Consider the following 57,671-nt stretch of genomic DNA (forward strand, 5'->3'; position numbering starts at 1 on the left):
CCTGCCGTATCTGTGGCAGGCGAACGCGGCCGATCATGATGCGCGCAGCTTCGACGTGGTGTCGATACGCTTCGATGGCAGCTGGGAGCCGCTTACCTACACGCCCGGCCAATGGACGATGTCGCGTGCCGGCAACGGATGCGTGATGACCGGACGCGGCATGGACGATGCGCGGGTGCAGATGCAGCATTGCATGAACGTCACGGTGACCGGCGAGGATGGCGTGGACACCCTGTCCATGGTGGTCGCGCCGATCGGGAATCATGCCGCCGAACCCGGCTTCGTGCCGAATGTGCGATTCGTACGATTGGGGGAGCGGTCGCTATACACGGCGATCGTGCTGCCGTCCGAGAGCAGCGGGTACGCGCATGCTGACAGGCTGCCGGTACTCATGAAGCCATACGGCGGCCCGGGATTCCAACAAGTCGTCGAAAGCCAGTCGTTCTACTGGGATGCGCAGTGGTGGGCCGATCAGGGGTACATCGTCGTGATTGCCGACGGTCGCGGCACCACCGGCCGCGGGCCGAAATGGGATCGTGCGATTTACGAGAGCATGAAAGCCGTGACGCTTGAGGATCAGATTGCCGCCGTGCATGCGCTGCCGGGAATCCTCAGCGAGTTGCGGGCGGAACAGGCCGACTCCGAGACTGCCGTCACCATTCCCGAACCCGACTTGGAACGGGTGGCGATAATCGGCTGGTCATATGGCGGATTCCTCTCCGCGCTCGCCGTGCTGGAGGCGCCTGATGTGTTCGCCGCTGCCTGCGCGGGCGCTCCGCCGACTGACTGGACGCTTTACGACACGCACTACACCGAACGGTACCTGGGCCTCGACCCGGTCGTGTACGAGCGCAATGGCATCATCGCGGGCGCGCCGAATCTCAAACGTCCGCTCATGCTCATCCACGGGTTCGCCGATGACAACGTGACCATCGCGCACAGCCTGCGACTCAGCCAGGCGCTGATGGCCGCCGGTCGGAAGCATACGTTCCTGCCGCTCACCGGCATCACGCATATGACCAACGACGAAACCGTCGCCGAAAACCTGCTGATTCTCCAACGCGACTTCCTCGCGGACGCCTTACGCAAGATGTGATGCTTTCCGTCGATTGCGATGCGGATGATGCGGGGCGCTCCCGAGTGTACGGGGGTAAGGCCGATGCCGCAGGACGGCATGAGTATTCGCCAAGCGCGTTATCTGCACCGCAGCTGGTCAAGGCAGGACTATAGTGCTCACAGGCCGGTATACGCAGTATGCGACCTGATAGTTGAATGTTCGACTTGACGGAGGAAGATATGCGAACGATTCTCGCCATTTTCGCGCGCGATGTCAGACGCATCGTGAAGAATCCCGTGGCGTTGGTCGTGACCTGCGGCGTGGCCCTGATTCCGTCGCTGTACGCATGGTGCAACATCCTCGCCAACTGGGACCCTTACGCCAACACCGGCAACATCCAGGTGGCCGTGGCCAACGAGGATCTCGGTACCGATTCCACGCTCGTCGGACACCTCGACGCGGGCGCGCAGACCGTTCGCAAACTCAGGACCAATCATCAGCTCGACTGGCGTTTCGTCAGCAAGTCGGACGCCCTCAACGGCGTGAAATCCGGCGAATACTATGCGGCAATCGTATTGCCGGATAACTTCAGCGCAACGCTGATCGGATCCGTCACCGGTACCACCAAACGTCCGCACATCACGTACTACGTCAACGAAAAGGAAAACGCGATCGCGCCGAAAATCACCGACACCGGCGCCACGGAAATCGACGAACAGATCAACTCCACCTTCGTAACCGCCGTCGCCGACGCCGTGGCCACGGAAGTCAAACGATCCGCGCAGGCCACCACGCAATCACTCGACGGTGCGCAAAGCGACGTCATCGCGGATCTCAACACCACCATCGACCAGCTGAACAGCGTGCGCGACGAGCTGACGCACATGTCGACCTCACTCAGCGACGCCGAAACCACCATCGCCAAAGCGCAGGATACCAACAAGCAGATCAGTGCGGACCTTGCCACCGCCACGGGTACCGCCAACACCACCATCGGACTGCTCGCCGACGCACAGACCGCATCACAACGATTCTCGACGACACTCGCCAAGGCGCTCGATAACGGCAGTGTGCAATTGTCCAGTCTGCACATCGGCGTCAACACCGCTACAGGTCAGATCGTCAGCGGGCTCAACACCACGCAAAGCGCCGTGAACGCCGTCAGCCAGGCGATGCAGAAGACCTGCGACAAAACCGATGAATTCATCGATGGTCTCGACCGCGTGCTCGCCTCCAGCGGCCTTGATCACAACAGCAAGGAATACCAAGCGCTCGCGCAGCAGATCGCCAATGCGCGCACCCAGCTCAAACAGGAGCAGCAGCTGCTCGACACCTTCGGCAACAACGCCGACGCCCTGATCGGTGACGGCACGACCACTGCGACCACGCTCGGCAACACCGTCGCCGGACTCACCGCCGACGGGGCAAACAAACTGATTGACGCACGTGACAAACTGACCGGCACCATCATGCCGTCACTCGACAGCTCGTTCACCTCGCTCAGCGCCACCAGCGGTTCCCTGATCGGTACGCTCGACGCGCTCGGCAGCCTGATCGGGCAAAGCGACGGCCTGCTGAATCAGCTTGACGACACCCTACGGCAGACACGCACCACACTCGACTCCATCATCGGAGCGCTGGGCGACCTTGAAGGCAACCTCGACGCCACGCGCACCGACATGGCCGCACTCTCCAGCTCACAGACCTACGAGCAAATCACCAAACTGCTAGGTCTCAACGCGGCGAGCATCGGCGACTTCATGGGCAACCCCGTGCATCTGAGCGAAATCGTCGTATATCCGACCGACAACTACGGGTCCGCCGTCACGCCGTTCTACACCAACCTTGCGCTGTGGGTCGGCGGTTTCGTGCTCGTGGCCATCTACAAGCTCGAAGTGGACCGCGACGAGCGCATCCGCAACTACACGCCGACGCAAGGCTATCTCGGGCGTTGGCTGCTGTTCATGACAGTCGGCTTCATGCAGGCGATCATCGCCACCGTAGGCGATATCGCACTCGGCATCCAATGCGCGCACCCGATGCTGTTCATCCTCGCAGGACTGCTCGAATCGTTCATATACGTGAACATCATCTACGCGCTCGCCGCTACGTTCCGGCACATCGGCAAGGCGGTGGCCGTGGTTCTCGTGATCGTGCAGATTCCGGGTGCTTCCGGCCTATATCCGATTGAGATGATGCCGGAATTCTTCCAGCGGCTCAAGCCGTTCCTGCCATTCACCTACGGCATTCAGGCCATGCGCGGACCGATTGCGGGACTGTACAAAATGCACTACTGGAACGATATGTTTCACTTGCTGTGGTACTTGCCGGTTGCCCTGTTCATCGGATTGGTGGTGCGCCGGCTCGCCATGAACCTCAACGCCCTGTTCGACGAACGGCTGGCCGACACCGACCTGATGATCACCGAACGCAACGCCGGCGTAGACAGTCAGTTGCGCTTCGTAGGCATGGCACGCGAATTCGCCGAACGCTATCCGGAAATCGCGCACGCCCGAGCCGAACGGTTCCTCGCCGTATACCCGAAGCTGGTACGGTGGGGCTTCCTCACGTTGGCGGTGCTGCCGTTCGTACTGCTGATTCTGCTGTTCATCATCCAACAGAAAACCGTGATGCTTACGTTGTGGATCGTGTCGATCATCGTCATCGACACCTATCTGATCGTGGTCGAATACCTGAAGGAAAGGTACGCGCGGTGAAATATCTCTGGGGTATCTTCCGACGTGACATGCGCCATGCCACAAGCAATGTGATCGCCCTGATCGTCTCGATGGGACTGGTGATCGTACCGGCGTTGTACGCATGGTTCAACATCGCCGCCAGCTGGGATCCATACGGCAACACGAAGGCGCTGAAGGTGGCGGTCGCGAACGTGGACTCCGGCTACAAGTCGGAGTTGATTCCGGTGCGCATCAATGTGGGCGAGACGGTGCTGAGCGCGCTGCGAGCCAACCACCAGCTCGACTGGCAGTTCGTGGACAGCGCCAAGGCCGTCGACGGCGTGAAATCCGGCAAGTACTATGCGGCGATCGTCATTCCGAAATCCTTCAGCGCCGACATGATGACGCTGTTCTCACCCACCGTCAAGCATGCGACGCTGAAATACTATCTCAACGAAAAAATCAATCCGATCGCACCGCATATCACCGACGAAGGTGCGTCCACCGTGGCCAACACCATCGACAAGACCTTCGCGAAAACGATGGCGCAGGTCGGACTCGACCTGGCCGCAAACATGCTGCAGTATTCGCAAAGCCCACAGATGACGCAGTACATGACGAATCTGACGTCGAACATCGACGGCATGGTATCCACCATCTCAGGAGCGCAAGCGCAGGTGAACGCCTACTCGACGCTGTTGAGTTCGACCGACAGCGTGATCACCTCCACGGACAAGCTGCTCGCCTCCACGCGCAAAGCCGGCAAACAGGCGCGCAAAACCTTGAAACAGAGCGAATCCAGCACCTCGACACTCACCGATGCCTGCACCAACGTAACCGATGCCGTCAATCAGGCTTTGCAACAGGCGGTTTCGGCGCTGGACGACATCGCAGACAAAGTCGGCGCCGCCCTCGACCAGCTCGACAAGGATGCGACAGGCGCCGCGAAAACACTGCAGGACCTATCATCGCAGGTATCAAGCAGTGCGAACGTGTACAGCAATTACATCGCGCAGCTGGAGAAGATGCGTTCGGCAGCCGAAGGATTGCCGGACGGCGACTCGAAACAGGCATTGCTGAACGCCATCGACAAGCAGATCGCGGCATTGCAGGCCGCACAACAGGATACGCAGGATCTGGCTACGGCGCTCGCCGCCGCCTCGAAACAGGTCGCCGCCGACAGCGGCGACATTCAGCGGGATCGACAGCAGATCCTCAACCGGATCACGACGGCAAAACGGTCGATCAGTACCGTGCAAAGCGACTATGAGCAGAACGTCAAACCCAAACTGGACAATTTGTCGGCATCGGTGCAAACGCTCGTCACGCAGACCGGTACCGTGATCAGCGGACTGGATGCCGTCACCGGTGACGTCGGATCAATGGCCGGTGGCGTCGGTGCGAATGTGGCTGCCGTACGCAAGACGCTAGGCAGCGTATCGGCCTCGTTGGGCGAATCGGCCGGCAAGCTGTCCGATCTGAGCGCAAAGTTCAAACAGGCCGTACAGGCCGGAGACAGTAGCGCAATCGCATCGCTTACGTCGAGCGATACCGACGCCGTCGCGACGCTGCTGTCCGCACCGGTGGCGCTCGACCGTGTACCGATCTACCCGATCGCCAATTACGGATCGGCCATGGCGCCGTTCTACACGGTGCTGTCCATCTGGGTGGGTGCCATCATTCTGGTGGCCATCATGAAGGTTGCCGTATCCGATCGTGAAAAAGGCGCACGTGCTCGGGTTGGGGGGATTCGTTGCCGCTTCGCGCCCGTAACCGTGAAATTCCGGGTAACGCGGCGACGTTCGGGTTGCGATTGCATCACGAATATTTCGGCCGACTGGGCATCTTCGCACTGCTGGCGCTGCTGCAAGGCACCATCGTATGCTTGGGCGACATGTACTTTCTCGGCGTGCAGGCCGAGCATCCGCTGCAGTTCTTGGCCGTGGGATGGTTGTGCGCGGTGGTTTTCTCGAACATCGTGTACACGTTGACCGTGTCGTTCGGCGATATCGGCAAGGCATTGGCCGTGGTGCTGCTGGTGATGCAGGTAGCCGGTTCAGGCGGCACGTTCCCAATCCAGACGCTGCCGAGGTTCTTCCAGATCTGCTACCCGTTCCTGCCGTTCCCGCACGCCATCGACGCGATGCATGCGGCCATGGCCGGCTCATATGGTCTTGAGTATTGGATTGATCTTGGTGCGCTCGCGCTGTTCCTGCTGCCGTCGTTGCTGCTCGGACTGGTATTGCGTCGGCCGGTGATCCGCCTCAACAACTGGGTGCTGCGGAGGCTTGAATCCACGCATGTGATGTAAACGGTTCCGTTTGCGCTTGGCGATGGCGTGTCTGCAAGAGCATGCCAGCGATGGCATGAACGACTGGCCGTATGATGGGTGATATGACTATCACGCTCATCGATGAGGCGCATTACGACGCCGAAATGGACGCTAAGGTGCTTCCGGCGCTGCAAGCCTGCCTGACGGAAGGGCGTATGAAGCCGGCGACGCACGACAGCGACGGCAAGGCGTTGCCTACGCTCGATAATCCCGGCACATTGCACTATTGCTGCTACGACGTTCGAAAATTCAACGAATCACGCGGAGGCAGGTCGGCGGGACCGTTCCGCGGAGCGGTCGTCATCTCCCACGGTTTCACCGAATTCGGACGCAAATACAGCGAGATGGTGTGGTACTTCCTGCTCGCAGGCTATTCCGTATGCGTATTCGAGCATCGCGGTCACGGCCATTCCGCGCATGACATGAGCAATCCGAGTTTGGTCTGGATCGATGACTGGCGTCGATATGTAGCTGATTTCGCAACATTCGCCAGCACCGTCGGACGCGAGTATGCAATGGGTCGGCCGCTCGACCTGTACTGCCATTCCATGGGCGGCGGCATCGGCGCGGCCGTGCTGGAACGTTATCCGAGTCTGTTCGACAAGGCGGTGCTGTCCGCACCGATGATCGCACCGGCGGTCGGTATGCCGACGTGGGTCGCGCGCATCGTCGTCGGCGGTATTTGCGCACTGGGATTCGGCAAAAGCCGAGTGTTCGGGCATGCCGACTTTTCCGACAATCTCAATCTGGACGATTATCGCGGCGCGTCCGAAGCGCGCATCCGCTGGTTCCACAAGCAACGGCTCGCCGACGAATGCTGTTGGACCAATGCGGCGACCTTCGAGTGGGCGAATCAGGCCATGGCGCTATCCCGTGCGGTGCTCAAACCCGACATGTGCGGTGCCATTGAGACGCCGACGCTGCTCTTCCAGGCCGGGCTTGACGTGTGGGTGCTCAACGGTCCGCAGGACGAGTTCATCGAACGTGTGCGCGAAGGCGGCGGTTCCATAGAGAAGGTGCGCTACGACCAGTCGTTGCACGAGATCTTCTCCATGCCGAACGACGTGGTCGGTCCGTATCTGAAGCGAATCCTCGATTTCCTTGGCGCACACGACGTAGGCTTGTAGGAGTGGCTTGCGGCGGGCTTGTGCTTTGCGGGCGCGTGGCTTTTTGTGGCTGCGGACTCCGTTGCTTGAGAGTGGCTTGAGACCGACTTGAGACCGACTTGAGACCGCAGCCACAGAGGCACAGTTGTAGTGCCACCGCCGTAGGGCTGCGGCCACAATCATGGTGGGACTCAGGCGTTGAACACGTACCGGTCGAGCCGATCGAACGCTTCCTTGACCCGACTCAACGGCAGTGCGAGATTCACGCGAATCGAGTACGGCTGTTTGAACATGACGCCATCCTGCCAGCACACGCCCACGTCCCAGCCGCGTTTTTCGAGTTCCTGCAACGAAACGCCGTGCGCCTGACACCATTCGGAGCAGTCGAGAAACAGCATGTACGTGCCCTCCGGCTTGGCGCATGAGACTCCGTCGAAATGATTGGCGATGAAATCGCATGCGTAGTCCACATTGCCGGTCAGAACCTCGCGCAGTTCGTCAAGCCACGCATACCCCTCCGGCTGGTAGGCGCCGATCAGCGCGTGCATCGACAGCACGTTCATCTCGTTATAGTGCGATTTCGAGCTCTTCGCGCCAATACGGTCGCGCAGATACTTGTTGTAGATGATGTGATAGCTGCCGATCAGCCCCGCCAGGTTGAACGTCTTGCTTGGCGCGTAAAAAGCGGCGGTACGGTTGCGCGCATCCTCACTGACCGACTGCGTCGGAATGTGCTGGTGATTGCCGAGCGTCAGATCGGACCAGATCTCATCGGAAATGACCAGGCAGTCGTTGCGGCGATAGACCTCCATCGCCTGCTCGATCTCCCAACGCTCCCACACGCGGCCGCACGGGTTATGCGGGCTGCAGAACACGGCGACATGGATGTTGTTCTCCTTGATTTTGCGGTCCATGTCGTCGAAATCCATGCGCCATACGCCGTCCGCGTCGCGCGTGAGCGGGCTATGCACGATGCGGTATCCGTTGTTCTCGATACTCATCGTGAAGCCGATATAGGTCGGGCTGTGCAACAGGACTGCATCGCCGGGCGCGGCGAACGCGGTGAGTGCGGAAATCACGCCACCAAGCACGCCATTCTCATAGCCGATGGCCTCGCGGGTCAGTCCCGTCACGCCGTTGCGCGTGGACTGCCAGCGGATGATCGCGTCGAAATACTCGTCGGTTGGACTGAAATAGCCGTATGCCGGGTGTTTGGCGCGTTCGATGATCGCTTCCGGGACGGTCGGAACGGTCGGGAAGTTCATGTCGGCAATCCACATCGGAATCACGTCGAACCCTTCCTTCGGCGGATCCGGCGAGAAGCCGAGCTGTCCCAGCCCGTCGACCGCAATCGAATCTTTGCCATGACGGTCCATGATGGACGTGAAATCGTAAGTCATACCGTGCCTTTCGCAAACATTGCCGGAGGGGAGACCTTCATCCTAATACGGTCACGTTTCACCATCGAGTCCAGCAGATGGCGCGATAGAATCAGGCCGGAACGTTTCGAAAGGTAAGGGGTGGTTATGGGAGTGGATAATGTCTGAACGAACTTTCGAACTGACTCCTCGGAAACTGGCCGTCGGCACGATCATGACGGTGACCGGGGCCGTATTATGGGGCGTCAACGGCACCGTATCGAAAATCCTCATGGACTCATATCGTGTCGACCCCACGTGGGTGGCATGCGTGCGCGAAATCGTGGCCGGGCTGCTGTTCCTTGCCTGTGCGGGGGTTGCGACGCCGAAATTGCTTGGCGGCATGCTACGCGAACGCAAAAACTATCCGATGCTGGTCATTGTGGCGTTGTCGAGCGTGCTGGTGATTCAGGTTGGCTATCTGCAGGCGATCCACTGGACCAATGCCGGCACCGCAACCGTATTGCAAAGCCTGAGCCTTCTATTCGTGTTGCTGTACGTGTGCGTGCACGGCAGACGGTTGCCGACCGTCATCGAAACGATTGGCGTGATACTTGCGGTAATCGGCACCGTGCTGATTGCCACCGGCGGCAATCTGTCGTCGATTTCCCTGCCGCTGCCCGGCCTGGCTTGGGGGCTGGCCAACGCACTCGGCAATGCCGCGATGGCGATCATTCCGCTTGCGTTGATTGCACGATGGGGAGCCTTTTCGGTGAATGGCGTGGCATTCCTGATTTCCGGATTCGTGCTGGTGCCGTTCGTGCGGCCATGGGCCCACATGCCGCAGTTGGATGCCCGTGGCTGGCTGATGTTGGGTTTTCTGGTGGTGATCGGCACGTTCGCGGCGTGTGGACTGTATATGGGCGGCGTTGCGATTATCGGCTCGATGCGTGGCATTCTCATCGGCACCATTGAGCCGGTGGTGGCTACGGTCACCGCCGTAACATGGACCGGTGCGGCATTCTCGCCCGCCGACCTGGTCGGTCTGGTGCTGATCATCCTCATGGTGTTTCTGGTGCGGTAAGCGTTCCCGGTCTTCTGACTCCGCTCCTCCGTCTGGTTCTTCTGGTTCGTCCTCTTGTCTGGTTCGTCCGATCTTCCCACCCCTCTGTTTGTCCGATTCTGGTGAATCGGACAAACAAGCAGTACTGTGCATCCTCTGTTTGTCCGAATCTCCAGAATCGGACAAACAGAGTGGTGCAACCGTGCTCCAGTTGTCCGAAAATCCCGAATCAGCTATGCGCGAGGCAGTCGCGTAGTGTCATGTGTCCGATTCTCCAGAATCGGACACATGGCATGGAGGATGGGGGAGCTGCTTCGGCTCATGACCTACTTGGTGTAGACGGAGATACGCTCACCGACATGCTTGCCGGATTCAGCTTCGTCTACCATGGCGATGGCGTAATCGGCATAGCTGATGAAGCTTTTCCCTTCGGCATTGGTGGTGAATTCCTCGCCGGCCAGCCCGTAGGATCCGGTACGTTCACCCTCGGCTTGGAAGTCGGCGGCGGGGCTGACGTAGGTCCACTTCACGTCGTCGCGGTTGCGCAACAGATTGAGGGCGGCGACATGTGCTGCGGAGACCGGTTTGTAGGCGTCAAGGAACTCCGGAGTGTCCTCAAGGGCCTTGGTGTGTTCTTTGTTTACAAACAGGCTGCCTGCACCTCCAACAACGATCAGTCGGATGTCGGTGCCGGAAAGCAGGTCGGCGAGATGACCGGCGGCCTGTGCGATCTGTGGCAGGGTGTCCGGGGACCAGGTGCCGAAGGCGTCGATGACTACATCGAATCCGGCAAGATCTGCCATGGTCAGATTGAACACGTTTTTGATGATGGCGTTCGGGGCTGTGGTTCTGTTCTCGCCGCGTACGACTGCGGTCACATCATGGCCGCGACTCATGGCCTCCTTGACAATGAGTCGTCCGGCTTTGCCATTTGCTGCGACTACTGCGATCTTCATGGTGATTCCTTTCGTGTTTGCGGCCCTTCAAAGGAAGGGTAACTGCCGACCGGAAGGTCAGGCGGAGAAAGATTCCTCTCTATTGGGTGTTCCCGGTGGAAATCTTCCGTTTTTCGCTTACATGATGTACTGTATTTCCATACAGAAGATAATGGAAGAAGGCACAAATTAGTTCTGTAGTTACCTATAGGGAACTTTTATTGTGATTACTGGATTTTATGGAAAGGATAATTTTAGATGGAACGTGAATTGCCGGCGTGTCCCGTTGAAACAACGTTGCTGATGATTTCCGATAAGTGGAAGGTGCTGATTTTGCGTGATTTGCTCGATGGCACCAAGCGATTCAGTGAATTACGTCGCTCGGTCGGCAATGTTTCGCAGAAGGTGCTTACCGCGAATCTGCGACAGATGGAACGTGATGGGCTGGTGCACCGCGAGGTCTATCCGGAGGTGCCGCCGCGTGTGGAATATTCGCTGACCGAAACCGGGGTGAGTCTCAAGCCGGTCATCAAGGCTATGAAAGACTGGGGAATTCACTATAAGGCCACATGCGAAGCATGAGTTTGTCCGTTTCTGCCGAATCGGACATTTCTGGAGCGAAAAGTGGATTTGTTTGTCCGATTCACCAGATTCGGACAAACGGTTGAGTGGGATGCTGTCTATGCGAAGTGATAGATAGTCAGTTAGGGGGTATGTAACACAACCGGCAGCACTTCAATGTCGGCGAATGAACCCCGTACTCAAACATCCGTTTTGACTCAATGACCCTCAAGCATGTTCAACAACGTTTATTGTTGTTATATTTTTCGGTATATTTTCGGGGTTCGATTAGAAAACGAAGAACCCTGAAACATTGCAATTCCAACGTTCCAGGGTTCTAATCCCGTGGTGCGAGCGGGGGGAGTTGAACCCCCACGAGCATACACTCACTGCCACCTGAAGACAGCGCGTCTACCATTCCGCCACGCTCGCAGACAATGGACTAATTTACACCCGTATTGGTATTTGTCCAATGCCGGCGTGTCGTGTTGTCGCCTCCATGGGGAAATACATGAGGAGTGAGGAAACTGGCGTTCTGAGTCAGGCTGATGCAGGCTGGTGCGGCATTTGGTTGTCCGATTCACCAGAATCGGACAACCAAGACGGCAAAGTACAATGTGGCACAGCACATCGGCCGATCCCAGACCGCAATCACCCAGCGCATTTCCGTTCTTCCGGTTTGGGCGTTAGCCCCTCGATCCGTTCGCGTAGAAGCGGGCCAGCGTCTCATCGCGGAATTCGTCGAAATAGCCGCCATCAATCGAAGCGCGGATGTCGTCAAGCAACTTGACGAAGAAATGCTCGTTGTGAATTGTAGCCAGCGTGAATCCGTTGAATTCGCGGGCACGCAGGGCATGATCCACGTAGGCACGCGAATAGTGAGTGCAGGTATAGCAGGTGCAGCCCTCCTCAAGCGGCCCGAAATCGTGTTTGAACTGCGCCCGTTTGATGTTATAACGGCCCGAACGCGTGAAAATCGCGCCATTGCGGCCGCAACGTGCCGGCGCCACGCAATCGAACGTGTCGCCGCCATTCTCAACGCACGCGAAGATGTCATCGACGGCGGCGATGCCGAGCACATGGCGCGGTCGGCTTTCGGGCATCGCATCGCAGATCCAGGCGCAGGTGTCGCCGATAATACGCTTCTCGATCGCGCCGCCGATACCGACGCCATCGAAATCAAGCGAGGCGATCTGCTCGGCCGCATGACGGCGCAGATCCTCATAATTCGCGCCCTGTACCACGCCATACAGCGCCTGATATGGCTTGCCGAGACGTTCCTCGGTAAGCCGCTGATGCTCGGCTACGCACCGCTGCGCCCAACGATAGGTACGCTCCACGGAACGCTCCTGGTAGCCACGCGTGTTCATCAACGTGGTCAGTTCGTCGAAGGCGAACATGATGTCGGCGCCGATTTTGTGCTGAATGCCCATGGAAATCTCGGCGGAGAAGCGGTGCAGAGAGCCGTTGAGCGGTGACTTGAACGTCACGCCATCCTCGTCTACGAATGCGAGGCGTTCCTTGCCTTCGGCGATCACTTCATCGGATTTCATGCCGGTTACGTCCATGGCGAGGGTCTTCTTGAAGCCTGCACCGAGCGACAGCACTTGGAACCCGCCGGAATCGGTGAAGGTCGGACCGTTCCAGTTCATGAATTTCGCGAGTCCGCCGGCCTCATCGAGCACTTGCTCACCTGGCCGCTCGTAGAGATGGAAGGCGTTTGACAGCAGGCACTGCGCGCCGAGATCCTTCATGGTCTCCGGCAATACGGCCTTCATCGCGGCCTGCGTGGCTACCGGCACGAACGCCGGCGTATGGATGTCTCCATGCGGGGTGTGGATGATGCCGGTACGTCCATAACGCGCGCCACCACGGCCTTTGCCGTCGGCCGCATCCGGCAGTCGAGTGATTTGCTCAAAGGAGAATGCGCGGCGGTCTCCGGGTTTGCCCGGCTCGGCTCCGCGCGGATGCTCGACGAGATTCGATTCAGTAAGGCTTGTCATGCGTTTCACTTTAGGCGATAGCGCCGATTGCGTCGGATGGAAAGAGTGTTCAGTCCATACGGGATGGGTGACGGGTCGGATAGATTGCGCAAGAGGCGAAAAATCACCGTTTACAGGTGCGATGAAGACGTTCCGATAAGGATGGAAGCGGCTGTTCGCCGATGCAGACGATCAATTCGAGTAGTACTTTCAACAAACATTCAGGAAATTTCCAGAGCGGGTATCTTTACTCTTAGATAGCAGTTCGAGCGGCACGATTGCTGAACATGTGAAATGCCGCGAGACGAATAAGGAGCAAGAATGGCTGAAGATAACAACGACCAGAATGTCGTGCAGCCGCAAAACAACGCACAACAGGCCGTACCGACGCAACCGGCCGATGTCGCGACCGACAATGCCGAGACCTCCGTGACCGAACCGATTGCAGTGCACGACGCCGGCGAACAGCCGACCACGACCCTGCCTTCCGTGAATGCCGCGGATTCGGAAATCGCCCCGGATTATGCATCCGCCGCCGGCGAAAGCACCGTGGTTTCCGGCGGCTCGTCTACGGGCGGCCAGTCGACTGCCGGCGCTTCCGCGCAATCGCAGTATCGTCCGGCGCCGGAATACGGCGCCTACGGAACGGTGCCGCCGCAGCCGCAGCCGACGAACGGAACGAATGCCGCGCAGCCGCAGTATGGTCAGCCTGCACACAGTGCGCAGACATCGCAGATGCCGCCGCAGAACAATCGCAATCCCTTCTTCGGCAATCCATATGTGAATCCGCAGAATGAGCAGCATGATTCGCGCGGCAGCAATCCGTTCACCGCTCCGCAGGGAGGTGCGAACGTTCCACCGAACACCCCGAACAACGGCAATCCGTTCAATCCATTCGGCAATGCGGGCAATCCGCAGAATCCGGCGGTCAAGACCCGACCGAAGACCGCTGGCAACGTGGTTGTGGCCGTGGTCGCCGCGCTGGTTGCCGCCGTGCTCTGCCTCGGCGTCGGCTATGCGGCCATCACCAATGGTTGGGTGCATGTGCCTACATCGAGCTCGATGACCAGCATCAGCTCCAACCAGTCCGGTTCCGGTTCGGCCAAGGCCAAGAGCGGTGAGGCCGTTGATTGGACGGCGGTAGCCAAGGAAGTGTCCAACTCCGTGGTTTCCATCCAGACTGTGACCAGCGAGGGCACCGCCAAGGGTTCCGGCGCGATCGTCAGCGACAAGGGCTACATCGTTACCAATAACCATGTGATTGCCGGTGCACAGCAGATTCAGGTCACGCTCGCCAACGGCACCATCTATTCCGCGCAGGTCGTCGGCACCGATACCACCACCGATTTGGCGGTCATCAAGCTTGACAATCCGCCGAGCGACCTCAAAGCCGTGGAATTCGCCGATTCCGACGACCTTGCCGTCGGCGAGGCCGTGATGGCCATCGGTAATCCGCTCGGCTACGACGACACCGCCACCACCGGTATCGTCTCCGCACTCAACCGCCCGGTGACCGTGACCGATGACAACAACAACGCCATCGTCACCAACGCCGTGCAGATTGACGCCGCAATCAACCCGGGCAACTCCGGCGGCCCGACCTTCAACGCGGCCGGTCAGGTAATCGGTATCAACTCGTCCATCGCCTCCACCGCAAGCTCTTCCAGCTCGGCGGGTTCCATCGGCATCGGTTTCGCGATTCCGTCGAACCTCGTCAAGCGTGTGGCCAATGAGATCATCGAAAACGGTTCCGTGCAGCACGTGGCGCTCGGCATCACCATCAAGAGCTCCACGGTCGAAGCCGACGGTGTGACCCGTGGCTGCGCCCAGGTGCAGTCCGTGGTCGACGGCGGTCCGGCTTCCAAGGCCGGCGTGAAGGCGGGCGACTCCATCGTGGCCTTCAACGGCAAGGCTGTGAACAACAACTACTCGCTGCTCGGTTACGTGCGTGCCTCCGCCATGAACGACAAGGTGACGCTGACCATCGTGCGCGATGGCCACACCATGGATCTCGAAGTGACGCTGAATCAGGAGGAATCCAGCAGCAGCTCCTCCAACAAGCAGGAGCAGAACGAGCAGAACAATGGCGGCAATGGTCAAGACCAGCAGGGCAACGGCCAGAACGGTGACGGCGGCGGATTCACCGATCCGTTCGGCCTGTGGTAAACCGGATCAGCAAGTCGGGGCGTAAACCCCCGACAAGCCCAAGGCGAACGCGATAATCATCGAAAAGCCTTGTAGCACCAAGCGAAACGGGACTGTGTGAGCAATCGCACAGTCCCGTTTCACATGCCGTGCGGCCAAGTCCCCCTGAAGACCTGTTACCCTTAAAACGAAGGTCGTTGAAGCGGCCGGATAATTGAACATTCCAGTAATCTTTTTACGCCGTGTATCGAGGCATTCCACGTTCGGACAGTGCCGCCGATGGGTTAACAAGGCGTGAATGCATCAGCCTTGGACCGGTATTCCGACCTGTACGTCCTCGGCTGGTATACGAGCGTAAGGAGATTCGATGCGTAGAGTCATCAATCTTTGCAAGCAGGTTCCACTCCTGCCGATCACCATCCTTGCCGCCATCCCGCTGGCCATGCTGGGCACGTGGCGACCATGGGGCACGCGTTCCGTATTCGCCATGCTGTTTGGCTGGGATTCGGTCAATCCCGGTGTCGGGCAGTGGCTGGTGATTGCGCTGGTGCTATACACGATTATCGTCACCGTGCTTGGCATGATCGACGATGTGCGGCATGGTCACGTCGGCGTCGATCTGTTGGCCGTCATCGCCATCGCCTCGACGCTCGCCGTTCAGGAGTATTGGGCCGCTTGGGCCGTGGTGCTGATGATCTCTTCCGGTGAGGCGATTGAGGAATTCGCACAGTCGAAAGCCGAAAGCAACCTGACGGCGCTGATCGAGGCCGCGCCGAGGACTGCGCACGTAGTAAGACTGCCGGGTATGCGTGGACATGTGCATGCGTCCGGTACCGAACATGCCTCGGATATTTCGGAGGACGGCTTCCGTCGCGCCGTCACAATGTCCGATTCTGGTGAATCGGACACAGGAGCGCCGAAGGCTTACGACGCTTCCGGAGAGCATTTCACCACGATTTCCGTGGACGACGTCAAGTTGGGCGACGTACTGTTGGTGCTGCCGGGCGAGACGGTTCCGGTTGATGGCGAGTTACTGTCGGGGGCGGCCACGCTTGACCTGAGCAACATCAACGGCGAGCCACTACCGCGCGAAATCTACGCAGGGGCACGCGTCATGTCGGGAGCCGTCAACGGCTCGACAACGCTGACCATGCGTGCCACACAGCTTGCTCACGATTCGCAGTATCAGAAGATTCTGGAGCTTGTCTCGTCCGCGCAGGACTCACGGCCGGCCGTCGTGAAAACCGCCGACGTGCTTGCAGTGCCGTTTACCGTTCTTTCGCTTGCGATTGCGGTGCTCGCATGGATCATTGCCGGCACTCCATTGCGATTCGCGCAGGTGCTGGTGTTGGCCACGCCTTGTCCGTTGCTGATTGCGGCTCCGGTCGCGTATGTTGCCGGAACGGGACGGCTCGCCAAGGCGGGGATCCTTATCAAAGCGCAGGACGTGCTTGAAAACCTAGGCCGCGTGACGCATATCTTCTTCGACAAAACCGGCACGTTGACCGTTAAACAGCCGCAGGTCGTGCGTGTCGAGAAGCCGTTCGACGTAAGGTCCCCATTCAATGACGATCACATTCTCATGATGGCCGGCGTAGTGGAGGGGTACTCCGTGCACATTTTGTCGAAGGGCATCGCGGCGGCCGGGCAGCGGGCCATGCATGATTTGTATGCGCGGTATGCGGCAGGGCAGCGGCTGTGCGCGGAACGGAATCTTCCAGGACATGGGCGCGACTACCCGGTGGTGAACAACATTGTGGAGGATGCCGGCAAAGGCGTGTCCGGAGAGGTGAACGGGCACAAGGTGCGCGTGGGGCGTTATGCCTATGCCACGGCCGACGAGTTCGGCTTTTCGCCAGTGGTCCATGTGTCCGATTCTGGTGAATCGGACAAACGTGGCACCTCCACTACCCTCCAGATGTCCGATTCTCCCGAATCGGACAATATGAAGCCAGGAACTAGTGTTCAAGTGTCCGATTCACCAGAATCGGACATGCAGAGGATACGGAATGCGGGTGTACTGTCCGATTCACCAGAATCGGACAAACGGGCGGTGAAAGGCAGGCTGGATGTGAACTCGCGGTTCGCGCCGCTCGAACCGGATGAGATGGCCGCGTACGTGGCGCTTGACGGGCAACTGGCTGCACGCATCGTGTTGCGTGACGTGCCGCGCAAGAACGCGAAGAACGCCTTGGCCCGACTGCGCGAGCTTGGTGTCGGGAAACTGTCCATGCTGACCGGCGATAAGGCGGCTTCCGCACGGATCATCGCCGAGGAGGTCGGCATTGATGACGTCCATTCCGAACTGTTCCCTGAAGACAAAGTGCGTGCGGTCAAGGATGCTTCCGAAGCTACGCGCCGGCATCGGACGTGGTGGGATGGCTTCACGGGCGAATCCCGAATTCACCAGGTGACCATGATGGTTGGCGACGGTGTGAACGATGCGCCGGTGCTCGCGGCTGCCGACATCGGCATGGCCATGACCGATGGTACGTCGACCGCGGCTTCCGAATCCGCTCAGGTCGTGATCATGAACGACGACATCGCTTCCGTGCCGCGTGCCATCGCCATCGCTCGTCGTACCAAGAAGGTGATGCTGCAGGCGGTGCTCGTGGGTCTCGGTCTTGCCGTCATCGGCATGATTGCCGCCGCGTTCAACCTGATTCCGGTGGTGGTCGGTGCGTTTATGCAGGAAGGCATTGATGTGGTGAGCATACTATGGGCCCTCACTGCTTTGTGGGATAGGGAGTGAGCGCGCGGATTCGCCTTGGTGGTAGAGGCTGTTCTTGCGTCTTTCCCAAGATATTTGGGATTGGATGCGATGATGAACCGTGCACGATTCCCGGGAATGTGATTTCCTGAAAGTCGTGCACGATTATGTGATGCGGCCTCTATCCTTATATCCCAATAAATCCCTATAGTCCCATGGCCCTACAGCGAACTGGGTGAGATTTCGCCGGCGATGGGTCGCTTCATCCATTTGCCGAAGTCCGATCCGGTCACGCCTTGCGACAGTAGGAACATGATTTTCGCGTAGGCGGCCTCCAGCGTCATGTCACCCGATCCGATGGCCCCGGCGCGAGCGATCGCATCGCCCGTCTCATAATGGCCGAGCAGCACTTCCGCCTGCTGACATTGCGATGCGATGATAACCGGTACGCCGTCGTGCAGCACGTCGGCGATCACGTCGGTCAGACCCGGCTCGTCACTGGGCACATTACCTACGCCATATGCGCGTAACAGCACCGCCTCCGGCCGGGGTGTGAGCATGGCGTCCAGTCGTGCCGCAGAAATGCCCGGTACCATGTCGATTACGGCCACGTCATGGCGTTCGTACGGTTTCGGTGACCGCCAGCCACATCCGACCGCTGCGGAATCGTCCGCATACCAGTGCCAAGGCGTGCCGGTGCGTGCCAGCGGTCCGGTGGACGGCGCCGAAAACCCTTCGAACGCCCAGCTCGATGACTTGCTTACACGATTGCCGGCAAACAGATGATGCCCGAAGAACAGTCCCACGCCATGGAATCGTCCGCTCATGGCCGCGTTCAACGCACCGGTCACATTGGCGGTGGCATCCGATTCGATTTTGCCGAGCGGATGCTGCGAGCCCGTGAAGATCACCGGCTTGCCGAATTCAGTCAGCGCGTACGACAGGGCCGCGCTGGAATAGCTCATCGTATCGGTGCCGTGCAACACCACGAACGCGTCGGCGTCATCGGCATGCGTGCGCAAATCGTCGATCATCGTCTGCCAATTATCGGGCGTCGCATTCGACGAATCAATCAGCGGATCAAGTTCGGTGAACGAAAACAGGCCGGAGTCCATATGCGCATCCTCAAGCAGACGGAACAGCCATCCACGGGTGTCGGCGCCCGGAATCAGACCATTCGGCGAGTCGATCATCCCGATTGTGCCACCGGTGTAGGTGATGTGAATGCGCATTGCCTTCCTCCTTATCGAAAAATCGATGCGCCGGGTGGGCGGCCTGTATGTTCCGCCGCCCACTTTACTGTCTTGTCCGATATCGTGAGCGGCTACTTGCCCGGCGTTTGCGTGGTTTCCAGCACGTCGGCCACGCCGTTGCCGTTGTCGTCGAGCATCTCGTCCATCAGATCGCCGTTGATGCGACCGCGTACGTAGAACCAGCCCGCCACCATGGCGATGATGACCACCACGAACATGGCGAGCGTCCAACGGCCGGCAGCGCTGGTGAGATTCGACAGCACGACCACAGCGAAGAACAGCAGGGAGATGTAGTTGGTGTACGGTGCGCCCGGCATGCGATATTCCGGTCGCGTCTCCTCGCAGGTTTTCGCCTTCTTGAGGAATGCGAGATGCGTTACAAGAATGCACGTCCAGGTGCCGGCGATGCCGATGCCAGCCAGATTCATGACGATTTCGAACGCGTCGGATGGCAGTACCGCGTTAAGTGCCACGCCGACCAGTCCTAACGTGGAGGTGATGATGATGCCGCCATACGGCACGTGATGCTTGTTCATGCGTGCCGCGAATTTCGGTCCGGATCCGGCCACGGCCAGCGAACGCAGGGTGCGTCCGGTGGAATACAGGCCTGCGTTGAGCGAGGAAAGCGCCGCGGTCAGGACTACGACCTGGATCACGTCGCCGGCATGCGGAATGCCAATGCCGGAGAAGAACGTGACGAACGGCGATTCGTTGGAGGAGTAGGCGGTATACGGCAGCACGAGTGCCATGAGCACCACGGAACCCACGTAGAACACGAAGATGCGGATGATCATCGAATTGATGGCCTTCGGCAGCACTTTCTCGGCGTCCTTGGCTTCGCCGGCGGCCACGCCGACCATTTCGGTGCCGCCGAACGCGAATACGACGCCCAGAGTCAGGGCGAATACCGGTGCGATGCCCATCGGGAACAGGCCTCCGTTATCGGTGATGTTGGCGATGCCGGCGTGGGCGTCGCCAACCGGGGCGCCCGTCACGATGGCCCAGATGGCGATGAGCATGAACGCGACGATGGTGGCCACCTTGATGGCCGCGAACCAGAATTCCGCCTCACCGAACATTTTCACGCTCAGCATGTTCAGCACGAACACCAACGCCAGCGCGATCAGTGCCAGTAGCCATTGCGGCACGCCTTGGAACGCCTTCCAGTAGTGGAAGTACACGGCTACGGCGGTGATGTCGGCCATGACGGTCACGGACCAGTCCAGGAAGAACAGCCATCCGGTCACGTACGCGCCTTTCTCACCGAGGAATTCGCGTGCGTAGGAGACGAATGCGCCGGATGACGGGCGGCGGATTGCCAGCTCGCCTAATGCGCGCACCATCAGGAACGCGAAGATGCCGCATACGGCGTAGGCGATTGCCAGTCCTGCGCCGCCCTGCGACAGTCGGCCGCCCGCGCCCAGAAACAGACCGGTGCCGATGGATCCGCCGATGGCGATCATCTGGATATGACGTGGCTTCAGGTCCTTGGCATAGCCTGCGTCGCTTTTGTCTTGTTTGACTGCGCTGTGCGATGTTGCGTCGCTCACTGTTGCTTGCTCTTTCTCTGTGTTGTAGGTCCCATGCATGCGTGCCGTATGAGGGCGGTGGTATTCGTCAAACGTTTTAGTCTGATGAATAGGCACATGAATTAACAGGCACATTATAAGGACGGTGTGCAACTGAGCGAGATTCGGTTGCATCCGTGCCACGACAGTGGCGCCGTGAGTCGTTCGGGCCGTGTGATGCGGCTGGCCCCTGCCTGCCATGTCCATATCGGATGTGCTTAAATTGGTGCATCAGAGAGAAGCTGCATGGCGGTGGGAGACTGATATGGGGAATGAGATGCTGGCCGGTGCCGTGGGGGAGGCAAGGCCGGGCGAGGCGAAACGGTTCGGAACCGGAATGAGGGGTTGGATCCGCCGTCGTTGGCGTCCCATCACGTTCATCGCGTACGTCGTCGTGATCGTATGCGTGATGGCGTTCCATGAGCCGTGGTTCGATGAGGCGCAGTCATGGCTCATCGCACGCGATGCGTCATTCCGCGATATCCTGCTGCTGCGCCCGCATTACGAGGGGCATCCGCCGCTATGGTGGCTGATGCTGGCGATTCCCGCGAAGCTCGGGGTGCCATATGAGATCGGTCTGAAAGGCGTACAGTTGGTCTGCGCCGCGGTCATGGCATGGTTGCTGGTGTTCCGCTCGCCCTTCCCCCCGCTGGTCGCGGTCCTGCTGCCGTTCACATATTTTCCATGCTTCCAATATGGCGTCACCTCCCGTCCGTACGCGCTGATGTGCGCCGCCATATTCCTGGTGGCCGACTGCTGGAAGGGACGCGACCGGCATCCGTGGCGCTTGACGTTGAGTCTGCTGCTGCTCTGCTGCACCAGTAGCTACGGCATCGTTCTGGCATGCGCGGTGGCGTTGGTGTGGGTCGCCCGCGTGCTGCTGCAGGCGCGGTCCCTCCGCGCCCTGATCGCCGATTCCGGACGATTCGTCGCCTGGCTGACGCTGATGGCCGTGGGCCTTATGCTGGCCGCGTGCATCCTGCCATATCCCGACACCTTCGGCGTGACCCCCGGCACGAACGGCAATTCACCCATTCTGCAGTTCCTGATGTTCTGGCTGGTATTGCCGTCCGAAAGCATGTTCACGTCGTTCGCCGGCGATGTCTCGCTGCATGGCATGAGGATGGACGTCCTCCCGATTGCGGTGTGCGTGGTACTGTCGGCGTTGATCTGGGCCGCGTTGGTCCGTCTTGCGCGCAGACGCGGCGACCTTGATATTCTGTTGCTGCCGTATGCGCTATTCGCGCTGTGTGCGGCGAAGTATTTCAGCCTGCATCATCTGGGCATCATGTTTGCGCTGTTCGTCGCGGATTGGTGGATGCTTGTCCGTGACAGTCCGCTTGATGCGGACGATGCGCCGGAACGTCTACGCCGATTCGTGAAGACACGGTTCGAGAAAACCGCCGAAACCCGGCGCTGGAGTCCCGCTGTCGTGCGTGACTGCGTGATCGTGGCGTTGCTGTTGCCAAGCCTGTTGTGGAACGTCGCCGCCATCACCTGTGACCTGCGCTACGACTATTCGGGCGCACGGGCCATGATGGCATTCGTCAAGCGCAACGGGCTCGAGCATGACCGTTGGGTGTCGTTCTGGCGCTACTATCCCGAAACCACCTGGCCGGACGGAAGCCATACGCCGCGCCAGGAAGATACGCACCGTTACAGCTGGGCGGCAATCGCCGCCGACCCGTACTTCGACCACGGCCTACTGGACTGTACCTATCGCGGCCGTGCCTACGAACCGAACCAGGTGCCGACGGCATCGCGGATGAATCGGGAAATCGCGGCCTGTGCCGCCAATGGCGAACCTGAATTCGTGATCGGAGACACCGATTTTCCGGATTACTATTTCAAGCGCCTCGGATACCGTATGCGCGACTATCGCAAGATCACGATTGCGACGAAGCGCACGCCGTGGAAGAACTGGACCACCACTGCCGACATCACGGCGTATGTGCGCGTGGATGTGTTGCGCGATCTGCGTTCGTGACACCCCGCCATTCCGGACTACGTCAGGAAGGGAGAGTTTGGCAGAGAGCCATCCAAGCATCCATTCCCCCGGCAAATCGACCCTTTTGCGTTTCGACGGTTTGCGTTAGGCTAGAGCGCGTGACTGAGACTAATGAACTTCGTATTGCTGTTATCGGCGCCGGCCCCGCAGGCGTCTACTCCTCCGACATCTTCCTGCGCCAACTGGGCAAGCTCGGCGACGAACTCGGCTTGGGTACCAAGGCCCGCATCGACCTGTTCGAAAAGCTGCCCGTACCGTTCGGCCTGGTGCGCTACGGCGTGGCCCCCGATCATCCTTCCATCAAGTTCATCGCCAGCGCGCTCGAGAAGACGCTCGACAACCCCGACATCCACCTGTACTGCGACGTGGAATTCGGCAAGGACGTGACGCTTGACGAACTGCTCGAACGCTACGACGCCGTGCTGTTCGCCACCGGTGCGGTGGAAGACAAGCCGCTCGGACTGCCGGGAGCCGATCTTGACGGCGTGTACGGTGCCGCCAAGTTCGTGGAATGGTATGACGGCTATCCGACCGGCGCTCGCGAATGGCCGCTCGAAGCCGAAGAAGTCGCCGTAATCGGCGGTGGCAACGTGGCCATGGACGTGGCGCGCGAGCTCATGCGCAACGCCGATGATCTGAAGGAACGTACCGACATTCCGGACAACGTGTACGAAGGCATCAAGGGCAACAAGGCCAAGGTGCTGCACCTGTTCATCCGCCGTGGCGTGGCCCAGGCCAAGTTCTCCGTGCAGGAGCTGCGTGAGATGGAAAAGCTGCCGGGCGTGCAGCTGATCATCAACGAGGACGATTTCGATCTGGATGACGACACCATCGAGGAGGCCGGCAAGGACAAGCTCACCCGCCAGATGGTCGAAGAACTGTTCACCATCCGTGAGATGGCCGAAGACATGGAAGACGACGGCGACACGGACTTCGAAGGCAATCCGGCCGACCGCAAGTACTATGTGCATTTCAACTCCGCGCCGGTCGAAGTGCTGGGCGAGGATGGCAAGGTCGTCGGCATCCGTGTGGAGAAGACCGAGACTTCAGCGGATGGCAGGATGAGCCGCACCGGCGAATTCGAGGAATACCCGGTGCAGGCTGTGTACCATGCAATCGGCTACAAGCCGGCCACTGCGCCGGGCATTGCCTATGACGAGCGCCGTGCGCACCTGGCCAATGCCCATGGTGATGGCCGTATCACCACGGCTGCCGAAGCCGGTGAGGATGTTGAGGTGCGTGAGCGCCTGTATGCCACCGGTTGGGCCAAGCGCGGTCCGGTGGGCCTGATCGGCTCCACCAAGTCCGACGCGCTGCTGATCGTCACCAACATGCTGGAGGATTTGTCCAAGGCCGCCGAGGGCGGACGCGTGGCCGCCGATCGCGATCCGGAATCCATCGACCGTCTGCTTGCGGAACGTGGCGTCAAGCCGATCGACTTCGCTGGCTGGAAGAAGGTCGATGCCTTCGAGCGTGCCGAGGGTGCGAAGGAAGGCCGCGAGCATAAGAAGGTCATCGAACCCGAGCAGATGCGCGCTCTGGCCCACGCCTGATTCCCGCAGCCCCTCGGGCAGAGAGCTCGAGGGGCTGCTCGTATGATGCTTCGATGCGCTGGGGTGGCGGCTTCACCGCATGTTTCGGCTTCCAGAAAAACCCAAGGTGTGCGTAAGGTCACGATAACTTTTCGGTCATAGCGTTACGCACGACAGGGGAATCATACGAAAACGGAGTGTCATGGGATTCGGCGATCGTAGAAATCACGTGTGGAAAACAGGTCGAATGTACATGCGTAGGCGCGTCACCGTGGCTGTGACCGGCATCGCGGCGGCAGCCGCACTGGCTGTCGCCTTTGGTACGGGAGCGGCTGGTTTGCAGGGCCTTGGCTCATCCGCATCCGAGGGAGGTGGAAAGAGCGCCTCTTCCAGCGGACAAGCCTCCTCAACATCACAAACCGATGCATCCGACAGTCCGATGCAGTCCGCGATGACCGGCATCGACGCACTTGACGGCAGCGCAACGATCTCAACTTCCGGCTTCACGCTCGACACTGACTCGCAACTGGCCATCGAATCGCAGATAACCAATTTCGAATCCGCGGGATATACCGCATCCTTCGTGCTGGTAGACATCAATACCGGCCGTGCGATCTCCTACAATGCGGATGCGCAGGTCTATTCGGCGTCCGCAATCAAAGCGCCGTTCATCATGGCACTCGCCTCGACGGGTACCATCGATCTGAACGCGGTATACCAAGCGGGCGATACGCAGAATGCAACGACGAAACAGAACATCGACCAGGTGCTGACCGTCTCCGACAATACCGCTTACAGTTGGCTGGTCGACACGTATGGCACCGACGCCTTCGATTCATGGGCGGCACAAGCCGGCACCGCCGTGCAGATGGCCGGCTATGGTTACGTGACCACTTGTGCGCGGGACATGGCGAAGCTGTGGACGCAGGGTTATGGATTCCTGTTCGCACAGCAGACGTCCGGGGCCGCCGATGTTTCCGACGAGGCGCTGCAGTGGCTGTCGGGCGATATGACGGATTCACTCAACTCCAATATTCATCGGGCGCTTGGCGACTCAACCACGGTGTATACGAAAGCCGGATGGATCAGTGGCGAAGGCGACCTGTATGCGTTAAATGACGGCGGAATCGTGGCGTCGTCATCCGGTGCGTACGTGCTCAGCGTGATGACGGACGCATGCGGACGCAACGATTTGCTCACCGAGCTGGTTGACGTATTGGATTCGGTGCATTCCGGCGCCATGCTGGCGTAGGGCGATTCGCGATCGCACGCTTTGCGCGCACCTGATATGTTGCGCCGGTCGGTGGCGGGGTGCGGACCCGATAAGGCGCCCAGCATGTATCCAGCAAAATATCAGACTGCATCTTTACGCTTGGGCCCTATGAACGGCAAATTGCGGGTGCATGGCCATTGCAATGGCTTGAAGACAACGCTGCTTTTCGCGTTGATGTGGGGCGTCATCATGCTGATTTGGTGGGCTACGGGTGGTAGTCAGCGCACGCTTGGCGTCTACATTCTCATCGGTCTTGGCTCGACTTTCGTCTCGTACTGGTTTTCCGACAAACTGGCCATCGCGTCGATGGGTGCGCGGGCCGTCAGCGAGCAGGAGGCGCCGATGCTGTACAAAATCGTGCGCGAACTGTCCGCAAAGGCGGGCAAGCCGATGCCGCGCATCTACATTGCGCCGACCATGAGCCCCAACGCCTTCGCGACCGGCCGTAACGAACGGCATGCCGCCGTCTGCTGTACGCAGGGCATTCTGCAGATGCTCAACGAGCGTGAGATTCGCGGCGTACTCGGCCACGAACTCATGCATGTGTACAATCACGATATTCTGACCTCCGCAATCGCATCCGCCATGGCCACGGTGATTTCGTATCTCGGCTATTCGCTCATGTATTTCGGAGGTGGCTCGTCGCGAGACAATCGCAACGGCTCGTCCAGCAATGGACTCGGGTTGCTCGGCGTGCTGCTGAGTGCGATCCTTGCGCCGATTGCCGCCTCTTTGATTCAGATGGCGATTTCGCGCACGCGCGAATACGATGCCGATGAGGACGGTTCGATGCTGACTGGCGATCCCGAAGCGCTCGCCTCCGCGTTGAATAAGATTTCGTACGGTGCCGAGGCCGCGCCGATGCGCAAGACCGCAGGCACGCAGTCGGTGGCCGCGATGATGATCGCCAACCCGTTCTCCACAGAAGGCTTCTCCCGCCTGTTTTCCACGCACCCGCCGACCGCCGACCGCATTTCGCGACTTATGCAGATGAGCCAGGAGATGAAGGCGCAGGGCGTGCAGTCCGGATATACGTCCGATGGGTATGCGCAGGGCGGGTATTCGCAAGGACCGTTCCGCAGCTGACTGGTGGATTTGGACGGCGGATTTAACTGGCGGATGCTTGTGCGGCGCGAGTACAGCGCTCGTGTGGCGGAGTCTCTCAACGGACTCGGCTGACGGATCTGGCTGGCGGGCGGTTATGCGGGCGTTGCGGCGCGGGTCGGTAATCCGTATATCGGGAACCGCGTCTGTGGAGCCGTGCGCGACGTGCTAAACTTAACCTCCGTGCCCAAAAGGCACTTTTTGCGGATGTAGTTCATCGGTAGAACGAAAGCTTCCCAAGCTTTAAAGGCGGGTTCGACTCCCGTCATCCGCTCCACGATTTCTCCAACTTCAGGATTATTCCAACAGCATAGCCAGAGAAGCCGATTGAAGGCTAAGGTGTATGTATGGATATGCTTGAAGCGATGCGTTCACGGCACACCGTATGTGCCTATACCAACAAGCCGATACCTGACGACATCGTATCGTTGCTTACTAGGCGCGTTGCGCATGACAATCAAAAATATGGCACGGCCATCACTCTACGAACCGAAGACACAACTGCGTTCGGCCCCATCTTCAAACTGATACGTGCCAAAGGTGTGCGTAATTTCCTCATCATGTCCGCGAATCTGCGTGAGGGGGAGGACCCTCGAGAACTGGACGAACGACTGGGATATGCGGGCGCCGATCTCATGTTGTACGCGCAAACCTTGGGCCTCAATACCTGGTGGGCGGGCGGTACCTACAGCCGTAAGATTGTGGACAAAATGGCGGAAGGTAACCGGACCATCGCCGTCATCGCCATCGGATACGGAGCGGAGCAAGGCGAGCCGCACCAATCCAAATCCGTTTCCGAAGTCTGCAAATACGACGGTAAGGCCCCTACATGGTTCACGGACGGTGTGAAAGCGGCACTGCTTGCACCGACGGCATTCAACAAACAGGACTTTTTCATCGAAGGACACGGGCGGATCGTGTCCGTTCGTCTGACCAACGAGACGTCATACTCCGGAGCTGATCTGGGTCTGGTCAAATACCATTTCTCACTAGGGGCGGGAGCCGATAATTTCGGCTGGGCCTGACTGGGGCTGGAGCCGACCAGAGTGCTGGGCTTAGGTGGGGGCACTTGGCTTAGCCGGGCACTCGGGACCAAGCTGGGGCCAACAACCGTTGCCTTGGGTTCTGGTTTGTCCGATTCTGGTGAATCAGCCATCCGGAGGGCAAAAGTATGGGCATGTTTGTCCGATTCTGGAGAATCGGACAAACAGGGTGTGCCAAAACGTACACGGATGGCTGATTCACCAGAATCGGACAAACGAAAGGCGAGCGTACGCCGCCGCAACTACCGGTTGCAGGGAGAAATTCGGTTGCACCAAGGCCGTGCAACCGCAAGATGGTGGCACGCAACCGAAGCCATGTGGCAATCTGCAATCATCAATCGCAAACACGTTCCACACTTTCGAGGGCAAGATCGCCAATCGAACGGTATGAGACGATGGAACCAATCGCAGTAAAGGAGCAAAGATGAGCTTCAGGGAAAATCTGCAATACCTGCGCGGCACCCGCAATATGACGCAGGAGCAGCTGGCGATGCTGCTCGGCGTCTCACGGCAGGCCATCTCGAAATGGGAGTCCGAGAAAGCATATCCGGAAATGGACAAATTGCTGATGATCTGCGACCTGTTCGGCGTAACGCTTGATGACCTGGTGATGGGTGACGTTCGCAGACCGAATTCGGGCATACGTGAATCGACCGCCGATACGTCTACGAATTCCGGGTCGGTCGGGGTTGTGGCCGCAATTGCGCAACCGGTCGGTTTCGCGGCGGCTTCGTCGTCGCTGCGAAACCAGACGGAATCGTCGGCTTCGACGCAAGACGCGCCGACTGCGCTGCAAGCGGATCACCCTGCAGCGACGCCGCGTTCCGCCGCAGCATCGCGCTCTGCAATGCCGCAAGACATGGTCGGCTACGACAGGCATATGAAGATCCACGCATGGCTGACTGCACTTGGCGTCGCCGCGATGATTCTTGGCGTTGCGGCCGGCATGCTATTCGACTCCGAAAACTCAATTATCGGACACAGTCCGATGAATGAATTCCTGACCGCCGCGCCGATTATTCTCGGTGTGATCGTAGGCTGTGCGTTGCTGATTCCTGCCGGTGCCCTGCATGGCGATTTCCAACGGCGTCATCCGTACATTCAGGATTTCTACACGGATGATGACAAGTCGCGCGCAGTCATCGAAAATGGCATCGGTAAGGCCGTGGGTGTGGGGTTGATCATGGTCGGCGTATGCGTGATGGTGTACTGCAACGAGGTACTCGGCGTCAACAACGGATGGCCCGTCAGCATAATGCTGGCACTGGTGGCCGTAGCCGTATTCTGCTTCATCTTCACGGGGATGCGGCTCGATCGCACAAAGCTCGGCAAGTACAATCGCGAAAGCGAAGAGCGCAATGCGGAGGGTGATTCCGCGGAGGATGATTTCGAAAGCCCGTCACAGCCTATGAGTGTGACCGACAAATACTACAACAAACTTACCGGGGCGGTGTGCGGTATCATCATGCTGATTGCAACGGTGATGGCGTTGCTCATGCTGTTCGTGGGCGTCAATGCGAATGCCGCGCTTGGGGGCGATCCTAGTTTTTGGGGAGCTGTTTTCTGGATTCCTTGGCCGATTGGCGGCATCCTGTGTGGCGTTGCCGGCGCAGTCATCCAGTTGCTGAAGTATCGTAACGGCCGACGGTAGGGCGCTGGGATTGCTGGCTGCGAATGGAGTGATGCGGAGCCGTGGGGTTGTGCAGCTGCGGGTTGTGCAGCTGCGGGTTGTGCAGCGCGTGGCATGCGGCTTGTGGCATGCGGGCAGTTGTCTGATGGGTTTGTTTGTCCGATTCTGGTGAATCGGACAAACAAACCCATATCTTTTGCCTTTACCTGACTGATTCTGGAGAATCGGACATTTGGATACCTGATATTGGGGTCTGAATGGCTGATTCACCAGAATCGGACATCTGTGGAATGCGTTGTTCTATTCCAACTAAGACAGTGGTTCCTAGCTGTTATTCGAGACAAATGGTGGATTCGCGTTGGACTAGCTTGCAAGGTAGAGACTTAACACCATGATGGGGGTAACCTTGAATGGCATCTAGCAACATATTTGCTGCTTGGCTTCCAATATCGGTGGCGAGATTATCTATACTCGTGAGTTCCGGTCGGGAGAGAGTGACGATTTCAAACCAATTGTCATGGCCAATGACGGCCACGTCATCTGGCACTCGGATGCCACGTTCTTTGAGAACGTCGATGCAGCCTCGAGCAATCTGGTCATTTTGGCAGACAATGGCATCAAATTGTATGTTCTGGTCGAGTAAAAGACGGGTGGCGCCACGCCCCCAGTCTCCGTGCCATGTGCCATAGCGTAAAGGGCCGGCGAGTTTGAGGCCGGCGTCCGCTAGTGCATTTAATGCTCCTTCGGCACGGTCTGTGGCGGCGGCAAAGGATTCGTCGCCGCCAATGATGGCTATGTGTCTGCGACCGCAGGAAATTAAATGATTGATGGCAAGGCGGCCGGCTCCGGTATTGTCACAGGTAATCGAAGCATCGCTAGGGTCTTCCGACGGAGCGTACGCATATACGACTGGTACGGCTAAATTTTGACCGAGAGAAGGGCGTGGGTCGGTCTCTCGGCCCATCATGATGAGACCATCAACGTTTAACGACAGTAGTTTTTGAATGTGCATTGCTTCAAATGTGGGATCATTGCGCGCATTGGCTAGCAGTACGGAGATTGATTGGGCGCTGCATACGTTTTCTGCGCCCATGAGAATTTGAGTGCAAAATCGGCCTTGCATATCAGAAGTGACTAATCCGATTGTGCCGCTCATGCCGGTCACCAGCGATTGTGCCATAGCGTTGGGTGTGTAGGAGAGTTCTTCGGCGATGCGATGCACCAGATTGCGGGTTTGTTCGCTGACGCGAGGATTGTTATGTAATGCTTTTGATGCAGTTGAAATCGACACGCCAGCTTTTCTAGCTACATCTTCGAGACGTGGTGAAGTCTTTGTTGTTCCTTTTTTCACGTAGTTGCCTTACGGGATTAGGGTTCTTGATGGTTCCTCCGCTAATTATAGCGTTTTCACGAAGTGTGAAAATAATGGTGAAAATAATGCCATATACTATTTTCAAATAGTTTGAAATTGACAGTAAAAAACTATTGTTTTATGATGTGAAAAGGTTTTAACAAATTGGGTGGTTGAAACCAAAGGATGCTCACTCGTCGTTGAGGGAGCGGAAGAAAATTAAGGAGAGTGGTTATGAAATCGCGTAGTTGGACTTTCAGAGCTCTTTCGGGCTTCGTGGCGACCATGCTACTAGCTGCCCCCCTTGCCGGTTGTGGTAGTAGCAATGACGCGACCGTTGCTAAAGACATTCCGGCAGGTGGTACGGATGATGGTACTGAACTGTCATTGTGGGTGCGTGCTGATAAGGAGCGCCAAGCGACTAATGCTGTCGAGGCCTATAACGCTAGCCATAAGAACCAAATCAAACTAGAACTGGTACCTAGTGAAGATATGGAGGGTAAAGTCGGTAGCTCATCACAAACGGATTCGCTGCCAGATTTACTTTCAGGTGACGTTGTGCGTATTCCATATTGGGCGGAGGAAGGTATCTTCACTGATATTACTGGCCAGATTAATGATTTGGACAATTTGTCCGACTTGACCCAAGGGCATATTGACGCCGGTACCGTTGGGGAAGCCAAATACACCCTGCCATTTTTCAATGATATTTCAGTAATGGTGTGGAATAAGGATTTGTATCAGGAAGCTGGTCTGGACCCTGAAAAGGGGCCCTCTACTATTGAAGAATTTGGAGAGCAGGCGAAAGCAGTCGCTGCGCTGAATAAAGAAGGCGTAGCTGGCACTTACGTTGCCGGCCAATGTGGTGGAGCCGCTGTATTTATGACTTTTCCAATGATTTGGGCCAGCGGAGAAGAGGTCATCAGTGAGGGTGGTGATACTTCGCTGCTTGACGGGACGGTTTCGCGGAAAGTATTTTCTATGTACCGTGATCTTGCGAGTACTGCTAACGGTATTGGCGCTGGATCCAAGGAAGAGAATTGTTCGACTTGGACTACACCGTTTGCTAACGGTAAAATCGGCGTGATGCCATATGCTGGAGCGTCTGTCGCTACATTGATTGAAGCTGAACAGTCTGGCGGTCCTCATATTGGAGTCGCGCCGATTCCGGGTATCAAAGAGGGTGAGAGCTCCACTTTCCTTGGCGGTGATGCTATTGGTATCTCTAAGGATTCAAAGAATGCAGCGCAAGCTTGGAATTTCTTGAGTTGGCTAATGTCTGAAGATGCCCAGCAAACAGTATTCGCTGATCATGGTGACACAGCAGCTAATCTTAAAGTGCTTAAAAATGGGTATAAGAGTATGGATGAACGAATCCAAATAGCCAATAGTGTGTTGGACAACGGACGTACTCCTGTGTCTAAGAATTTTAATGAGGCATTTAATGCAGCTGGCTCGCCATTCCAGATTTTCCTGCAGGATCAGGTGTGGGGAGAGGCAAATAAGTTAAAAGCCGATAATCAGTCAATTAGTGATGTATTGGCGCAGTGATACGTAACATTACCCCACCCTTATAGGTTGCGTCTGATGTATTGGTGTGTTATCAGACGCAACCTGCATAATTCAGCAGATTGTGAATTCTAGGGTCATTTTCGGCATCGTTGCAATAAAGGAGAATTCCATGTCTACCCGTTTATCTACCTCACAACGCCGATCCACGGCGGCAATGGTGGAGGCCAAAAGAGGGTGGTTGTACGCCATTCCTGATTGGTTGTTCATCATCGTTTTGTTCTTTGTGCCGATTGTGCTGTTGGTTGTCATGGCCTGTTCGCGTTGGGGCTTGATGGGAGGAAATCGAGGTATCAACTTCCCGGACAACTTTATCAAAGTGTTCTCGCATCCGTTGCTGGGGCATGCAGTGCTGTTCACGTTAGAGTATACAGTGCTTGTCACTGCTTTCTTACTGGCGCTTGGACTTGGCTTAGCGTTGATCGTGCAGGAGAGCACTAAATGGAATAACATGCTGCGCACCTGCTTTCTGCTGCCCTCCGCCACGGGCTTGGCATCGGCCTCGCTGCTGTTCTACGCGATGTATTCCCCGCAGGTCGGACCTGTGACGAAGATATTGAGCTTCTTCGGACTGATGGATTCCAACGGTTCCGTGCTCTCCACTGGACAAAGTGCGTTGTGGGCCACCATCATTGTTATTGTCTGGCGATTTTCCGGTTATTACATGCTTCTGATGATGATCGGCTTGCAGTCAATTCCGGGGGATTTGTACGAGGCGGCGCGCATGGACGGTGCCGGTGCGTGGCGTATCTTCCGTTCCGTCACATTGCCACTAATGAGACCGACCATTGTGATGTGCTTGGTCTATTGCGTGACCGGCTCCATTCTTGCTTTCGATCAATTTTTTATCATTACACGCGGCGGTCCGAACAATTCCACGCTTACGGTAGTGCAACTCATCTATAGTTTCGCCTTCGAATCGAAGAAAGATCTTGGAATGGCGGCTGCATTGTCCCTAATTGTGTTGGTGTTCCTGATGATTATTAATTCGATTCAGATGCGCGGTATGCGCGACAACACTAAGTGAAAGAGGGAGTGAATTATCATGGCTACCCCATTGTGGAAGCGTGTCATCGCCCGCATTCTCGAAGGTCTGCTGGCCTTCGTGTTCCTCGCTCCGTTGATTTGGGTCATAATCTGCTCATTCAGTCCGCAACCTGGCTCATCGCAGGTCGATGGATGGGGCATCAATAACTATTTGACGTTATTTAAGTTCCAGGAAGGACTTTCGGTTTATCTGTTCAACTCAGTGGTAGTTTCCGGAGTGACCGTAGTTTTTTCTGTCATTGTATGCACTATGGCAGGCTATTCGTTCTCTCGGTTTAATTATCCAGGGCGTAATTTTGGCTTTTTGGTGACGCTGTCAATCCTGATGGTACCTTATGCTTCATTGCTCATCCCAATGATGGTGTGGTTCAAGAATATCGGTTTGAACGATTCCCTGCTTGGCGTAGGACTGGTGATTACATTGTTCCAGTTGCCGATGTCAACGTTTATTATGCGCAACGCATTCGATGCCATTCCCAAGGACATGGAAGAAGCTGCCATGGTAGATGGGTGCAACTCATTGCAGGCCTTAATGAAAATTTTGGTACCGGTCGTTAAACCGAGCATGATTACAGTGGGCTTGCTTGCTTTTCTGGAAGCGTGGAACAATTTCATGATTCCGCTGTATCTGAGTTCTTCAGCTAAAGCGACTTTGCCGTTAGCCATGGTTAATATGCGCAGTCAGGCACTTGGTGCTATTGACTATGGCATTACCGAAGCTGGTGTCGTAGTACTGATGATTCCTTGTGTGATTTTGTTCCTTGTTCTTCAGAAGTACTACGTCAAAGGTTTTATGTCAGGTGCCATTAAGGGCTGATAACGATAAATAAGGAAGACAACCGCTATGAAAACAAAGTTGTTTAGCACGCGTCCCAATGTAGAGATCACTTCCGAATTTTGGTGTCGCTACCGCAATCTCATCGTCGACAAAGTATTGCCATATCAATGGGCTGTTATGTCAGACGAGCAAGACGCAAAGCTGCCGGATGACCCCTCGTCTGGCAATTCCTTTGATGGTAATGAAGGGCATACGCTCCGTAATTTGCGCATTGCTGCAGGGCTTGAAAAAGGACATCATACTGGCTATCAGTTTCAAGACTCCGATTTATACAAATGGCTAGAGGCTGTAGCGTATGCGCTACGTTATCGTGAGGATTCTCATCTGCGAGAATTGGCAGATGATTTGATTGACCTCATTTCCCAAGCGCAGGAGCCAGATGGTTATTTGGTTTCGCTATTCCAGATCGATTATCCGCGAGAACGTTTCAAACGACTGCGTCAATCACATGAGCTGTACACCATGGGGCATTATATCGAAGCAGCAGTCGCCTATTGGGAGGCGACGGGTAGCGGTAAAGCGCTCGATATTGCTCGAGGTATGGCCGATTGCATCGACCGAGCATTCGGACCGCAGGAAGGCAAGATTCACGGTGTTGATGGCCATCCTGAGATTGAGGTTGCCCTACCTAGGCTATACGAAGCTACCGGAGAGCCAAGGTATCTTGAGCTTGCGTCTTTTTTTCTGCATGAACGCGGTAAAGATCCAAATTTCTTGGATCAACAGTTTAAGGAGGGTCTGAGTCCGTGCGAAATGCTTAATGAATCAACATTTAGCCATAAGTATTATCAGATTGATAAACCTTTTACGCAACAGACCACCGCTGAGGGTCATGCCGTACGTGTTGTTTATTTATGTGAGGGAGCAGCTCACGTCGCTCATCTCGCTGACGATGAGCAGCTACGTGCAGCGGCTGAACGTTTATGGACAAACATCGTTGACAGACGAATGTATATTACTGGTCAGGTTGGTTCGACACATGAAGGTGAAGCGTTTACCTATGATTATGATTTGCCGAACGATACCATGTATGGTGAAAGTTGTGCCTCTGTAGGCATGGCAATGTTTGCGCGTCGCATGCTCGATATCGAGCAGAAAGGAGAGTACGCCGATGTGCTAGAGAAGCAGTTGTTCAATGGTGCTATCTCTGGCATGTCGCTCGACGGCTCACATTTTTATTATGTTAATCCTCTAGAAGCTGATCCGGCGTTGTCAGCATACAATCCCGATAAGAAGCATGTATTGACGCATCGAGCAGAATGGTTCGGATGCTCTTGTTGCCCGGCGAATATCGCACGTCTGGTGGCTTCGGTGGATCGTTATCTGTACACAGTGACGGATAATACAATTTATGCGCATCAGTTTATTGCCAATCGAGCTTCATTCGGCCATGGAGTGAGTGTTGTGCAAGATAGTGATTTTCCTCGCAGTGGTCATATATCGTGGCATGTGGAGAGTTCCGCCAATACAGATTTCCGTTTCGCGATACGTATTCCTGATTGGGCGGAAGATAACTATGTTTTGCAAATAAACGGCATATCGACTGCGATACCTCCTCGAAACGGGTTCATCACACTGGAGGTGCCTGCTTCATGTATATCGATGAATGTAACGCTGGATTTAGATATGTCTGTGCGGGCCATGCAAGCCAATGAAAATGTGCGGGCGGATGCTGGTAAAGTGGCCTTTATGCGTGGTCCGACGGTATTCTGTGCGGAACAAGTCGACAATACTAACGATTTATGGAAGTATCGAGTTACGCAGGAAGCATTGCGAGGCGGTGCTGTGTCTCAATTCGACGCTGATCTGCTGGGTGGTGTTGAAACGATATGCGTTCCTGCGGTTCTTGATAAGAATAATAATGTCAAAAAGTTATATTATCCGGTGAATCATGATGATGAAGCGGATATGGAATCGGTTAGCCTACGATTGATACCGTATTACGCTTGGGCAAATCGTGAGAATGGGCAAATGCTTGTCTGGCTGAGGCGAGGGGATAAGACTACATGATTGCAGATTCTCACATGCTAAAGCTTGAGCGTTAAACACAGCGGCATCCGGCGCCAAGCAGTTCATGGGATACATCTGACTAGGATGTATCCCATGAACGTATGCGATGGGGGATACTCATTACAGTGATGAAGGTTTTTCAAAACCCCTGATTAAAGTCATTGATGTCAATCCTCATGAGGTGAAAGTGGGCATAGTGACAAATGATAATCAGACGAACTCTCCTAAGTCTTCCATAGTGCCACGCAATCCGTTGCTTGGACATGCGATTTCGCATCGTGGCACGATTATCGGCCTGTGTGCAATCGTGTTGTGGGGGTTCATGGCCGGGCTGGTGCGTCTCGTCGCCGACGCATTCGGTGCAACGCTCGGATCTGCGCTGATCTACACCGTCGGTGGCATGATGCTGATGATCGTACGTCGACCGGCGCCGATTCGTAAGGCGCCACGTAAATATCTGATCATTGGCGGTGCCATGTTCATCGCGTACGAAGCGTCAATCTCATTGTCGATCGGACTCGCCTCAACGGCCGCGCAATCTGTGGAAGTGAGCTTGGTCAACTATCTATGGCCCACACTGCTGGTACTGATGACCGCTACGGTCTCACATAAGCGCGGTGCGGTCTGGAAAGCGCTGCCAGGCGCGATTGTGGCGACAATCGGCGTGGCGATGGCCGTCGGAGGTGAGAGTCTCGACGTACATGAGGCCATGCGTAACATCGCATCGAATCCACTGCCGTATGCATTGGCGCTCGCAGGCGCGTTCATATGGGCAGTGTATGCAACCGTGACACCTGCGATGTCCGACGGCTACGATGGTACGACGATTTTCTTCTGCTGCGTGGCCGCAGTACTGTGGGCGATTCACTTCGCGTCCGGCCAAGGCTGGCCAACATCCATGCCGTCGATAAGCGGATATGTGGCACTGGCGGCCTGTGCACTGTCGATTGCCGGCGGATACGCTTGTTGGGGTTATGGCATGTTGCACGGAAACATGGAGACGCTGGCGGTCGGCTCATATGCCACGCCCGTGTTCTCCACCGCATCTAGCACGGTGCTGCTCGGTGTGGCTTTGGGCGTGCCATTCTGGATTGGCGTGGTGCTGGTGGTGGCGGGGTCGCTGATCAATCTGTGGTTCGCGCGGCGTGCCCGTTAGCCATCTCTCCGCATGTCCGATTCTCCCGAATCAGACAGTCTGATTGGTTCGTGCGCTGTATGAATGTCCGATTCTGGTGAATCAGTCACATACATTCCGTTTTCTGTACCCCGGTTGTCCGATTCTCCAGAATCAGACACATGCGGTGCAGTATGGCAGCATTGGATGACTGATTCACCAGAATCGGACAAACTGGGGCGAACTCCTGTTATTCCCGCTGAAGATTGACAGTCCACCCCCCGTAGCCTCGCGACACGCCCGAAAATGTGGATAACTCCCGTCCTTCGACCACAACCCCTGTTTCTGCTGGCACGTCCACCCGAAATCCCCTATCGTGTGCGCATGAACATGCACAGGAATTCTTCTGCAAGAGCAACGAAAGCTCAGCAGCGTCTAGACGCGATGCTCCGTCAAGCCTATGCGCACCGCCGTCTTGCGGTACCCGAGCAGCCTAAGGATCGCCGTGCATGCCAACGTCGTGTACATACCGGCATGATTATCATGCCGAAGAAGGGCTACTACATCAGTGCGCAGCAGTGGAATGCACTTTCCTACGCCGATCGCATCAAATGGACGCTTCGGACAGTTTGCCACGAACATCCGGACTGGGTGCTGTGCGGTCCGTCCGCTGCCGGTGCGTACGGTTACTCGACCACCCTGCAATTGCAGCGGTACGTGCACATTGCAGTGACGGAACGTTCCAAGGCGGGGCGTCACGGCTTCGTCATCGCACATTTTTACAAGGATCCTCCGCCGACGAAAGTAGTGGACGGCATGCAGGTCACCGCAGAAATTCAGACTATGGCGGACTGTGCGCGGATGCTGGATTTTGAAAATGCGATGATTGTGTGCTGCACAGGTTTGCGCAAAGGTAATCTCACGAAGACGCAACTGCAGGAGTTCGTTGGCAATAAAAGGAAGATCGGCGGAATCATCCGTGCACGTTATGTTGCGGAGCATGCGGAGCCGGCATGCGAGAACGGCGGTGAGGTGGCCGCGCTCGCCGCGATGCTGGAATTGGGATTCGCACAGCCGCAGGCGCAGGTTACTTACGTAAGTCCGTTGGATGGTCGCAATATCAGGGCTGATTTTTCATGGGAACGTGACGATGGCAGCATTGTGGTCGGTGAGTTGGATGGTCGGCAGAAGTATGTGGACCCGTCCATGACGGTCGACGGTGACACGGTTGATGTGATTTTGCGAGAGAAGGACCGTGAAAGTGAACTGAATATGCTGAAAATTAACGTCGTAAGATTCCAGATGGAGCATGTCCGATCCCGGGAACCATTGCGGCGTCGGCTTGACGCGGCTCGAGTGCCACGTGACCTATGTGCTTATGCCTCGCCGTTCGCGGGATTCCGAAGCACCGCCTACTAGAAGCGTGGCAGTTCCTGTCCTGTTCCTCTTTCTCTTTGTTCTTTCCTGATTCTGTTCGCACACGAGCCGTGCCCGCTTGGCTTATAGCGCCACCGGATGAATCCGGTCCTTTGGCATGCCTGATCCGTGGGAATTTCAACCGGTTCTGGTGGCGTGTGGTCGTAGCGGGGCCTTCCTTTGTGTCCGATTCTGGTGAATCAGCCATCCGCACACCTTTAATCATGTTCTGTGTGTCCGATTCTGGTGAAACGGACAAACAGAACGCTGGTTACCTCTCCGCCTTGGCTGATTCACCAGAATCGGACACACAGAGGGGGAAGACAGCCAAACGCCACGGCGGGAAGACTACCTCAGCGCCCGCCCCGCGGAACCTAGCTGCCTGCAGGCCTCGACCACACGTGCGGCCATCGAGGATTCGGCCTCACGGCCCCACGAGCGTGGATCGTAGAACTTCTTATTGCCGACTTCACCATCAATCTTCAGCACGGAATCGTAATTGCGGAACATGTGTCCTGCGATTGCACGTGAGAACGCATACTGCGTATCCGTATCAATGTTCATCTTGACCACGCCGTAGCTAACCGCTTCCGCAATCTCAGCCGCCGACGATCCGGAACCGCCGTGGAACACCAGGGGGAACGGCTTGCCTTCCGGCATGTCCGGCAGCGCACAAGTGGAAACGTGTGCGGCATCAACGCTTCCCAGGCGTCCGTCATGCGCGGCCGCCCATACTTCGGACTGAATGTCGTGCAGTAATCGTGGACGCAACTGCACTACGCCCGGCTTGTATGCGCCATGCACGTTGCCGAAGGTGAACGCGGCCATATAACGGCCGTGTTCACCCAACCCCAGTCGTTCCGCCACGCGCACGCCATCGGCGGGCGTGGAGTACAGTTTGTCGTTGATTTCCGCGGAATGGCCGTCCTCTTCGCCGCCGACCGCGCCAATCTCAATTTCGAGCACGGTGTGCGCCTTCACGGACTTTTCCAGCAGCTCCTCGGCGATGTCAAGATTCTCTTCCAGCGGAACCGTCGAGCCGTCCCACATGTGGGACTGGAACGTCGGCTCTTCACCGTGCTTGACCTGCTCCGCCTCATGCGCAAGCAGCGGGCGGACCCATTCATCCAGATATTGTTTGGCGCAATGGTCGGTGTGCAGTGCCACCGTAATGTTCGGATAGTGTGCGGCCACCTCATGCGCGAATGCGGCGAATGCGAGCGAGCCGACCACACGATTGTTGACCGATTGTCCGGAGAAATATGCGGAACCGCCCACCGACACCTGGATGATGCCGTCGGATTCCGCCTCGGCGAAACCCTGCAACGCAGCGTTCAGCGTCTGCGTGCTGGTCACATTGATTGCGGGATATGCGTAGCCGCCACGACGTGCGGCATCCAGCATCTCGGCATAACGTTCAGGAGTTGCGATAGTCATGTCTCCATTATGTCTCGTTTTGTGACACTTTGGTTTTCTCATTGTGGTTTTGCGGGCCTCCGGCGGTCGGATCGTTTGCCGGCGCGGCAACGTCGCCTACAATTGCGGTAATCCCAATACGACGTCACGGCAATAGCAGCGAAAGAAGCCAGCATGACTTTGGAAGACGATATTGAAGAGCTGTCTTTTGAGGATAGCGTCCGTCCGCCGCGCAAACATCACACTTGGTTGCGCGTCATACTTGCGATGTTGCTGACCGTACTGGTCGCAGGAGGCGCAACGGGCGGCTGGTATCTGTGGAACTATCATTTGCGCCGCATTCCGGTTACCGTCAATCGTGTCGACCGTCTCGTTCGCATCGACAGCACGATTGCGACCCTGCTCCATGACAACGATGATTTCAACGCCAAGCCAGGCCGTCTGCTGGATATCACCGGCAAGGTCCTCGACAAGCGCGGCGGTGGAGCGATCATCGTGAAACGTAATGGCGCCGCCGTGGCAACCGCGCAACTTGGCAGCACACGTATGGCCGACAACGACGTAATCACCGTGGAATCCGGTAAGGATCAGACCGAAGCGCATACGGTACGGTACGACACCGTCAAATACGGTACCGACATCAATCTCAACAATGGGCCGCTGCAGGAAGTCAAACAACTCGGCAAGGACGGTATGAAAGAGATTTGGGTCGGGCGGAGATCCAAGAAGGAAGTCGACAAGGGATTCAAGAAGGAACCGCAGAATCTGGTGGTACAGTCGCGTTCGCCACGACCGGCCGGACGTAAGGTAATCGCATTGACGTTCGACGACGGGCCAAGCCAATACAGCGACGCGATTCTGGACATACTCAAGGAGAAAGGCGTGAAGGCGACGTTCTTCGACGTCGGCGAAAGCTCCGCGCAATACCCGAAGCAGGAGAAGCGCATGCTTGCAGAAGGTCATCAGGTGGCGAGTCACAGCAACACGCATCCATACATGCCGAAGATGGGGCGTGACGAGTTGCGCGCGGAGATCACGGCAGGGTTTGACAATCTGAAGAAGGCATCCGGACTGGAAACGAAGGTGATGCGTGCCCCATATGGTGCGTTCGGCGTGGAACAGTGGAAGCAGTGCGCCGACCTGCTTGACATGAACGTGCTGTGGGATATCGATACGGAGGATTGGAAGATGCCCGGTGCGCAGGCCATTCATGATGCGGTGTTGAACAATGCGCATAACGGCGCGGTGGTGCTGATGCATGACGGCGGCGGCGACCGGTCGCAGGACGTGGAGGCGTTGCCGGGGATTATCGACGATCTGAAGAAGCAGGGGTACGAGTTCGTGACTGTCGAGCAGCTGAGTGAGATGTAGAGCCTGGGGTGGATGGCGCCGGACGGGGTCGTGTGTTGCGGCGCTGCCGGGATTCCGTTTGTCCGATTCTGGTGAATCAGCCAAATAGCGTGCCTCGCTGTGCGCCTGAATGTCCGATTCTCCAGAATCGGACAGATGAGGGGTGAAAAGGCGGGCGTGCATGGCTGATTCACCAGAATCGGACAAACAGGATTGGCGACCCGCAGTAGAGGGCTCAAGGTACGCTGTTTTCGGCGGAATAAGGCGACAGCGTGGAGGTGCGTTATGCCGGGTATCGTGTTGATTGGCGCTCAGTGGGGCGACGAGGGTAAAGGCAAGGCCACCGATCTCATCGGTACCAAAGTCGATTACGTTGCACGCTTCAACGGCGGCAACAATGCAGGCCATACCGTGGTGGTCGGAGACGAATCGTACGCACTGCACCTGCTGCCATCCGGCATCATCAGTCCGACGGCGACCCCGGTCATCGGCAACGGTGTCGTGGTCGATCCCGAAGTACTGTTCGAGGAGATCGACGGCCTTGAAAGCCGCGGCGTGGACTGCTCCCGACTGTTGGTGAGCGAAAGCGCACACATCATCGCGCCGTATCATCGTGTACTCGACAAGGTGACTGAACGCTTCCTCGGCAAACATAAGATCGGCACCACCGGCCGTGGTATCGGTCCGGCTTACGCTGACAAGATCAATCGTGTCGGCATCCGCGTGCATGACCTGTTCAACGCTGAGCATCTGCATGACAAGGTCGAGGCGAGCCTGCATCAGAAGAATCAGATGCTGGTCAAACTATACAATCGTCGTCCGATTGATGTGGACCAGACCACCGACGAGCTGCTTAAGCTCGGTGAACGTCTGAAGCCTTACGTTGCCAATACTTCCTTGGTGTTGAACAAGGCGCTTGACGAGGGCAAGACCGTATTGTTCGAGGGCGGCCAGGCCACCATGCTTGACGTGGACCATGGCACCTACCCGTTCGTGACATCCTCCAACCCGACCGCCGGCGGTGCCTGCACTGGCACCGGCGTTGGACCGACCAAGATCACCCGCGTGATTGGCGTCTCCAAAGCATATGTGACCCGAGTCGGTGAGGGACCGTTCCCGACCGAGCTGTTCGGTGAGGATGGCGACTGGCTGCGTGCCCAAGGCCACGAATACGGTGTGACTACTGGTCGTCCGCGTCGTTGCGGCTGGTTTGACGCGGTCGTGAATCGTTACGCATCCCAAGTCAACGGTCTGACCGATATCGTGCTCACTAAGCTTGATGTGCTTACAGGTCTTCAAGAGATTCCGATTTGTGTGGCTTACGACGTAAATGGTGAACGCCACGACGATATGCCGACCGATCAGGCTGAATTTGCCGTCGCGAAGCCCATTTACGAGACCATGCCGGGCTGGACCGAAGACATTTCCCAAGTGCATGATTTCAACAATCTGCCGCAAACCTGCCAGGATTACGTCAAGCGTCTTGAAGAGCTGTCCGGATGCCGCATTTCCGTGATCGGCACCGGCCCGCAGCGCGATCACATCATTCAGATCAATTCGCTCGTCGACTGATTCCCGCTGCGCTTCATTGGTAGTGTACGTATGATTGGTGTCGGCAGGTGTACGCCTGTCCGGCACCTTTTTTATCCCCTATTTGTCTGATTCTGGAGATTCGGACAAACAACTGGTGATCTGACATCCTTGTTTGTCCGATTCTGGTGAATCGGACATGCGTGGGCGAGTTTGGATGCGTATGTGTCTGATTCTGGAGATTCGGACACATGGGGGTTGATATTGGAGGCGCGACTGGCTGATTCACCAGAATCGGACAGTCTGTGTGAAGACGTAACGGGCAAGGAGACGGGAGCGCAATGCGATGAGTTCGATTCCGACCATCGACAGGCTGATTCCACGCTTCGACCATCTGAAATGGAAGATGGCCGCGGCCGGCGTTGCTGTTGGTCTGATTTCCGGCTTGTTGGTGGTTGTTTACCGTCTTGGTATCGAATATGGCACGGATTGTGCACGTTGGATGTACGCGCAGATCCGTAACCAGCCGTGGCTGCTTGTGCCGTGGATGGCTGCGGCCGCTGGCAGCGCCCTGCTTATCGCTTGGATGGTTGACAAAGAGCCGATGGCCGGTGGCAGTGGCATTCCTCAAACCAATGGTGTGGTGATCGATGGTTTGAAGATGCGTTGGCAGAGCATTTTGCCGGTTCGTTTCGTTGGTGGTCTGCTGGGGTCGCTGTTCGGTCTGTCGCTGGGCCGTGAGGGGCCGTCCATTCAAATCGGCGCGTCTGGAGCGCAGTTTCTGTCGCATCGTTTGCGTGGGCGGCGTCGTGAGGATGCGCAGGAGCACTATCTGGTGTCCGCTGGTGCCGCTGCCGGCCTTTCCGCCGCGTTCAGCGCCCCGCTTTCCGGCATGATGTTTGCGCTTGAAGGTATTCATCGTAGTTTTTCGCCCACTATTTTGATGGGTGCGACCGCTGCTTCGCTGACCGCCGATTTTGTTTCGAAATATTGTTTCGGACTGCGTCCTGTGTTGGATTTCGGCGCTGTCGGGCAACTGCCTCTTGCCGAATACATTTGGTTGATTCCGCTGGGGATCGTCGCCGGTCTGGTCGGTTCGCTGGTGAACCGTTCCCTGCTTGGATTGCAGACGTTATATGGCAAGCTGCCTGCGTGGATTCGCCCGATGGTTGCCATCGCGATCGCGTTGCCGGTCGGCATCTGGCTGCCGGACGTGCTTGGCGGCGGATCGAATCTCATCGCATTGTCCGAAAAGGCCGAATCGGGCATTGGTATGTTGTGCATATTGTTTGCGGCGAAGATGATTTTCACCAGCACCAGTTTTGGTTCCGGTACCCCCGGTGGCATTTTCATGCCGATTCTGGCAATCGGCTCATTGGCTGGTGGCATCTGCGGCGAGGCTGCACGTCAGTTTTGCGGATTGCAGTCGCAGTCCGTGGCTGTGTTCGCGGTTTGTGTGATGACGGGTACGTTGGCCGCTTCCGTAAAGACTCCGATTACTTCGATTTTGCTGGCTGTAGAGATGTCGGGTACGTTGACGCACATGCTGCCGATTGCGGCATCGGCCTTCATCGCGCTTCTTGTCTCCGATTTGCTGCGTACCAGGCCGATTTATGGCGAACTGTTGGCACGGTATATGAAGGCGCGAGGCATGGAATCAACCGTTGTGAGCCAGGTCGGCAGCGGTGTGATGGAACTTCCGCTGGAGATGGGTGCCGAAGCGGAGGGCAAGCGCGTACGTGACGTGGCATGGCCGTCAGGCTGTCTGATTATCGGATTGCGTCGTGGCGAGCGTGAGATCGTGCCGCGCGGTGATACTACGCTGCGTGCCGGTGATTATTTGGTGGTGCTGTTCAGTGGCGAGGAGGAACGCAAGGTGCGTCTCGCCATGCGTCGGCTGTGCGATGTCGGACTGTGAGCGCCCTACACGGCTGTCCGATTCTGGAGATTCGGACATCTGTGGGCGTTGCAGAGGGCATTACGTGTCTGATTCACCAGAATCGGACACGTGGTCGGATTGCGTCGTGGCAGCGTGTACACTCGTGCAATGTCGGGAAGACGGTATCTGCGACTGGTGCATCGTTGTGTGACCAGTCGCGAGAACGGTGTGGTTCATGAGTGAGCGTCTGAAAGTTTTGGAATAAGGGAGCGACATGGAATCGCAGACACGGGGTCCGTTGCATGGCGGACAGGCGGATGACGAGCCCAAGCCGCCCAGGCGGCTAGGCGCGGGGGAGGACCCGAATCCGGCGACGCAGGCGATCAGCGTGGTTGAGGCGGCCAACGCTGATGCTCAACCTCAAGGTGCGGCTGCGGCTTCCAATCCTCCTCAGATTCCTCTCGCCCCGTTAAAGCGTGTGCAGGCACGATTCAATCCTCTGGCCGACGGACTGATGTATCTGGTGGTGTTCGTCGGCGGTTTCGTCGGCGTGGGACTTCGTCGCGTGCTTGATGAGATGATGCCGGCGGCTGAGGGACAGCCGTTCGTACCGGGCACCTTCGTGTCGAATATGCTTGCCTGTTTCCTGTTCGCCATGCTGGTTGAATACATGGCGGTCGCTTCATGGTGGCCCCGCCGCATGCGTCAGATCGCCAGTCGCGGCATTGGTCTGGGGATGCTCGGAGGGCTTTCCACCATGTCCGGGCTCATGTTGGAAACCATGGAAGGAATGAGCACACATCATGTGACGGGTGCATTGTTGTATCTTGCAATCAGTTTCGTCGGAGGCATGATTGCGTCTGTGGCGGGCCTCGGGATTATGCAGTTGCTGCTGGCGCGCCGCACCCGCAGAGCCGTACGTGAAGCATTACGTTTGTCCGATTCTGGTGAATCGGACAAACAGGGGGCTGACAGACACTCACGTTTGTCCGATTCACCAGAATCGGACAACTTGACGATGAGGAAGGGGCTGGCCGAAGGGTATACGCAGGTGAAAGTGGCCGATATGGCGCATTCCGCCGCTCAAGCCGCGTTGGAGGCGGCTGCGGCGGCGCAGGCGGCTGCGACCACGGCCGCGCGGGCCGCGCAATCCGAATCTGTGGAATCGCAGGAATCCCCAGGGTTGGCGGAGCTTGCCGACGCGACGCGGCGGAATAGTCCTGTACCGTCCGTGAATCCGCCGAGTTTCGAACCCAAGCCGATCACTGCGGAGATTCCGCTGGTCGCCGATCCGACCACGGGGGAGGTGCGCTGATGATGTGGCTGCTTTGCTTCTTCGGCGGCATCGGGGCCATGGCCCGTTATGTGCTTGATGTGTCGATTCAACGTAGCTGGAATCGTTCCTTCCCGTTGTCCACGCTGGTGATCAACGGTATCGCCTCGTTATGTGCGGGCATTGCGATGATGTCATATTATGCGCAATCGGTGGATTCTCAGACCGTCATGCTGTTCCTGACCGGTTTTCTGGGCGGGTTTTCCACGTTCTCGACGGCCATCAATGAAGTGCTGTCATTGATTCGCAAGAAGCGTTTCGCGATGGCGTTGGGGTATGGCGTGGCGACGGTTGCGGTGCCGCTCGTGTGCGTCGCATTGGGTTTCGGATTGGCTTCGCTCGCCCGTTGACAAACGTCAGGCGCGGCAAAATGTCAGATGCGCGAGAATGCCGAAAAATCGGGCAAAAACGTTGTTTTGCCGGCAATCATGTCCCATTTTCCGACAGCGGTTGACCATTCCGGCACCATAGCCAATCCGTCTGAGAGAGCTCTCCGCCGACCTTCCCGCGTAATTTCCGTGTTACAACTCCGGCGTGAGAGTAACCTTCCGGAAATCTGAGTGCAACTGAGAACGCCGTTTCTTCTCCTACGTTGTGGAAACAACAAGAGAGGAAATCCTATGACAGCCGTATCTCACATTGCACGGCATCGTCGATCGGGAATCGTAATACTATGTTCGATCTTCGCCGCTCTTTCGATGCTATTCATTCTGCCACCCGACTCAGCCATGGCGGCCGACGCCGTGGATGTCTGCAATCCGACTTCCGACAACGGTTGCGTCAACGGCATTCTGCAGGATGCCGACAAGAAAGCGATTGCGGATATCACCGTGAAGCTTTCCGGTACGGAAGAAGCGGAAACAACAACCGATGCCGACGGCAAGTGGGCGTTTTCAGTCAAGGATGACGGCGATTACACCGTCACCATCGACGAATCCGTGGCCGAAGAGCACGGATTGAAGTCGAGCAGCGCCACGGTGACCATCAAGAAAGCCAGCTTCGACAAGCAGCGCGGCGTGGTCCGCTTCGACCAAGTCAACGACTCCGCATCCTCTGGCAGCTCGTCCTCCGACTCGGCCAAATCCGGCTCCGACAGCTCCAGCTCCTCAGGCACCGCAACGGTATCAAAGAAGAAGGCCGGCTCCAACATCGGCAAGCGCATCTGGCAACAGCTGTACTCCGGCATCATCTTCGGCCTGATGCTTGGCCTGATGTCAGTCGGCATGAACCTCGTCTACGGCACCACCGGCCTGCAGTCGTTCTCGCACGGTGAGCAGGTGACGCTCGGCGGTCTCATGGCATATGTCGGCACGCAGATGCTGCACATGCCGGTCGTGGCCTCCGCCATTTTCGCCATCGTCATCGGCGCAATCACAGGTCTCATCCAAAACGAAATCGTATGGGGCCCGCTGCGCCGCCGCCATGTCGGCACCATGCAGCAGATGATCGTCACCATCGGCCTGTCGATGGCATTGCAATACACGTTCCAGTTCTTCTTCGGCGGTGACATCAAGGGCATCGTCAAATCGGTGCCGGACAGCTTCCAGCTCGGCCCGATCACGACCGACATGCCGACGTTGCTGTCCGCGCTAATCGCCATCTGCGTGATCATCGGCGTCACATTGTTCCTCTACAAGACCCGTCTCGGCAGGGCAACGCGAGCCGTGTCCGACAATGCGGCGCTCGCAGCGGCTTCCGGCATCAACGTGGACCAGGTGGTACGTGTCGTCTGGATCCTGTCATGCTCCATGGCCGCACTATCCGGCGTGCTGTTGGGCATCTATCTCAACGGCATCTCCTGGAACACCGGAGCGACCCTGATCCTGCTGATGTTCGCGGCCGTCACGCTCGGCGGCCTCGGTACCGCCAACGGCGCACTCATCGGTTCGCTGGTCATCGGCATCGTGGCGGACATGAGCTCGCTCGTCATCCCCAACGACATGCGTTACGCCAGCGCGCTGGCAATCCTCATCATCGTTCTGCTGGTGCGCCCGCAGGGCATCTTCGGCAAGCAACAAAGGGTGGGCTGATTCATGGACATCATGACAATCATCTCCAATGCGGCGGGCGAGCTGATCGCCCCGACCACGGCGGCATACGTACTCGCCGCCATCGGTTTGAACATTCACTTCGGTATGACGGGCCTGATGAACATGGGTCAGGCAGGCTTCATGCTGCTCGGCGCGTACGGCTTCGCAGTCACGCAGTCGATGGGCTGCAACCTGTTCGCCTCCGTATGCGCGGCGCTCGCTCTTGCCGTCATCTACGCACTGCTGCTTGGCATTCCGACGTTGAAGCTCGGCCCTGACTATCTAGCCATGGTCACGTTGGCTGCCGCGGAAATCATCCGTATCATCGGCAGGTCGACGGCCATGACGAATCTCACCGGCGGTTCCGCCGGCATTTCCCCGCAGGATTTCACGGAGAAGTTCGAGGCGCTTTCCCCGCTGCCCGATGGTTCGACCACGTTCCTGCTGTGGACCTACAGCAACAACATTGCGAACTCCTGGTGGCTTCGCATCGTGGCCTGGATTCTGGTGGCAATCGCGGCGTTCCTGTGCTGGCGTTGGTTCCACTCGCCGTGGGGGCGCATGCTCAAGGGCATCCGCGAGGATGAGAACGCGATCCGTTCGCTCGGCAAGCCGGTTACGAAATACAAGATGGAATCGTTGATTCTCGGCGGTCTGTTTGGCGCGATGGCAGGCATCATCTTCGTGCTGCCGCGTTCCGTGCAGCCGGATTCGCTCGGTCGTACCGTCACCTTCTATGTGTGGACGATTCTGCTGCTGGGTGGCGCGGCCACGATTCTTGGCCCGGTACTGGGCTCCTGCGTGCTGTGGGTATTGCTCACCTTCGTCAAGGAGGTCATGCGTAATACGGTTCCCGAAACCCTGATCTCCTCCAACCAGATCGAAGCCCTTGGCTGGGTGATCGTCGGCGTCGCGCTGATGTGCCTGGTGATCTTCAGGCCACAAGGCTTGTTGGGCGACCGAAAGGAGTTGGCTTTCCATGCCTGATACAACGAATACTCAACAGCCCGCCGTGTCGTCTTTCCCTCAGCCGGGCGTCCCGTTCCATGATCTGACGAAATGGGCCACCAAGGCGCCAGAAGGTGAAACCCTGATCTCCACCGCTTACAGGGACAAAGTCACCGAGGATCTCAGGTTCGTGGAGAACAAGCCGGGCGTGCATAAGCCCGATCCGATTCTGATCGCCGACAACGTGACCCGCAAATTCGGCGGCATGACCGCCGTGGACGTGGGCCACTTCGAGATCGAACGCCACGGCATCACTGCGTTGATCGGTCCGAACGGTGCCGGCAAGACCACGTTCTTCAATCTGATGACCGGCTTCGATACGCCGAATACCGGCACTTGGCAGTTCGACGGCAAGGACATGGCCCACGTGCAGCCTGAGAAGGTGGCACGTATGGGCATGGTCCGCACATTCCAGCTGACGAAGGTCATGAGCCGTCTGACCGTGCTTGACAACATGCTGCTTGGTGCGCCCGTGCAACCAGGTGAGGGCATGTTCCGTGCGCTGTTTCCCGGAATGTGGAAACGTCAGGAGAAAGAGAACGTTGAAAAGGCGGAAGCGCTATTGGAACGCTTCCTGCTGATCAAGAAGAAAAACGATTATGCGGGCGCGCTTTCCGGAGGCCAACGCAAACTGCTGGAGATGGCACGTGCGCTGATGTCGGATCCGCAGCTGGTGATGCTTGACGAACCGATGGCCGGCGTGAATCCGGCGTTGAAGCAGTCGCTGCTCGACCACATCATGGCATTGCGTGAGGAAGGCACGACGGTGCTGTTCGTGGAACATGACATCAACATGGTGCGTCATATCGCCGATTGGGTCACCGTGATGGCGGAAGGCAAGATCGTTGCCGAAGGTCAGCCGAAGAGCGTGATGAGCGATCCGGCTGTGATCGACGCCTATCTGGGTGCGCATGCCAATGTGGACCTGGGTGACGATTCCGTGCTTGAAGATTTGAAGGAGGCCTGAGATGAGCGACATCGTAAGCGTCACCGATCCGGCAGGTTTGTCCGATTCTCCAGAATCGGACATCCAGACGGGGAATCCGGTGGTCTCTGTGTCCGATTCTGGAGAATCGGACATTCAGGAGGGGAATGTTGGTTCCCAGTTGTCCGATTCTGGAGAATCGGACACGCAGGGTGGGAGCGCGGACGGTTTGACCCGTGCGCAGATCCACGTGGGAGAACCCGATGGCGAGCCCCTGCTGGACGCGGTCGATCTGATCGCCGGGTACATTCCCGGCGTGAACATCCTCAACGGTGCCTCCCTTACCTTGCATGAGGGCGAAATCGTCGGCATCATCGGTCCGAATGGCGCCGGCAAGTCCACATTGCTCAAGTCGCTGTTCGGTCTGGTGCATATCCACTCCGGAAAGCTGTTGTTGAAGGGCGAGGACATCACCAACCTGCGTGCCGACAAGCTTGTCTCTCGCGGCGTCGGTTTCGTGCCGCAGACCGAAAACGTGTTCCCCAGCCTGACCATCGCGGAAAACATGCATATGGGCGCATTCCAGGCGCCGAAGCTGTTCAACGAGCGGTTCGACTACGTGTGCTCCATCTTCCCCAAGCTCGGCCAACGCAAGAACCAGCTTGCCGGCCAGCTTTCCGGCGGCGAACGCCAGATGGTGGCCATGGCCCGCGCCCTGATGATGAAGCCATCCGTACTGTTGCTGGATGAGCCTTCCGCAGGTCTGTCCCCGATGTTGCAGGATGAGACCTTCATCCGCGTGCGTCAGGTCAATAAGGCCGGTGTCTCCGTGGTTATCGTCGAACAGAACGCCCGTCGTTGCCTGCAGATCTGCGATCGTGGCTACGTTCTCGACCAGGGCCGTAACGCATATTCCGGCAAGGGCCGTGACCTGATGGAAGATCCGAAGGTCGTTTCCCTCTACCTCGGCAATCTGGAAGAGGAGGTGGAAGAGGAAGGGAGATGAAGTGACGGCAGAACTCTGGGAATCACGGAACGGAGCGCATGCCGCCTTTCTCGCCGCTCGCCGCTCGATGTACCTTCGTACGCCTTCGGTCCCGAATGGCGGTCTGCGCACGCGTTCCGCGGTTTCCTCCATGAGCCGGAACCTTGAGTCCCTGAGCCCGGGCTTTCTTCCGTAAGCGAGGACCTCGAGTCCCAGCCAACCGCCGGCGTACCGGGAATCCTACCTCCGCCGGCGGTTCAGCCATGCCTAAAAACCGTTGGAAATCCTTGTGTTTCCAACAGTTTTCGGGCTTCATCTCAGGTTAACTTTATGCACACACTTTCGGTTTGCAGGGTTTCTATATTCCGAAGTAAAGGTTGCGAACGGTCGAGAACAATCAAGACGATCGCAATCGTCACCAAGGGTTCGGCATTCGGCCGAATCAAGAGAGGAAATGGTGATTCGCATGAAGCATATCAACATGAAGAGCATGAAGAAGCTGTCGATCACGACGACCGCCGTGATCGCCGCCGCAGTGATGTCGCTCGCCGGCTGCGGCTCGAGTTCCAGCGGTTCCGACAGCACTGCCAGTTCGTCGGATTCCAGCGCCAAGACCACCAAGTTCGTGCTTGGCGGACTGTGGCCGGAAACCGGTTCCCTGGCCTATCTCGCACCTCCTGAACTGGCCGCCGAGAAACTTGCGGTCAAGGATATCAACGATGCAGGCGGCGTACTTGGCAACGACGTCACCACCGTCGATGCCGACACCTCCGATGCGGACCATGCCGATCAGAACACGTCCGCCGCGCAGTCCGTGCTCAGCAAGAATCCGTCGTTCGTCATCGGCCCGGCTTCCAGCTCCGTGGTCAAAAACACGTACAAGTCCATCACCTCGCAGAACGTTCCGATGCTGTCGATGGGCGCCACTTCGGCCAGCTTCTCCGGCCTGTCCGACTACTTCTTCCGTACCGTCGCCCCCGATACCGTGCAGGGTGCCGTGATGGGCAACCTCATCGCCCAGGATGGCGTGCAGAAGCTCGCCATCGCGGTCTTCAACGACGAATACGGCACCGGTCTGCGCGACACGGTCGTCAAGACCGCCGGTGACGCGGGCGTCGATATCGTTTACGGCGAGAAGGATACCTTCGATCCGACCGAAACGAACTTCTCTTCGATTGCCACCGCCATCAAGGCGTCCAACCCTGACGCGACGCTCGTCATCGCCTTCGATCAGACCAAGCCGCTGCTCAAGGCCCTCGCCTCCGCCGGTGTGGACATGAGCAAGCTGTATTTCGTCGACGGCAACACCTCCGATTATTCCAGCGAGCTTGATGCCGGCCTGCTCAAGGGCTCGAAGGGCACCATCCCTGGCGTCAACCCGTCCGATGACTTCATCAAGCGTCTCGAATCCACCGGCGTGGATCTGAAGAACACCACCACCTATGCCGCCGAAACTTACGATGGCATCATTCTCGCAGCCCTCGCCGCGCAGAAGGGCGGCAGCGCCGACGGCAAGACCATCCAGGCCAATATGGCGGCGGTCTCCGGCGCGGACGGCGGCGAAAAGTGCGATTCCTACAAGGCATGCCTCGCCCTCCTCAAGGACGGCAAGGACATCCAGTACCAAGGCCAGACCGGTATCGGACCGTTCAACAAGAACAATGATCCGAGCTCCGCGAACATCGGCGTCTACACCTTCGACGGCGACAACAAGCCGGTCTTCGACCACACCCAGTCCGGCGACGTTCCGACCGACTGACAGTAGGTTGTGACGGCGGCCGACAAACGTAAGATGCGCGGTCGCCGTCGGGCCTCAATCGCAAGAATCCGCATAATTCCAGATAGCGCAATCGTGGTATCCGCAGGAATTTGCGGATTCTTGCTTGCCCGCGGCAATAATCACGACAATAAACGACAGTACAGAGACAAGAGGAAGTGACGATAATGAAGAAGAGTAATTCCAGGAAGACCCTGATTACGATTACCGCGGCGGCGGCCGCGCTGACGATGATGCTGTCCGGCTGCGGCTCGTCTTCGTCCAGCTCGAGCGACTCATCCGCCTCATCCACATCCGATTCCGGCACGTTCATGGCGGCAGGCCTGTTCCCGCTCACCGGCTCCATGGCGTACCTCGGCCCGGCCAATATCGCCACCATGAAGCTTGCGCAGAAGGACATCAACGATGCCGGCGGCGTACTCGGCAAAGACATCGAAATCACTTCGGCCGACACTTCGGACGCGGACCATGCCGACCAGAACACGTCGTCGGCGCAGTCGGTGCTCGCCAAGAACCCGTCCGTCGTGGTCGGCCCGCCGTCCAGCTCCGTGGTCAAGAACACCTACAAGCAGGTCACGTCCGCGAAGGTGCCGATGATCTCTTCGGGTGCCACGTCCACTGCTTTCTCCGGCCTGAACGACTACTTCTTCCGCACCATCCCGCCGGACACCGTACAGGGTGCCGTGCTGGGCCAGATCATCGCACAGGACGGTGTGAAGAACCTTGCCATCGCGGTCTTCAACGACGAATACGGCACGTCCCTGCGTGACGTGGTCGTCAAAACCGTGGAGGATGCCGGCGTGAAGGTCGTTTATGGCGAGAAGGATACCTTCGATCCGACCGAAACCAACTTCTCCTCGATGGTGACCAGCATCAAGGCCTCTAATGCGGATGCCACGCTGGTGATCGCCTTCGATCAGACCGTGCCGCTCGTCAAGGAACTTGCGACCCAGGGCATCGATACCCACAAGCTGTACATGACCGACGGCAATACCGTCGACCACTCCGAGGACTTCGATGCCGGTCTGCTGGAAGGTTCCGTCGGCACCATCCCGGGCGCCCATCCTACCGACGAATTCCAGAAGAACGTCAAGTCCTTCAACTCCAAGGTCACCGACTTCACCTACACCGCCGAAACCTATGACGCCATCGTGCTGGCGGCGCTCGCGGCCCAGAAGGGCGGCGCGACGGACGGCGAGACCGTGCAGAAGAACCTTATGGCGGTCTCCGGTTCCACCAAGGGCGAGGAATGCGATTCCTACAAGGCTTGCCTGGCGCTGCTCAAGGACGGCAAGGAAATCCAGTACAAGGGCCAGACCTCCATCGGCGCATTCAACGATGCGCATGATCCAAGCTCGGCTTCCATCGGCGTCTACAAGTACGATGCCGACAACAAGCCGGTCTTCGACCACTCTCAGGAAGGTTCCGTGCCTACGGCCTGATCGTGGCGCCGCACCTGAGTTACAGGTGCGAATCATGACCAAACGAGACGCGCGGTGCGAAGCGGGCGACAATCGTCGTCAGGCTTCGCACCGCTTTCGTATGCCGCGACCTCATGCTCTCGACGACCGTCTCGACCGAACGTACAACGATGCACACACCGGTCGCTAAACCGGTTCGATACTATGTACAATGAGCATGATAGCGGCTGCGCAAAGGAGTATGAACATGGTCGGCATGCGCGATGTGGCGAAGAAGGCCGGAGTCTCATTGAGCACCGTCTCGTTGGTGGTGAACGGCACGGGATATGTGTCCGACGATATGCGTGACCGGGTGCAGCGTGCCATGAACGCGCTGAATTATGTGCCGAACGAACTGGCGCGCAATCTATACCACAATCGCACCAATATGGTCGGCGTGATCGTGCCGACCATCCGGCACCCCTTCTTCGCCACGTTCACGGCCAGCTTGCAGCATATGCTCGCCGGGCAGGGACTGAGCACCATGCTGTGCTCCACCGCAGATGCCGAGAACGGCGAAGCCGAATATGTGGAAATGCTGCGCCGACATATCATGGACGGCATCGTAATGAGCGCCCATACCGCGCATACGCCTGATTATTGGACGTCCATTCATCGCCCGATCGTTGCGTTCGACCGTGTGCTGGGGGATGGCATCCCCTCGGTCGGTTCCGATCATGAACAGGGCGGCCGTCTGATTGCCGATCTGCTCATTCGCACCGGTGCGCGTCATGTGGTGATGATCGGAGGCCCGCGTGATCAGTTCTTCGACCTAGCCGCCCGCGGCGAGGTCGAAGACGTCTTCGACTTGGAGAAGACCACCTTCCCGACGGTGCGTTATTACCTGACGCTCGAGCAGGAGCTGATGAAGGCCGGTATTCGATACGAGTATGTGGAAGCCGGCGAGGTCATGGATTTCGACGGCTACCGTCGTGCGGTGGGGGAGACGCTGGATCGCGTTGGCCCGGATGGCGTGGATGCGGTAGTCAGCTCCGATATAGGGGCCTCCTTCTGCGTGCGCGAAGCATTGCGCCGGGGTATCGCCATTCCGCAGGATTTGCAGATCGTCGCCTACGATGGCACGTATCTGACCGATCTCGCCGGCATGAAGACGACCGCGGTCGTGCAGGATTTCGTTGCAATCACGCAGACCGTAGCCGATCACATCACGCAGGCCATCGCCGACGAGGATGCGGCCGCCGCCAAGGCGAGTCTAAGAAAAGATGACAACCCGTTCGAGCCGTCCGTGCTCATTCCCGTGACCTTGGCGTTGGGTGACACCACACGAGCGGTGTCAGCGGCCGCCGATCACTCGTAATCGCCGGTCGGACCGATCCCCAGCGCGTCATCATGCGTGCGTCCGGAATGAATCGCATCGTTGACCGCCTGAATCTGTGCCGTGTCTACGACTAGCGCACGCCCGTCGATCTCACTGATCGGAATCACCCAGCCACCGTGCGTCATATACAGGCTGTCGGCCTCACGTAGCTCGGCAATCGGCAGCTTCCTGTAGACCGCCTTATGGCCCTCCTGCAACGCCCATGCGAACATCTCACGCTGCGAAGTGCCGTTGAGGATGCCGATGCGCGGGTCGGGCGTGACGAAGTCATCGCCGTATCGCGCCACGATCGAAGAATTCGGGCACTCCATCGTATAGCCGTCCTCCGTGTGCAGAATCGCGTCGCCGACGCCCCGACGCGCGCATTCGCGGTGCACGGCACAGTTGAACGCGTAGCTGAGGGTCTTCGCACCATTGAGCAGCCAAGGCGCGCGGGCGGTGATGTCCGACGGATATCCGCGCGTCATCGACGCCATGGTGATCGGTTCGAGTGAATGCAATGTGCCCTTGGCATCAAGGAAGATGAAGATGGTGGGCGTGCGGTCGGCCGACCTGCCCACGCCGGTATCGGGGTCGAGACCGCGGGAGACGATGATGCGCAGCATCGGGCCAGGTTCCGGGTCGTCATATTGGTCGATGACCAGCTCCACGGCGCGGGTCAGCGCCGGAATGTTCGGCTCGGGCATGTCCATAAGCTTTGCGGATTGCGCAAGACGCCTGAGATGATTCTCCAACGAGACCGGGAAACCCCTCCATACGGTGGTCGCCTCAAAGATGCCATCACCTCGCAATACGCTCAGATCGAAGGCGTTGATGATGCTGTCCGTCGGATCGGCGAACCGCACCAGATCCTCATCGGGCACGACGGACGTGCCTGTGAACAGCGCCTTGCCGTTGCCGACGCCCAGAACGATCGAACTCATGGGAACCTCTCTTCCTGCGCGCGCAACCATCGCGTGAACCATACGGCGCGAATCGTGCGGATGGCGCGAATCCCAATCACATGAACATGTCAGTAACATGTCAATTCTGCCAATCCGATCATGCGAAGCCGACTGCGTAATGCCAGTCGCGTGGAACCGACGCAACGCATGAAATCGGGACGACGACGCGACGCCGTCGTACAGCACCCAACCTAATGGAGGTATGTTTCCGCGCGAAGCCGCCAATTTGCAAGGCTGAAACATTGGCGTCACGAAAGTCAAAACACCGTAACGTTGTGCGTCCATCGTGGGGTCAAGAGAGTTTCCCGTTGCCTGTGGGCTATGCCGGGGTTGTGCCGTTCGGTACGCCGCCGGCACGGATATAGGTGAGGAAGGTGCAAACATGGCTGATCTTGATGCGGCATCCACTCCCGCGGCCGCGCGCGCCGCGTTCCGTGCAGGACAAGTACGCCCGACATGCGGCGTCGCTCAAGGCTATGCGCAGGCGAATCTGATGATTCTGCCGAAAGAGCAGGCCTTTGATTTCCTATTGTTTGCGCAACGCAATCCCAAGCCTTGCCCCTTGCTGGAAGTGATGGAACCGGGCGTCACCGAGCCGGCAACCGCGCCGGAAGCCGACATCCGCACCGATGTACCGATGTATCGCGTGTGGAGGCGTGGTGAGTTGGTGGCTGAAGTGCCGGACATCCGCGACTATTGGCGGTCCGATCTGGTGACGTTCGTAATCGGCTGCAGCTTCACGTTCGAGTTTCCTTTGATGGAGGCCGGAATCCCGGTGCGACACATCACGGCCGGACGCAACGTGCCCATGTACGACACGTCGATCGAATGCCGGCCGGCCGGCGCCTTTCGCTCCACGATGGTGGTGTCGATGCGCGGCATTCCCGCACGTCAGGTGGCCGACGCATGCCGGATCTCCGGATACTATCCGTCGGTGCACGGGGCTCCCGTATGCGTGGGTGATCCCGCAGCGATTGGCATCGAAGACATCGCACATCCCGACTATGGCGAC

The 57,671-nt window shown here is 57.7% G+C and carries 40 protein-coding genes, 2 tRNA genes and 1 pseudogene (1 of these 43 running past the window's edge); 34 read left to right on the forward strand and 9 right to left on the reverse strand.

Annotation, left to right across the window (positions count from 1 at the left end; all coding sequences use genetic code 11):
• From HMPREF1494_RS06355 to HMPREF1494_RS06370, 4 genes and pseudogenes are all read left to right on the forward strand, one after another.
• Window positions 1–1,096, forward strand: a 1,096-nt coding sequence (locus HMPREF1494_RS06355) for a S9 family peptidase (RefSeq protein WP_034521126.1), incomplete at its 5' end; no start/stop codon positions are given.
• A 200-nt stretch (window positions 1,097–1,296) separates the two neighbouring features.
• Window positions 1,297–3,774: a YhgE/Pip domain-containing protein gene (locus HMPREF1494_RS06360; RefSeq protein ID WP_231495357.1), complete on the forward strand. Its 2,478-nt coding sequence runs from the start codon at window positions 1,297–1,299 to the stop codon at window positions 3,772–3,774.
• Window positions 3,771–6,046: pseudogene (locus tag HMPREF1494_RS11910) on the forward strand (YhgE/Pip family protein). Before HMPREF1494_RS06360 ends, HMPREF1494_RS11910 begins: the two are co-directional and overlap by 4 nt.
• 83 nt (window positions 6,047–6,129) lie before the next feature.
• Window positions 6,130–7,194 carry an alpha/beta fold hydrolase gene (locus HMPREF1494_RS06370; protein ID WP_012901773.1) on the forward strand — a complete coding sequence of 355 codons (1,065 nt, stop codon included), beginning with the start codon at window positions 6,130–6,132 and terminating at the stop codon, window positions 7,192–7,194.
• A 170-nt stretch (window positions 7,195–7,364) separates the two neighbouring features.
• On the opposite strand, the gene HMPREF1494_RS06375 is transcribed toward HMPREF1494_RS06370, so the two are convergent.
• Complete coding sequence (locus HMPREF1494_RS06375) at window positions 7,365–8,573, reverse strand: MalY/PatB family protein (RefSeq protein ID WP_034521136.1); 1,209 nt, start codon at window positions 8,571–8,573, stop codon at window positions 7,365–7,367.
• 139 nt (window positions 8,574–8,712) lie between these two features.
• Here HMPREF1494_RS06375 and HMPREF1494_RS06380 point away from each other — a divergent pair, with 139 nt between their 5' ends.
• Complete coding sequence (locus tag HMPREF1494_RS06380; RefSeq protein ID WP_003842985.1) at window positions 8,713–9,615, forward strand: DMT family transporter; 903 nt, start codon at window positions 8,713–8,715, stop codon at window positions 9,613–9,615.
• A gap of 305 nt (window positions 9,616–9,920) precedes the next feature.
• Here the strand turns inward: HMPREF1494_RS06380 and HMPREF1494_RS06385 are convergent, their stop codons facing one another.
• Window positions 9,921–10,550: an NAD(P)-dependent oxidoreductase gene (locus HMPREF1494_RS06385; RefSeq protein WP_034521139.1), complete on the reverse strand. Its 630-nt coding sequence runs from the start codon at window positions 10,548–10,550 to the stop codon at window positions 9,921–9,923.
• Between the two features lie 237 nt (window positions 10,551–10,787).
• Between HMPREF1494_RS06385 and HMPREF1494_RS06390 the strand changes: the two genes are divergently transcribed.
• Window positions 10,788–11,111 carry a winged helix-turn-helix transcriptional regulator gene (locus HMPREF1494_RS06390; protein ID WP_003842980.1) on the forward strand — a complete coding sequence of 108 codons (324 nt, stop codon included), beginning with the start codon at window positions 10,788–10,790 and terminating at the stop codon, window positions 11,109–11,111.
• 325 nt (window positions 11,112–11,436) lie between these two features.
• On the opposite strand, the gene HMPREF1494_RS06395 is transcribed toward HMPREF1494_RS06390, so the two are convergent.
• Together HMPREF1494_RS06395 and tgt are read right to left on the reverse strand one after the other, a co-directional pair.
• Window positions 11,437–11,522: transfer RNA gene (locus tag HMPREF1494_RS06395), tRNA-Leu, on the reverse strand.
• A gap of 254 nt (window positions 11,523–11,776) precedes the next feature.
• Window positions 11,777–13,093 (reverse strand): tRNA guanosine(34) transglycosylase Tgt, encoded by a 1,317-nt coding sequence (gene tgt, locus HMPREF1494_RS06400; RefSeq protein WP_034521143.1) that lies wholly within the window; start codon window positions 13,091–13,093, stop codon window positions 11,777–11,779.
• 300 nt (window positions 13,094–13,393) lie between these two features.
• Here tgt and HMPREF1494_RS06405 point away from each other — a divergent pair, with 300 nt between their 5' ends.
• On the forward strand, window positions 13,394–15,238 hold the full coding sequence (locus tag HMPREF1494_RS06405) for a S1C family serine protease (protein WP_034521146.1): 1,845 nt from the start codon (window positions 13,394–13,396) through the stop codon (window positions 15,236–15,238).
• Window positions 15,239–15,584: 346 nt separating this feature from the next.
• Complete coding sequence (locus HMPREF1494_RS06410; protein ID WP_034521148.1) at window positions 15,585–17,969, forward strand: HAD-IC family P-type ATPase; 2,385 nt, start codon at window positions 15,585–15,587, stop codon at window positions 17,967–17,969.
• A 179-nt stretch (window positions 17,970–18,148) separates the two neighbouring features.
• On the opposite strand, the gene HMPREF1494_RS06415 is transcribed toward HMPREF1494_RS06410, so the two are convergent.
• Both HMPREF1494_RS06415 and HMPREF1494_RS06420 read right to left on the reverse strand, forming a co-directional pair.
• Entirely contained in the window at window positions 18,149–19,159 is a 1,011-nt protein-coding gene (locus HMPREF1494_RS06415) for an asparaginase (protein ID WP_034521152.1), read from the reverse strand.
• A gap of 92 nt (window positions 19,160–19,251) precedes the next feature.
• Window positions 19,252–20,769, reverse strand: a complete 1,518-nt coding sequence (locus HMPREF1494_RS06420) for an amino acid permease (RefSeq protein ID WP_034521153.1) — start codon at window positions 20,767–20,769, stop codon at window positions 19,252–19,254.
• A 244-nt stretch (window positions 20,770–21,013) separates the two neighbouring features.
• Between HMPREF1494_RS06420 and HMPREF1494_RS06425 the strand changes: the two genes are divergently transcribed.
• The 7 genes from HMPREF1494_RS06425 (at window position 21,014) to HMPREF1494_RS06455 (ending at window position 29,359) form a co-directional block, all read left to right on the forward strand.
• Window positions 21,014–22,735, forward strand: coding sequence for a hypothetical protein (locus HMPREF1494_RS06425; protein WP_034521155.1), 1,722 nt, complete (start codon window positions 21,014–21,016; stop codon window positions 22,733–22,735).
• A 119-nt stretch (window positions 22,736–22,854) separates the two neighbouring features.
• Complete coding sequence (locus HMPREF1494_RS06430; RefSeq protein ID WP_003842972.1) at window positions 22,855–24,309, forward strand: FAD-dependent oxidoreductase; 1,455 nt, start codon at window positions 22,855–22,857, stop codon at window positions 24,307–24,309.
• Between the two features lie 232 nt (window positions 24,310–24,541).
• A complete protein-coding gene (locus HMPREF1494_RS06435) occupies window positions 24,542–25,540 on the forward strand; it encodes a serine hydrolase (protein ID WP_231495359.1) in 999 nt (332 codons plus the stop codon).
• A 129-nt stretch (window positions 25,541–25,669) separates the two neighbouring features.
• Window positions 25,670–26,647, forward strand: a complete 978-nt coding sequence (gene htpX, locus HMPREF1494_RS06440) for a zinc metalloprotease HtpX (RefSeq protein WP_034521159.1) — start codon at window positions 25,670–25,672, stop codon at window positions 26,645–26,647.
• Window positions 26,648–26,868: 221 nt separating this feature from the next.
• A tRNA-Gly gene (locus HMPREF1494_RS06445) sits at window positions 26,869–26,942 on the forward strand.
• A gap of 70 nt (window positions 26,943–27,012) precedes the next feature.
• Entirely contained in the window at window positions 27,013–27,690 is a 678-nt protein-coding gene (locus tag HMPREF1494_RS06450; protein ID WP_034521162.1) for a nitroreductase family protein, read from the forward strand.
• Window positions 27,691–28,132: 442 nt separating this feature from the next.
• Window positions 28,133–29,359, forward strand: a complete 1,227-nt coding sequence (locus HMPREF1494_RS06455; RefSeq protein ID WP_034521165.1) for a helix-turn-helix transcriptional regulator — start codon at window positions 28,133–28,135, stop codon at window positions 29,357–29,359.
• 310 nt (window positions 29,360–29,669) lie between these two features.
• Here HMPREF1494_RS06455 and HMPREF1494_RS06460 read toward each other — a convergent pair whose 3' ends face one another.
• A complete protein-coding gene (locus tag HMPREF1494_RS06460) occupies window positions 29,670–30,689 on the reverse strand; it encodes a LacI family DNA-binding transcriptional regulator (RefSeq protein ID WP_034521167.1) in 1,020 nt (339 codons plus the stop codon).
• Window positions 30,690–30,923: 234 nt separating this feature from the next.
• On the opposite strand from HMPREF1494_RS06460, the gene HMPREF1494_RS06465 reads away from it, so the two are divergent.
• From HMPREF1494_RS06465 to HMPREF1494_RS06490, 6 genes are all read left to right on the forward strand, one after another.
• Window positions 30,924–32,240 (forward strand): ABC transporter substrate-binding protein, encoded by a 1,317-nt coding sequence (locus HMPREF1494_RS06465; protein ID WP_034521170.1) that lies wholly within the window; start codon window positions 30,924–30,926, stop codon window positions 32,238–32,240.
• A gap of 130 nt (window positions 32,241–32,370) precedes the next feature.
• Window positions 32,371–33,285 carry a carbohydrate ABC transporter permease gene (locus HMPREF1494_RS06470; protein ID WP_034521173.1) on the forward strand — a complete coding sequence of 305 codons (915 nt, stop codon included), beginning with the start codon at window positions 32,371–32,373 and terminating at the stop codon, window positions 33,283–33,285.
• An 18-nt stretch (window positions 33,286–33,303) separates the two neighbouring features.
• The gene (locus tag HMPREF1494_RS06475) at window positions 33,304–34,122 is read left to right on the forward strand and encodes a carbohydrate ABC transporter permease (protein WP_034521174.1); all 819 of its coding nucleotides are present in this window, start codon (window positions 33,304–33,306) and stop codon (window positions 34,120–34,122) included.
• 27 nt (window positions 34,123–34,149) lie between these two features.
• Window positions 34,150–36,153 (forward strand): glycoside hydrolase family 127 protein, encoded by a 2,004-nt coding sequence (locus HMPREF1494_RS06480; RefSeq protein WP_034521176.1) that lies wholly within the window; start codon window positions 34,150–34,152, stop codon window positions 36,151–36,153.
• A 235-nt stretch (window positions 36,154–36,388) separates the two neighbouring features.
• Complete coding sequence (gene yddG / locus HMPREF1494_RS06485; RefSeq protein ID WP_034521238.1) at window positions 36,389–37,309, forward strand: aromatic amino acid DMT transporter YddG; 921 nt, start codon at window positions 36,389–36,391, stop codon at window positions 37,307–37,309.
• A gap of 402 nt (window positions 37,310–37,711) precedes the next feature.
• Window positions 37,712–38,686, forward strand: coding sequence for a hypothetical protein (locus HMPREF1494_RS06490; protein ID WP_051404738.1), 975 nt, complete (start codon window positions 37,712–37,714; stop codon window positions 38,684–38,686).
• Between the two features lie 345 nt (window positions 38,687–39,031).
• On the opposite strand, the gene fbaA is transcribed toward HMPREF1494_RS06490, so the two are convergent.
• Window positions 39,032–40,120 (reverse strand): class II fructose-bisphosphate aldolase, encoded by a 1,089-nt coding sequence (gene fbaA, locus HMPREF1494_RS06495; protein ID WP_034521178.1) that lies wholly within the window; start codon window positions 40,118–40,120, stop codon window positions 39,032–39,034.
• A gap of 153 nt (window positions 40,121–40,273) precedes the next feature.
• Here fbaA and HMPREF1494_RS06500 point away from each other — a divergent pair, with 153 nt between their 5' ends.
• The 12 genes from HMPREF1494_RS06500 (at window position 40,274) to HMPREF1494_RS06560 (ending at window position 55,694) form a co-directional block, all read left to right on the forward strand.
• Entirely contained in the window at window positions 40,274–41,470 is a 1,197-nt protein-coding gene (locus tag HMPREF1494_RS06500) for a polysaccharide deacetylase family protein (RefSeq protein WP_034521181.1), read from the forward strand.
• A 264-nt stretch (window positions 41,471–41,734) separates the two neighbouring features.
• Entirely contained in the window at window positions 41,735–43,021 is a 1,287-nt protein-coding gene (locus HMPREF1494_RS06505) for an adenylosuccinate synthase (protein ID WP_034521184.1), read from the forward strand.
• Between the two features lie 304 nt (window positions 43,022–43,325).
• Window positions 43,326–44,897 carry a ClC family H(+)/Cl(-) exchange transporter gene (locus HMPREF1494_RS06510; protein WP_034521187.1) on the forward strand — a complete coding sequence of 524 codons (1,572 nt, stop codon included), beginning with the start codon at window positions 43,326–43,328 and terminating at the stop codon, window positions 44,895–44,897.
• Between the two features lie 235 nt (window positions 44,898–45,132).
• The gene (locus tag HMPREF1494_RS06515; RefSeq protein WP_034521189.1) at window positions 45,133–46,173 is read left to right on the forward strand and encodes a FluC/FEX family fluoride channel; all 1,041 of its coding nucleotides are present in this window, start codon (window positions 45,133–45,135) and stop codon (window positions 46,171–46,173) included.
• Window positions 46,173–46,541: a fluoride efflux transporter FluC gene (locus HMPREF1494_RS06520; RefSeq protein WP_003837984.1), complete on the forward strand. Its 369-nt coding sequence runs from the start codon at window positions 46,173–46,175 to the stop codon at window positions 46,539–46,541. The genes HMPREF1494_RS06515 and HMPREF1494_RS06520 overlap by 1 nt, the downstream gene beginning before the upstream one ends.
• 270 nt (window positions 46,542–46,811) lie before the next feature.
• Window positions 46,812–48,221: an ABC transporter permease subunit gene (locus tag HMPREF1494_RS06525; RefSeq protein WP_034521193.1), complete on the forward strand. Its 1,410-nt coding sequence runs from the start codon at window positions 46,812–46,814 to the stop codon at window positions 48,219–48,221.
• 3 nt (window positions 48,222–48,224) lie between these two features.
• Window positions 48,225–49,208: a branched-chain amino acid ABC transporter permease gene (locus tag HMPREF1494_RS06530; RefSeq protein ID WP_003837981.1), complete on the forward strand. Its 984-nt coding sequence runs from the start codon at window positions 48,225–48,227 to the stop codon at window positions 49,206–49,208.
• Window positions 49,201–50,196 (forward strand): ABC transporter ATP-binding protein, encoded by a 996-nt coding sequence (locus HMPREF1494_RS06535; RefSeq protein WP_003842940.1) that lies wholly within the window; start codon window positions 49,201–49,203, stop codon window positions 50,194–50,196. The genes HMPREF1494_RS06530 and HMPREF1494_RS06535 overlap by 8 nt, the downstream gene beginning before the upstream one ends.
• Window position 50,197: 1 nt before the next feature.
• Window positions 50,198–51,160: an ABC transporter ATP-binding protein gene (locus HMPREF1494_RS06540; RefSeq protein WP_034521194.1), complete on the forward strand. Its 963-nt coding sequence runs from the start codon at window positions 50,198–50,200 to the stop codon at window positions 51,158–51,160.
• Between the two features lie 433 nt (window positions 51,161–51,593).
• Window positions 51,594–52,898: an ABC transporter substrate-binding protein gene (locus tag HMPREF1494_RS06550; RefSeq protein ID WP_034521198.1), complete on the forward strand. Its 1,305-nt coding sequence runs from the start codon at window positions 51,594–51,596 to the stop codon at window positions 52,896–52,898.
• A 185-nt stretch (window positions 52,899–53,083) separates the two neighbouring features.
• Entirely contained in the window at window positions 53,084–54,358 is a 1,275-nt protein-coding gene (locus HMPREF1494_RS06555) for an ABC transporter substrate-binding protein (RefSeq protein ID WP_003842937.1), read from the forward strand.
• 226 nt (window positions 54,359–54,584) lie between these two features.
• Window positions 54,585–55,694, forward strand: a complete 1,110-nt coding sequence (locus HMPREF1494_RS06560; RefSeq protein WP_034521201.1) for a LacI family DNA-binding transcriptional regulator — start codon at window positions 54,585–54,587, stop codon at window positions 55,692–55,694.
• Here the strand turns inward: HMPREF1494_RS06560 and HMPREF1494_RS06565 are convergent.
• The gene (locus HMPREF1494_RS06565) at window positions 55,685–56,638 is read right to left on the reverse strand and encodes an aminodeoxychorismate lyase (RefSeq protein ID WP_034521203.1); all 954 of its coding nucleotides are present in this window, start codon (window positions 56,636–56,638) and stop codon (window positions 55,685–55,687) included. The two genes, HMPREF1494_RS06560 and HMPREF1494_RS06565, sit on opposite strands and share 10 nt — an antisense overlap.
• A 403-nt stretch (window positions 56,639–57,041) precedes the next feature.
• On the opposite strand from HMPREF1494_RS06565, the gene HMPREF1494_RS06570 reads away from it, so the two are divergent.
• On the forward strand, window positions 57,042–57,671 hold the 5' portion of the coding sequence (locus tag HMPREF1494_RS06570; RefSeq protein ID WP_034521205.1) for a putative hydro-lyase. 156 nt of this gene lie beyond the right edge of the window; 630 of the gene's 786 nt are visible here — the first part of the coding sequence; its start codon is at window positions 57,042–57,044; the stop codon falls past the right edge of the window.

Source organism: Bifidobacterium sp. MSTE12 (genome assembly GCF_000513015.1).
GTDB lineage: Bacteria > Actinomycetota > Actinomycetes > Actinomycetales > Bifidobacteriaceae > Bifidobacterium > Bifidobacterium dentium.

Excerpts from the sequence above, each read along its gene's own strand:
- HMPREF1494_RS06475 (WP_034521174.1), top strand. The coding sequence starts at position 33,304 with ATGGCTACCCCATTGTGGAAGCGTGTCATCGCCCGCATTCTCGAAGGT.
- fbaA (WP_034521178.1), bottom strand. The coding sequence starts at position 40,120 with ATGACTATCGCAACTCCTGAACGTTATGCCGAGATGCTGGATGCCGCA.
- HMPREF1494_RS06380 (WP_003842985.1), top strand. The coding sequence starts at position 8,713 with ATGTCTGAACGAACTTTCGAACTGACTCCTCGGAAACTGGCCGTCGGC.
- HMPREF1494_RS06405 (WP_034521146.1), top strand. The coding sequence starts at position 13,394 with ATGGCTGAAGATAACAACGACCAGAATGTCGTGCAGCCGCAAAACAAC.
- HMPREF1494_RS06370 (WP_012901773.1), top strand. The coding sequence starts at position 6,130 with ATGACTATCACGCTCATCGATGAGGCGCATTACGACGCCGAAATGGAC.
- HMPREF1494_RS06455 (WP_034521165.1), top strand. The coding sequence starts at position 28,133 with ATGAGCTTCAGGGAAAATCTGCAATACCTGCGCGGCACCCGCAATATG.
- HMPREF1494_RS06560 (WP_034521201.1), top strand. The coding sequence starts at position 54,585 with ATGGTCGGCATGCGCGATGTGGCGAAGAAGGCCGGAGTCTCATTGAGC.
- tgt (WP_034521143.1), bottom strand. The coding sequence starts at position 13,093 with ATGACAAGCCTTACTGAATCGAATCTCGTCGAGCATCCGCGCGGAGCC.
- HMPREF1494_RS06540 (WP_034521194.1), top strand. The coding sequence starts at position 50,198 with ATGAGCGACATCGTAAGCGTCACCGATCCGGCAGGTTTGTCCGATTCT.
- HMPREF1494_RS06465 (WP_034521170.1), top strand. The coding sequence starts at position 30,924 with ATGAAATCGCGTAGTTGGACTTTCAGAGCTCTTTCGGGCTTCGTGGCG.
- HMPREF1494_RS06505 (WP_034521184.1), top strand. The coding sequence starts at position 41,735 with ATGCCGGGTATCGTGTTGATTGGCGCTCAGTGGGGCGACGAGGGTAAA.
- htpX (WP_034521159.1), top strand. The coding sequence starts at position 25,670 with ATGAACGGCAAATTGCGGGTGCATGGCCATTGCAATGGCTTGAAGACA.
- HMPREF1494_RS06490 (WP_051404738.1), top strand. The coding sequence starts at position 37,712 with ATGCTCCGTCAAGCCTATGCGCACCGCCGTCTTGCGGTACCCGAGCAG.
- HMPREF1494_RS06555 (WP_003842937.1), top strand. The coding sequence starts at position 53,084 with ATGAAGAAGAGTAATTCCAGGAAGACCCTGATTACGATTACCGCGGCG.
- HMPREF1494_RS06360 (WP_231495357.1), top strand. The coding sequence starts at position 1,297 with ATGCGAACGATTCTCGCCATTTTCGCGCGCGATGTCAGACGCATCGTG.
- HMPREF1494_RS06535 (WP_003842940.1), top strand. The coding sequence starts at position 49,201 with ATGCCTGATACAACGAATACTCAACAGCCCGCCGTGTCGTCTTTCCCT.
- HMPREF1494_RS06565 (WP_034521203.1), bottom strand. The coding sequence starts at position 56,638 with ATGAGTTCGATCGTTCTGGGCGTCGGCAACGGCAAGGCGCTGTTCACA.
- HMPREF1494_RS06385 (WP_034521139.1), bottom strand. The coding sequence starts at position 10,550 with ATGAAGATCGCAGTAGTCGCAGCAAATGGCAAAGCCGGACGACTCATT.
- HMPREF1494_RS06450 (WP_034521162.1), top strand. The coding sequence starts at position 27,013 with ATGGATATGCTTGAAGCGATGCGTTCACGGCACACCGTATGTGCCTAT.
- HMPREF1494_RS06415 (WP_034521152.1), bottom strand. The coding sequence starts at position 19,159 with ATGCGCATTCACATCACCTACACCGGTGGCACAATCGGGATGATCGAC.
- HMPREF1494_RS06525 (WP_034521193.1), top strand. The coding sequence starts at position 46,812 with ATGACAGCCGTATCTCACATTGCACGGCATCGTCGATCGGGAATCGTA.
- HMPREF1494_RS06520 (WP_003837984.1), top strand. The coding sequence starts at position 46,173 with ATGATGTGGCTGCTTTGCTTCTTCGGCGGCATCGGGGCCATGGCCCGT.
- HMPREF1494_RS06510 (WP_034521187.1), top strand. The coding sequence starts at position 43,326 with ATGAGTTCGATTCCGACCATCGACAGGCTGATTCCACGCTTCGACCAT.
- HMPREF1494_RS06420 (WP_034521153.1), bottom strand. The coding sequence starts at position 20,769 with ATGCATGGGACCTACAACACAGAGAAAGAGCAAGCAACAGTGAGCGAC.
- HMPREF1494_RS06530 (WP_003837981.1), top strand. The coding sequence starts at position 48,225 with ATGGACATCATGACAATCATCTCCAATGCGGCGGGCGAGCTGATCGCC.
- HMPREF1494_RS06470 (WP_034521173.1), top strand. The coding sequence starts at position 32,371 with ATGTCTACCCGTTTATCTACCTCACAACGCCGATCCACGGCGGCAATG.
- HMPREF1494_RS06425 (WP_034521155.1), top strand. The coding sequence starts at position 21,014 with ATGGGGAATGAGATGCTGGCCGGTGCCGTGGGGGAGGCAAGGCCGGGC.
- HMPREF1494_RS06515 (WP_034521189.1), top strand. The coding sequence starts at position 45,133 with ATGGAATCGCAGACACGGGGTCCGTTGCATGGCGGACAGGCGGATGAC.
- HMPREF1494_RS06435 (WP_231495359.1), top strand. The coding sequence starts at position 24,542 with ATGCGTAGGCGCGTCACCGTGGCTGTGACCGGCATCGCGGCGGCAGCC.
- HMPREF1494_RS06480 (WP_034521176.1), top strand. The coding sequence starts at position 34,150 with ATGAAAACAAAGTTGTTTAGCACGCGTCCCAATGTAGAGATCACTTCC.
- HMPREF1494_RS06500 (WP_034521181.1), top strand. The coding sequence starts at position 40,274 with ATGACTTTGGAAGACGATATTGAAGAGCTGTCTTTTGAGGATAGCGTC.
- HMPREF1494_RS06375 (WP_034521136.1), bottom strand. The coding sequence starts at position 8,573 with ATGACTTACGATTTCACGTCCATCATGGACCGTCATGGCAAAGATTCG.
- HMPREF1494_RS06550 (WP_034521198.1), top strand. The coding sequence starts at position 51,594 with ATGGTGATTCGCATGAAGCATATCAACATGAAGAGCATGAAGAAGCTG.
- HMPREF1494_RS06410 (WP_034521148.1), top strand. The coding sequence starts at position 15,585 with ATGCGTAGAGTCATCAATCTTTGCAAGCAGGTTCCACTCCTGCCGATC.
- HMPREF1494_RS06390 (WP_003842980.1), top strand. The coding sequence starts at position 10,788 with ATGGAACGTGAATTGCCGGCGTGTCCCGTTGAAACAACGTTGCTGATG.